The sequence below is a fragment of the Paraburkholderia sp. BR10882 genome (genome assembly GCF_040948855.1).
Lineage (GTDB): Bacteria > Pseudomonadota > Gammaproteobacteria > Burkholderiales > Burkholderiaceae > Paraburkholderia > Paraburkholderia nodosa_A.
Genome location: NZ_JBFPKP010000009.1, coordinates 1 through 57,671 on the forward strand (window position 1 = coordinate 1; position 57,671 = coordinate 57,671).

Here is a 57,671-nt window from a genome sequence, read left to right on the forward strand (position 1 = left end):
TCAGCACCTGACCCATGATCACGTCGCTCACCTGCTCGGGCTTCACACCCGCGCGCTCGAGCGCGGCCTTGATGACGATCGCGCCCAGGTCGGGCGCCGCCACCTTCGCGAGCGAACCGCCGAATTTGCCTACTGCCGTACGTGCGGCCGAAACGATCACAATGTCAGTCATGTTGAGCTCCTGCTCTGCAAATGCGCTGAAAAATCGATGTCTGGAAAGCTGAGCCGGCAAACGCCGCGCCTTCGTCGTTCATTCACGACGAAGACGCGTGTTCGACGCGCAGTGGCGTATTGCCGGCGGGCAGGAACGCGAATCAGGCCTTGGCCGGGCTGGCCTTGGCGGCAACCGGCTGGACCGCGACCGGCGCGACTTCCTGGGCGGAAGCCACGACGTTCTGGAAACCGCTCTGGGCCGTTTCGATGGCCTGGCGGGTCACGCCGCGCAGCGTTTCGGCGGCGTTGTTGACGGCGGCGAAGGTCGAGTTCATGGCCGCGACGAACGGCTCCACGCCCACGGGCGCGTTTTGCGTCAGGCCTTCGGAGAAGTCCTTGAAACGCTGCTCGTTTTCGCCCGATTGCGCCTGGGCGGCTTGAATCAACTCGTTTTGGGTCGTCGTCGCGATGTCGACGAGATGGCGGCCGTACGACAGGGCCTTGGCGGCGGCTTGCTGCGACGCACCAATTTGCTGCGTCAGGAACTCGGCGGGATTGCCGCTTTCGAGGGCGCCCTTGAGCGTCGCTTCGCTTTCTGCAATGGCAGCCTTGCTGGCCTGGACGTTGAGGTCGATCACGGCCTGCATGCCCTCGACAACGGGCTTCGTGAGCGCAAAGAACGCTGCGACGCCAGCCTGGTAGTTCGCGCGGAATTGTTCGGGTGCGGAAACGGACATCAGCTCATACTCCTTAGTTAGTCTTACTAATTAAAGCGCCAACCCCCGATGGCCTGACTTGCGGCTGTATTCCTATGGTTTGAAAACTAATGTTGCATCGCCGCAGTCGATCTCGAGTGTCCATTCTAAGACAGAAATTTAACAATTTTGTGGCGATTCATATTAAGTAGAAACCCTTAATGTAAGTCTTTCGGGTTCGGAAATTGCAGTTGTCAAGCAACCCCTCTCGAGACCGGTAAATTCGCCGCTGAGCGCGGAAATTGCATGGTGAATAAATGGTCCGCGACGGATTTTCCCCGCGGCGCCGTTTAAGTCCTTATAGGGGCTGTTGACCCCTCTGCATCAAGGGAGAGAAATCATGACCCGCAAACCACTGCGTTCGTCACTTGCCGCCGCTCTGCTCGCCTCCACCGCAACGGCCGCGCTCGCACAGCCCGTGGTCGTCGAGCCGAATGAGGCGCCACGGCAGCCCATGGTCGTCGAGCCCAATGAGCCGCCGCAGCAGCCCGTGATGGTCGCGCCGACGTCGCCGCCGCCTCCGCCGCGGGAAGAAGCGGCTCCCCCGCCGCGCCAGGGTTACGTGTGGCAGTCCGGCCACTGGCGCTGGGACCGGGGCGTGTACGTCTGGGAACCGGGCCACTGGGAAGAAGCCCGCTCGGGGTACAACTGGGTGCCGGGGCACTGGGTCGAGGACGGCCCGAACTGGCGATGGATTCCGGGCCACTGGGCATAATGCCGCTCGAGCGGCATCAGGCCTGAGTGCCCGACTTCAAACTGGGAAACGACTATGACGGCGCGGCAGCGGGTTCGCCTGCGGTTCCATCGTTGCAGACCGACAAGGCCGGGAAGGCCTTGAACGAACGCGATCCGGACGCGGAACTCGTCGCGCGTGTCGGCGCGCGTGATCCGCTTGCCGTGCGTGCGCTCGTCGCGAGCAAGCTGCCGCGCCTCATCGCACTCGCCACACGCATGCTCGGCGACCACAGCGAAGCCGAAGACGTCGCTCAGGAAGCGTTCGTGCGGATCTGGAAACAGGCGCCCACCTGGCGCACGGGCGAAGCGAAATTCGATACATGGCTGCATCGCGTGGCGCTCAACCTCTGCTACGACCGCTTGCGCGGACGGCGCGAAGAGACCGTGGAAGACGTGCACGCCGTGAGCGAGCCGGCATCCGATCCCGCGGGCTCGCCCGACCAGCAGATCGAAGCGCGCACGCGCGACGAGCGCGTGCGCACCGCACTCGCGGCGTTGCCCGTGCGCCAGCGCGAAGCGCTCGTACTCACTTACTATCAGGAGCTTTCGAACCTCGAAGCAGCCAGCCTGATGGAGATTTCGGTGGACGCGCTCGAAAGCCTGCTGGCGCGCGCCCGGCGCACCCTGCGCGCACAACTGGCCGGCGAAGCCGCCGGTAAGGACTCCGTATGACACCCGAACGATTCCACATGCTCGTCGCGGCTTATGGCGCCGACCCGCAACGCTGGCCGCAGCACGAGCGAGAAGACGCGCTCGAATGGGCCCGCGCGCATCGCACCGAAGCCAACGCGGCGCTCGACGAAGCCATGGCGCTCGACACCTGGCTCTCCCGCGACATGGTGGCGCCGCCGGGGCGCGCGCTCTTCGAGCAGATCGTTGCGGGCGCACCGATGAAGCCCGTTGCCGCCGCGAAGCGCCGCAGCTTCTGGTGGTCCGGCGCGGCGTTCGCGGGCGTGGGCCTCGCGGGCGCGCTTGCAGGCGCGCTGACGATATCGTTCGTCGTGCTCGGCGGCACGGCGCCCGCCGCCCCCCACGAGACGTATCTCAGCACGAGCTTCGGGGGGACCAGTTCGGACTGGAGCGAATCGAACCTCAACCCTGGCGCCGAAGGGAGTGACGAATGAACGGCTGCTCATGGAAAACGCTGCTCGTCGGCTCGGTCGTCCTGAACGTTTTTCTGCTCGGCGCAATTGCGGGCGGTGCGTGGCGCTGGTTCGCCGTACGCAGTGAGCCGCAGGCGCAGGCGACGCAGCGCGTGGCGTTGCGCTTCGCCGCCGAAGCGCTTTCGCCGGAACGCCAGCAGCAGTTCGCCCAGGCGCTCAAGTCCTCGCGCCGCGAAGGCAGCCAGTACGCGCGCGACGGACGCGACGGTCGGCGCGAGGTGCTCGACCTGCTCGCCGCGCCGCAACTCGACCGCAACGCCATCGACGCCGCGCTCACGCGCACGCGCACCGCCGACAGCGCGTTGCGCGCGCAAATCGAACGCGGCGTGGTCGATTTCGCGGCGACGCTCACGCCCGAAGAACGCGTGAAGTTCGTCGAAGGGCTCGAAAAGCGCGGCCAGTGGCGGCTACCGGCGCAGCAGCAAAAGCAGCCGCAGAAGGCGGTAAGCGAGGCGAGCGGCGCCCAGTAAAGTATTTGGCGGACCAGCGACGGATACCGCGTGCGATGAGCGTTTAACGGGAATACGCAACGCTCCATCGAGCACAAGGACCGCGCATGGAAAGCCTTTCGAATGCCCGCGCCGGCGCGATCGCCATGAACCGCTTCGGCCTCGGCGCGCGCGCCGACGAGACGCCGCCCGCCAACCCTCGAGGCTGGCTGCTCGGCCAGTTCCAGGCATACGAACCGCTGCCCGCGGCATGGCGCAACGAGCCCGGCGCGCTGGCGCTCGCTGCGCGCTTCGGGGAAGAACGCCAGCAAGGTATGGCGGGCAATGCCGCAGCAAGCGCGGCTTCGGAGACGAACGCACAAGGGAACGCGCAACAAGCCGCACGCCGCGCAGTCAATCAGGCGATCCGCCGCGAGAGCGTGGGCATCTACCGCAGCGCGGTCAACGCGCGCCTCACGAGCGCCTTGCAGAGCGACACGCCGTTCGTCGAACGGCTCGTGCACTTCTGGTCGAACCACTTCGCCGTATCGGTGGACAAGGCATTGATTGCAGGCATTGCGGGCGCATTCGAAATGGAAGCGATCCGGCCGCACGTGCTCGGCAATTTCGCGGACATGCTGGTCGCCGTCGAGCAGCACCCTGCCATGCAGCTCTTTCTCGATCAGACGCGCTCCGTTGGGCCCGACAGCCGCGCCGCGCTGCGCGCCGATCAACGCGACCCCGCGCACAAGCGCGGCCTCAACGAGAACCTCGCACGCGAGATCATGGAGCTGCACACGCTCGGCGTGCGCACCGGCTACACGCAGGACGACGTGACCGAATTCGCACGTGCGCTGACGGGCTGGAGCGTGGCGGGTTTACGCGGGCCGCAGCCCGGCAATGCCGCGCCCGGCAGCTTCGTATTTCGCCCCGCGCTGCACGAGCCGGGCACGCGCACCGTGATGGGCAAGCGCTACGATCAACCGGGCGAGCAGCAGGCGCTTGCCATCCTCAACGACCTCGCGCACGCGAGCGCCACGAGCCGCCATATTGCGTTCCAGCTCGCCCGCCACTTCGTCGCCGACAATCCGCCGCCCGCACTCACCGAGCGTCTCGCACTCGCCTTCGAGCAAAGCGGCGGCGATCTGCCCACCGTGTATCGCGCGCTCGTTGAAGCGCCGCAGGCGTGGGCACCCGTCGACGCGAAGTTCAAGACACCGTGGGAGTGGACCGTTTCGTCGATGCGCGGTCTCGGCTGGCGCGAACCCGGCGACGCCGGCGAGATCAACGCCGCGCCGCTGCTCACGCAACTCGGCCAGCCGGTGTGGCGGCCAGGCTCGCCCGCCGGCTACGACGACATCGCGGCAAGCTGGGCCGCGCCCGATGCGCTCGTGCGCCGCGTGGAAGTCGCGCAGCGCTTCTCGGCGCGCGTGGGCGACCGGCTCGACCCGCGCACGCTCGGCAACACGCTCATGGGCGCCACGCTCAGCGCGCCCACCGCCACCGCGGTCGCGCATGCCGAAAGCGCGTCGACTGCGATCGCCTTGCTGCTCGTCTCGCCCGATTTCCTGAGGAGATAACCGCCATGGTTTCCCGCCGCCATTTCCTGCGCGTCGCCGCCGCCGGCGCGGGCGCGATGCTCGTCGCGCCGCAGATCGTGTTCGCCAGCGTCGAAACCGAGCGCCGCTTCGTGTTCGTGATCCAGCGCGGCGCGGCCGATGGGCTGAACATTGTCGTGCCCTACGCGGAGCCGGCCTACGCCACGCTGCGCGGCCCGCTCGCCATCGACATCGACAAGGCCGCGAAACTCGACGGCACGTTCGCGCTGCATCCGTCGCTCGTGCAGATGGCGCAGATGTATGGCGAGAAGCAGGCGCTCTTCGTGCATGCGATCGCTTCGCCGTATCGCGACCGCTCCCACTTCGACGGACAGAACGTGCTGGAAACCGGCGGCCGCGCGCCCTACCAGGTCAAGGACGGCTGGCTCAACCGGCTCGCCGCCATGCTGCCTTCCTCGCGCGAAAATGCGATTGCGTTCGCGCCTACCGTGCCGCTCGCGCTGCGCGGCACGGTGCAGGTGAGTTCGTACGCGCCCTCGGCGCTGCCCAGCGCATCCGACGATCTGCTCACGCGCGTTTCCGCGCTTTACGACGGCGATCCGCAGTTGCGCGCGCTCTGGACTTCGGCGATGAACGCACGCGGACTCGCGGGCGACGTAAGCGCCCGCCAGGACCCCGCGAGCGTCGGCAAGCTTGCGGCGAGCTTCCTCGCGCGCCCCGATGGCCCGCGCATCGCCATGATTGAAACCGGCGGATGGGACACGCACAGCGCGCAGAACGCGCGGCTCGCGAATCAGCTAAAAGCGCTCGACACGATGCTCGCCTCGCTGCGCGACGGACTCGGCCCCGCGTGGGACAAGACCACGGTGCTCGTCGCGACCGAGTTCGGCCGCACGGCCGCGGCGAACGGCACGGGCGGCACCGACCACGGTCAGGCTTCGGTGGCGATGCTGGTGGGCGGCGCCGTGGCGGGCGGACGCGTACAGGCCGACTGGCCGGGGCTGCGCAGCGCGGAGCTCTACGAGTCGCGCGACCTCAAGCCCACCGCCTCACTCGATGCATTGATCGCGGGCGCGGCCGCGGAGAGCCTCGGGCTCGATCCACAGCGCACGGCGTCGACGTTATTCGGAGATTCGGGCACAAAAAATGCGGCTACGGGTTTGATAAGGGCATGAACGGTTGGAACAGGCAAACACGACGGCGCACCGCTTTACGTGGACCCGGATGCCCCCACGCGGCGAGCCGGGCCAGCCGTTCGGATAACCAACCAATTTCAGTCAGTGGAGGACACCCGCCATGAAGATAAGACTACTGCACCCCGTGACCCTGGTCGCCTGCGCCGCCCTGCTTTGCGCATGTATCGTGGAGCCGGCCCACCCACCGGAGCCGTCGCCGCGCGTCGAGACGCCGCCGCCCGCACCCGCCGAGGGCTATGCCTGGTCCAAGGGACACTACCGCTGGGAAGGCAACCAGTGGGTGTGGATTCCGGGGCATTGGGTGCAGGGCTACTAACAAGGAGATTTAACAGGGACTACTGAGTATTCGTATTGCGGCGGTCAAATTGCATCCAACGGATAAATCGGCCGCCGCAGCTCGTTGAATTCGAGCTTGCCGCAAGCAGGATCTGTCAACGACGCGCCCGCATTCGATCACTTCGCGCGCGCTGATCGCAGCGGACGCCAGGGAGGAGGGAGCCATCGGGCAGATCAAGCAGGCGATCCTGCAGCCCGACGCCGACTACTACATTTGCCGCCCCATTCCCTTCATGCGGATGCAGCACGATGCGCTCAAGAATCTCGGCGTTCACGAAGCCCGGATTCACTACGAAGATTCGCCGATGAAATGGCCAACGCTTCGCCATCCTTATCGTATAGAGCCCGCGCGCCCTCACCTGCGCAGCGCCTCGCCGGAACATTCGATCATCCCGCGAATCAAGCGGCTGCGTGCGGGAGCGCGCGACCACAGAATGCCGAAGCGTCGCGGCTCGGTTGCCTCGGCCAACGGCAGACGCGCGAGCCGCAAGCCCTTCGTAAGCGGCGTGCCGATATCGGGCACAAGCGAGACGCCAAGACCGCGATCCACCATCAGCGCTATCGCCATCAGCGAGTTCAGTTCGAACAGTTCACGCGGCGCGATCTTCGCACGGCGCAAATACTGGTCGGCCTGCTTGCCGCCGCCCAGCGCGCGATCGTAGCGAATGAACGGCTCGCGGCGCAGCAGGTCGTGCGGATCGGCGCGCGCGAACTTCGCCGGCGCGAGCACGACGATGGGCTCCTCGCGCAGCAGATGCCAGTCGTACGTCTTCGGCAGCGCGAAGGCGGGATGCAGGCAAATCGCCACGTCCACCTCGCCGCGCTGCAAGGCTTCGAAGAGTTCCATCGAGGTGCCCGCGCGTATCAGCAGCTTGACCTGCGGGAAAGCCGCGGCGAAGCGCGCCAGCACGTCGGGCAGCACGCTCAGCAGCGCCGACGTGATGGTCCCCACGCGCAGCTCGCCGCCCATTTCCTGCTCCTGCGCCAGCGCTTTCAACTCGTCGAAACCCCGCACGAGCGAGCGGGCGCGCTCCACCACGCGCTGGCCCGCCTCCGTGGGAATGACCGTGCGGCCCGCGCGCATGACGAGCGCCACGCCCAGTTCGCGCTCCAGCGCCTGGATTTGCTGCGCGATCGCGGCGGGCGTCACGCCCACGCGCCGCGCGGCCTCCGCCATCGACCCGCTCTCCACTACCAGCAGCAGGTTACTCAGGAAACCGGTGTCCATAAACGTAGCTTCTCTATGGTTTAAAGATAGATTCGCATAGTTTATCTAAATCGTTGCCGATCGTAGACTGCCCTTCAGTGGTGATCTATACGGAACGCATGGAGATGAGAAGCAAGTTGTTCGTGCCGGCATCGCGCCCGGAACTGTTCGAAAAGGCGCTCGGCAGCGCCGCGGACGCGTTGTCGTTCGACCTGGAAGACTCGGTTGCCCCTGCGCGTAAACCCGAAGCGCGTGAGGCGCTGCGCACGCTACTCGTGTCGCCCGCCGTACGCGAGCGCGGCAAGGTGCTGATCGTGCGCGTGAACGCGCTCGACACGCCGTGGTTCGCCGACGATATCGTCGCCGTGGTTCAACCGGGCCTCGATTACGTGAATCTGCCGAAACCCGAATCCGCCGACGACGTGCGCGCCGCCGCTGCCGCGATCGAGCGCGCGGAGCGCGCCAATGGCGTGAGCCGCCCCGTGAAGCTGTTGCTCAACGTCGAATCGCCGCGCGCGCTGCGTGAAGCGGCGACGCTCGCCTCCGCGCATGCACGCGTGGCGGGCCTTCAACTGGGTCTTGGCGACCTGTTCGAGCCGCTCGGCATCGCGCGGCGCGACCCGGCGGCCATTCAGCAAGCCATGTTCAGTCTGCGGCTAGCCGCGGGCGAAGCAGGCGTATTCGCCTACGACTCGGCTTTCGCGAATATCAAGGATGCCGAAGGGTTTCGCGCCGAAGCCGAACTGGCCCGCTCGCTAGGCTTTCTCGGCAAGAGCTGCATCCACCCGAGCCAGATCGCGCTCGCCAACGACGTGTTCCGCCCTTCCGAAGAGGAAATCGCCCACGCGCTGCGCGTGGTGGAAGCGGCGCGCAACGCCGAACGCGACGGCGTGGGCGCTTATGTCGTGGACGGCAAGATGATCGACGCGCCTTTCGTCGAGCGCGCCCGTGCCCTCGTGCAGAGCGCCGAACGGCTTGGACTCATTGCATCCGCAACGTCGAGCGGGGTGCGCCAATGAGCCAGCCTGCCGCATCGAATGCAGCGCCGCGCGGCCCGCTCGCGGGCGTGCGCGTGCTCGACCTGAGCGCCTATATCGCGGGCCCGTATGGCTGCACCCTGCTCGCCGACCAGGGCGCGGACGTCATCAAGATCGAGCCGCCCACGGGCGACAATCTGCGCAAGTATCCGTCCACGCTCCAGGCCGAGAGCCGCGCCTTTCTCGGCGTCAATCGCGGCAAACGCGGGCTCGTGCTCGACCTGAAACAATCCCGCGCGCAGGAGGTGCTGTTACGCCTCGTCGAACAGGCCGACGTGCTCGTGCACAACTTTCGCCCCGGCGTGCCGGCACGGCTCGGCATTGCCTGGGAACAACTGCGCGAAGTGAACCCGCGGCTCATCTACTGCGCAGTCACCGGCTACGGCGACCAGGGCCCGAACAAGGACAAGGCCGGCTACGACCAGGTGCTGCAAACCATGACGGGCATGTGCGCGCTGCAGGGCAAGAGCGATGGCCCGCCCGAGATTCTTTACGGCTCGGTGGTCGACTACTACGCCGCCGCGCTCGTCGCAGCGGGCGTATCCTCCGCGCTGTTCGAGCGCGAGCGCAGCGGCGCGGGCCAGTACGTGGGCGTTTCGCTGCTGCGCAGCGCGCTCACCATGCAGTCCGCGCGCATGATCTGGGCCGACGACGAGCCGAAGGACGTTGGCCGCGACATGCGTTCGGGCGGCATCACCGGTATTCATCCCACGCGCGAAGGCTGGCTCTACATCTCCGCGAACACGCCGCATTTCTGGCAGGCGCTCTGCGAAAAAACCGGGCTCGCTGCACTCGCGCAGAACGAGCGTTACGATTCGGTGCGCAAACGTGCCGAGCATCGCGACGAGATCGTGCCGCAACTGCACGCCGCGTTGCAGGCGCGCAGCGCGCTCGAATGGGAAGCGCATTTTGGCGAGGCGGTGCCCTGCGCGGCGGCGCGCACCGTCGAAGACATGTTCGACGATCCCCAGGTGCTCGCAGAGGAGATGGTCACGCGCTACGACTATCCCGGCGTGGGCGCGTATCGCGGCTTTCGCGAGCCGATTCGCTTCGGCGCGACGCCTGCGCCGGACCCGATCGCCGCGCCCGCCTTCGGCGAGCACTCCGATGTGGTGCTGCGCGAGGCCGGCTGGAGCGATGCCGATATCGAACGATTGAGAAACGAGCACGCCGTGCTCTGAATACACAAAGCCGCATCCGCGCGCATCCATGCCTTTGGGTGCGCGCGGCAAACAAGGAGACAACGCGATGGAGCGTGAGCAGCATGTCCATACCATCGACGCCCCCAGGGCGCGCATAGCGGCGCCCGCCTTCGCGTGCGATTCGCACATCCACATCTACGATCGCCGCTTTGCGGCCTCGCCCGGCAACGGCGCGCATATCGTCGATCGCGCGACGGTCGAGGACTATCGACGCGTACAGGAACGCACCGGCACGCAACGTACCGTAATCGTCACGCCGCGGCCCTACGGCACCGATAACTGCGTGACGCTCGACGCGATCCGCCAGTTGGGCATCGACAATGCCCGCGGCGTAGCCGTCCTGCGCCCCGAAGTGAGCGACGCCGAACTCGACATGCTCGACCGCGGCGGCATACGCGGCATCCGCTTCACGTTGTACACGCCGCATCAGGCGGTCGTGACCTTCGACATGGTCGAGCCGCTTGCGCAGCGCATTGCCGAACTCGGCTGGCATGTGCAGTTGCACTGGACCGCCGACCAGATTGTCGAGCACGAAGCCTTGCTCACTCGCCTGCCCTGCAAGATGGTGTTCGACCACCTCGCGCGCCTGCCCCTGCCCGCGGGCACCGCGCACCGCGCGTATGGTGTGGTGCGCCGTCTGGCCGCTTCGGGGCGCGTATGGGTCAAGCTCTCGGGCGCCTACCTCGATTCGCAAGTGGGCCTCGCAGGCGGCTACGCCGACCTCGCCGACACAGCACGCGCATGGTCCGCGCTGCTGCCGGAGCGCACCGTGTGGGGCAGCGACTGGCCGCACGTGACGGAGGCGCACAAGCCCGACACCGCCGCGATCTTCGATCTGCTCGGCGCGTGGGTCGACGACGAAGCGGCGCGCAAGCGGATTCTCGTCGACAACCCCGCCGAACTCTACGGCTTCGCCCGATGAACTAGCGCCACTGCGCCCCCGATACAAACAGCCGCGCGCCAGGTACGTGCGGCCACTTTCAGCACCAGGAGACGAAACGTGAAGTCCACCGCTACCGCCGCACCCGTACGCAAGACACGCTTTACCGACGCGACGATCAGCCTGTTCGAGCGCACCATTCCCGACCCGTTCGTGCTCGCGATTCTCATCACCGCGGTCGTGGCCGCGCTCTCGGCGATGTTCGCCCCGCATGCGACGCTCAACACGCTCGTGGTCGGGTGGTACAAGGGCTTCTTCAATATCCTCACGTTCGCCTTCCAGATCACGCTCGTCCTCGTCACCGGCCACGCCTTCGCTCACGCCGCGCCCGTGCAGCGCGTGTTCAAGGCGCTCGTGGGCATCGCCCGCACGCCGGTGCAGGCAGCGGCGCTCACCTTCCTGCTAGTAGCCGTGGCCTCGTTCTTCAACTGGGGCCTCGGTCTCGTGGTGAGCGCGCTGCTCGCGCGCGAAGTGGCCAAGCGTATGCACGTGGACTTCGCGTGGATCGTCGCCGCGGGCTTTTCGGGCTGGGTGGTGTGGGCGAGCGGCATTTCCAGCTCCATCGCACTCGCGCAGTCCACGCCGGGCAGCGCGATGAACGTCGTGCAAAAGCTCACGGGCGAAGTGCTGCCGTTCAACGACACCGTGTTCACGGCGTTCAACCTCGTACCCGTGGTCGTGATGCTGGTCGCCACGCCCATCGTGCTCGCACTGCTCAAGCCGCGCGATGAAGACGCCGTCGTGCTCGACATCGAGAAGAACCCCGACCCGGAACCGCGCAAGCGTCCCGAAGGCAAGCTGAGCTTCGCGAAGTGGCTCGAATACTCGTGGATCGGCAGCGCATTCATCGGCCTCGTGGGCGTGACGTTCCTCGTGCTCGCGCACATCGAGCACATCGAAGCGTTCTCCGGCGTGAACGCCGTGATCTTCGTGATGTTCATCGCGGGCGTGATCCTGCATGGCTATCCACTCGCTTACGCGGATGCGGTCAAGAACGCCGCCAAACAAACCGGCTCGATGATGCTGCAATACCCGCTCTACGGCGGCGTGATGGGCATGATGGACGCCACGGGCCTGCCCAACGTAATCTCGCACTTCTTCATCGCGATCTCGAACACGCACACGCTGCCGTTCTGGAGCTATGTGTGCTCGCTCATCGTCACGTTCTTCATTCCGAGCGGCGGCGGCCACTGGGCCGTGCAGGGCCCGTTCGTCGTGCCCGCGGCGATCGCGCTGCATGCTTCGATGCCCGCAACCACCATGGCCGTCGCCATGGGCGAGCAGGTCTCGAACATGATGCAGCCCTTCTGGGCCGCGCCCGTGGTCGCGATGGCGGGCATCGGCGTGCAGCGCGTGCTGGGCTTCACGGTCATGACGTTCCCGCTCGGCACCGTGGTGTTCGGCGCGGCGCTGCTGCTGCTCGTTTGATGCGCATTCTTCCCTGAAACGAATAAAGAACAAGGAGACACCGCATGCAACGGCGGGCATTCATGGCGTCGCTCACGGCGCTCGCCGCGGGCGCGGGCACATTCGGCGGCATCGGCGCGGCGCGCGCTCAGAAGGTCGCTTCCGCATCGGCTTCGGCCACGATCGCGCAGCGGCTTGCGGCTTACGCCGCCGCGCTTGACTACGACGATCTCGATGCCGGTACGATCGAGGCGGTCAAGACCCACTCCGCCGACGCGCTGGGCTGCGGCATCGCCGCGCTCGGCGAGAAACCCGTGGGCATCGCGCGCCAGGTTGCGCTCAACTACGCGAGCGGCGACGGCCGGGGCGCAACCGTGCTCGGCACGCAGCGGCGCACGTCGCCCGACCTCGCGACCTTCGCGAACGGTGCGGCCATCCGCTATTACGACCTCAACGACGTCTATGCGGGCAAGGAAATCGGCCACCCGAGCGACAACATCGCCGCATGTCTCGCCCAGGCCGAGGCCGAAGGTGCGAATGGCCGCGATCTGATCGTCGCCATCGCCCTCGCCTACGAGATCGATTGCCGCCTCATGGACGCCGCTTCGATCAGTTCGCGCGGCTGGGATCACCCCATCTTCAGCCTGCCCGCGGCCGCGCTCGCGGCGGGCAAGCTCATGAAGCTCGACGAGCGGCAACTGGCCGAAGCGGTCAACCTCGCGCTCAACGGCCACCTCGCGCTGAACCAGACGCGTGTGCAGACCATGTCGAACTGGAAGGGTCTCGCCGATGCCGACGCCGCACGCAACGCGGTGTTCTCGGCCGCCCTCGCGCGCGACGGACTCACGGGCCCCGCGCCGATCTTCGAGGGCAACGCAGGGCTGTTCAAGCAGGTATCCGGCCCATTCAGCATCGACACGGCGAGCTTCGGCGGCAAAGGCCGGCCGTTTCGCATCAACGACTGTGCCGTGAAGTTCTACCCTGCGCAGGCGCTCACGCAAACGGCGATTGCTGGCGGCATCGACGTGGCGAAACAGGTGGGCGACCTCGATCGTATCGTCAGCATGGAGATTCGCACCTCGCACGAAGGCTACTTCTCGGCAGGAATGGACCCGCAGAAATGGGCCCCCGAAACGAGCGAGACTGCCGATCACAGCCTGCCCTACGTGACCGCGCGCGCCATGTTCGACGGCGATATCAGCCTGGCGAGCTATCGCACCGAAGCGCTCCATGACCCGAAGATCCGCACCTTCATGCAGAAGATCAAGGTTGTAGAGGATCCCGAACTGACCCGGCTCTATCCGAAATATTACGCGACCATCGTAAGCGCCACGCTTACGGACGGACAAACCGTGTCGAAGCGCGTGGACGACATTCCAGGCTTCGCCACGCGGCCGATGCAGCGCGGCGACTTCGAAGCGAAGTTCCGCAAGAACGCGGTGCCAGTGATCGGCAAGGCGCGCGCCGACGATGCGCTTGGTTTTTTCTGGAGTCTCGACGAGCAGCGCGACCTCTCGAACCTGTTTGCGCCACTCGTCGTGCACGCCTGAAGAACGCGAGGGGAAGCATCACCCCCTCCCGTGTCGCGCCGAAAGCTCCTCCAGATCGAGATCGCGTTCGAGCACGCGCAGTAGTTCGTCGTGGATCAGGCCGGCACGGTGCAGCTTCAACAGCTCCGCGCGTCCAGCCTCCACGGCGGCCAGCACGACATCGTAGTGCGAGGTGCGCATTTCCTGCGGATAGCTCTCGGCGTTTGCAAAATTGCGCGTGAGGTTCGCACGATACGTGTACTGCTCCAGCAGCCGCGGGTGGATCACGCTGCCGTCCGGACCATGGACGAGCGGCGTGATTGCCGCTAGCTGGGCGGCTTCGAGGCGCGCCCACGCCTGCGGCTCGTTGAGGTAGGGTTCCTCCCCTTCCATATCGTTCGCAGGCCTGATCAGCTTGATGAGCGGTCCGATGGTCGTGCCTTGCAGCAGCACCGTGAACAGAATGACGGCAAATGCGGCGAAGAGAATGAGATCGCGGCCCGGCATCGCTTCCGGCAGCGCAAGCGCAATGGCCAGCGTGACCACGCCGCGCATGCCGGCCCAGCTCACCACCGTTGCGCCACGAAAGTCCGCCGCTTTCACGCGGGTCGGTAACATCCGGTGCAGCGCGGTCCTGACGATCTCGATGCCATACGTCCACACGCAGCGCGAGACGACAACGGCGAGCACAACGGCCATTGCAGCGGGACCGAGCAGCGCGACAGCATTGCCCGTCCCGCCGAGGCGCAGCATGACCCCACGCAGCGAGAGGCCGATCAGCACGAAAACCAGCGCCTCGAGCACGAAGACCATGACCTGCCAGAACGCCGTGCCGCGGCTGCGCACCGTGGCCGAAAAGATTTCGTGCTGATGCCAGCCTAGCTGCATGCCGCACGTGACCGTGGCGATCACACTCGAAACGCCCAGCATGTCCCCCGCGATATAGGCGATCCAGCCTGCCAGCACGGAGGCGGTGATGATCAGATACTCGTCCTGGAGCTGACGCAGCAGGCACACGACGACATAGCCCACGACAGCGCCGACCACAATGCCGCCCAGCGCGAGCCCGACGAAACTGAGCGCCGCATTCGGCTCGCTGAATACGCCCGTCAATGCCGCCGCGACGGCGAAGCGAAACAGCACGAGACCGGCGGCGTCGTTGAGCAGGCTCTCGCCTTCGAGCAGCACCATCAGCCGGCGCGGCAGCGCGAGCCGCTCGAGCACCGCTTTCGCGGCGACCGCATCGGGCGGCGAGACCACCGCGCCCAGTGCGAAACATGCGGCCCAAGGCAGTGACGGAACGGCCCAATGCGCGACCACGCCAACGGCCCACGTCGTGAATGCCACCGCGCCGATGGCGAAGAGCAGGATGGGCGCGAGGTGACGCTTGAAGTCGGACCAGACGAAGAAGTAGGCGCCGTCCATCAGCAAGGGCGGCAGAAACACGATGAGGACGAGGTCCGGGTCGATCACCACGGGCGGCAGGCCGGGCGCGAAGGCCATGGCGGCGCCGCCGACCAGCAGCGCGGCAGCGGGCGGCAGGCGCAGGCGCTTGGCGAGCAACTCGAGCGCGATGATGGCGATGAGCGAAAGGAGCACGAGCTTGAACGCCGACACAGCCGACATGACGCTTCCTTGTTTTTACCCAGGTACGGTGAGTGGAGGAGCGCGGCCGCCCCCTTCAATTCCCGCAAGCATGAATCAAAAACTGCTGCATCGCTCGCGCCGGATCGCTGAGCACGGCCCCAGGATGCCACAACATGCCCGCTTCCATCTGCGGAATGGCATCCTCGATGGCGCAAGCGTCGATGCGCTTGCCCTCCAGCGACCACGGCCTGAACACCATGTCCGAGAGTATCGTCACGCCGAAGCCATGCGCCACGAGCCCGCGCAGCGCCTCCATCGAACTCGTGCGAAACGCGATATTCGGCGCGACGCGCCTCTTTTTCCAGTAGCGCAGCGTCGAGGCCTCGCCCTCGTCCACCGTGAGCTGGATATAGGGGTAACGCGCGATGTCGCGCAGCGTGACGGTGCCCATCTGCGCGAGCGGATGAGTCGGCGCGGCCCACAACTGGCGGCGCGAACGCATCAGCAAGTGGTGACCGAAGCGCGCGCGCCGCTCCACATTGGAAAGCAACGCCACGCCAAGGTCGACTTTGCCCGCGAGCACCGCCTCCTCGATGGCCGGCCGGTCCAGATCGTGCAGATCGATCTCGATCTCGGGATAGGTCGCCCGAAACCGCGCGAGCAGTTCTGGCAGGAAGTAGCCGAGCAGCGTATAGGAGGCGGCCATGCGCACCGTGCCGCGCAAGCTGTGCGCGCGAAACGGCGCCTTGTGCAGTGCGTCGCGCACCGACTCCAGCACGTGGCGCGCGTGATTGAGGAAGTCCTGCCCGTCTGGCGTCAGTTCCACGCCCTGGGGCAAGCGCACGAAGAGCCGCGTGCCGAGCGCCTCCTCGAGCGCGAGCACCGCATTGGTGATCGCCGACTGCGAGACATGCTCGGACGTCGCCGCCATCGAAAACTGCCCGTTCTGCGCCGCCGCCACAAAGTAGCGGAACTGCCGCAAGGTCACGTCCTTGGCCATGTGCTTTTCGAATATCGTGAGTCGATGGTTCCGATTCTACGATACGTGGTCTTAAACGTGCCCGCAGCGGCCGGCCCCACACAAACCGGGTATCAGCGCGGCGCCATCCGCAACGCGCCATCGAGCCGGATCACCTCGCCGTTCAGATAGCGGTTGCCGACGATATGCTCGACGAGCGCCGCGAACTCCGCGGGCTGGCCAAGACGCTGCGGAAACGGCACGCCCGCGCCCAGCGCCTGCTGCACTTCGGCGGGCATGGCGAGCAGCATCGGCGTTTCGAAGATGCCGGGGGCGACGGTCACCACGCGAATACCGTTGCGCGCCAGTTCGCGCGCCGCCGGCAACGTGAGTGAAACGACACCACCCTTCGAAGCCGCATAGGCCGACTGCCCGATCTGGCCATCGTACGCGGCTACCGAAGCCGTATTGACGATCACGCCGCGCTCGCCGCCGGCATCCGGCGTATTGTTCGCCATCGCCACGGCGGCGAGGCGCATCACGTTGAAGGTGCCGATGAGGTTGACGCTCACGACCTTCGCGAACAGATCGAGCGAATGCGCGCCTTCTTTTCCGACGATGCGCTGCGCCGGCGCGATTCCCGCGCAGTTGACCACGCCATGCAGCGCACCGAAGCGCTGGGTGGCAAGCGCGATCGCCGCCTCGACGCTTGCCGCCAGCGTCACATCCACCTCGACGGCCAGTGCATGCTCGCCGCCGAGCGCCGCCGCGTCACGCGCACGGGCTACGTCGATATCGCCGAACACCACATTCGCGCCGCGTTCGAGCAGGTGTCGGCCCACCGCCGCGCCGAGTCCGGAACCGCCGCCCGTGATGAAAAACGTCTTGTCCTGCACAACCATTTGAGTCTTCTCCGTTGGTTATCGATTCGTTATCCGATCTTTCAAACCGTCTCGCCAGCCAGTTTCGCGCGATACTTTTCGCGCACGCCGCGCGAACGCTCGTAATTGCGCTCCTTGACGATACCGAAGCCTCGCACCGCACCCGGCACGCCAAGCAGGCCGACGGCTGCCGCCAGCGTCTGCTGCGTCAGTTTGCCGAGCACGAGGCGCACGTCTTCCTCGAATTCACCGATCATCGCGCGCTCGATCACGCGGTCGCGCTGCCGTGCAAACGGATCGAGCGCCGTGCCGCGCAGCGCCTTGCCGTGCTTGAGTACGCGCAGCAGCGGCTCGGCCCACACGCCGCGCAGCGCGATCTTGTTGCGGCGCCCGGTTTGCGCATCGCGGCGCGTGAGGAGCGGCGGCGCCATGTGGAACGTCTTCCTGACCGCCGTGCCATCGAACAACGCGGACAGGTACGCGCCGAAGCCGCCATCGGTGTGCAGGCGCGCAACCTCGTACTCGTCCTTGTAGGCGAGCACCTTGAAGTATTGGCGTGCCGCCGCTTGCGCAAGCGCGCCGCTCGCCCCTCCGATCGCGCGCTCTGCCTGCGCGACGGCATCGACCAGCGCGCGATAGCGCTTCGCATAGGCGGCGTTCTGGTACAGCGTGAGATCGTGCTCGCGCTCGGCCACGAAGCGAGCGAGATCGAACGGCGTGTCAGCGACCGCTATGTCCGCTCCCGTCACGCGTTCGAGCGCGCGAGCGTCCTGTGCGATCAAACGACCCCAAAGGAACGCGCGTTCATTCATCTTCACGGCCGCGCCATTGAGCCCGATTGCCTGCAGGATCGATGCTTCGCTAAGCGGCACGAGCCCCGACTGGTACGCGTAGCCCACCATCATCATGTTCGAAGCGATGGCGTCGCCGAAAATCGCTTCTGCCGCCGCCGTGCAGTCCCAGAACACCGTGCCGTCCGCGCCCATCGCGCTCTCGATCGCCGCCTGATGCACGGCTTTGCTCACGGGCAGATCGCCGTCGCGCACGAAGTCGGCGGTCGCGTTGATGCGCTCGTTCACGATCGCGCGCGCGCCGCTGCCCGGCAGGCGCGAGAGCGCGCCCGACGATGCCGCCACCACGGCGTCGCAGCCCAGCAGCACGTTGGCCGCATGAGCGCCGATACGCGCGGTGGTGATGAGCCCGCGGCTCTGCGCGATCTGCACGTGGCTCAACACCGCGCCGTTCTTTTGCGCGAGGCCCGTGAAGTCGAGCGTCGAGGCGCCGCGCCCTTCGAGGTGCGCGGCCATGGCGAGGATCGCGCCGATCGTCACGACGCCCGTGCCGCCCACACCCGTCACAACCATGCGCAGGTGTTGCTCCAGCGCCTGCGGCACGCGCGCGGGCGGTGCGAGCGTGGCGCGCAGTTCCGCTTCGATGCGCTGAATGCGCGCGGCGTCCGGGCGCTTCGGCTCCATGCCCTGCACCGTCACGAAGCTCGGGCAAAAGCCCTTCACGCACGAGGTGTCCTTGTTGCAGCTCGATTGATTGATGGCCCGCTTGCGGCCCAGCTCCGTTTCGAGCGGCTCGATCGCGATGCAGTTCGACTGCACGGAACAGTCGCCGCAGCCTTCGCAAACGGCCGGATTGATCACCACACGCGTGGGCGGATCGATCAGCTTGCCGCGCTTGCGGCGGCGGCGCTTTTCGGCGGCGCAGGTCTGGTCGTAGACGATCACCGAAACGCCCTTCTGCTCGCGCAGGCGGCGTTGCAGCGCATCGAGCGCGTCGCGGTGCAAGAGCGTCACGCCCGCAGGCAACGCCTGCGAGCCCGCGTACTGCTCGGGCCGGTCGGTCACCACGACGACTTCGTTCACGCCTTCGGCCCGGACCTGCGCCACCACGCGATGCACGGTGAGGCCGCCCTCGGCGGGCTGGCCGCCGGTCATCGCCACCGCATCGTTGAAGAGGATCTTGTAAGTGACGTTCGCGCGCGCCGCCACGGCCTGGCGGATCGCCAGGCTGCCCGAGTGCTGATAGGTGCCGTCGCCGAGATTCACGAACAGATGCGGCATGTCCGTGAAGGTCGACATCCCGACCCACTGCACGCCTTCGCCGCCCATCTGGCAAAACGTCGCCGTGTTGCCCGCCTCGCCGAGCGCCATGATGTGGCAGCCGATACCGGCCGCGGCATGCGAGCCGTCGGGCAGACGCGTCGACGTATTGTGCGGGCAGCCCGCGCAGAAGAACGGCTTGCGGGTGAGCGGTTCGCCTTGCGGCGCTTGCGCGAGCGCGATCACGCGCTGCGCGCCCGAACGCGCATGGGTTGCGCCGGTAGCGACGAACGGCACATCGACTTCGACGTGCCGGAAAAACCGCTGCAGTGCGTGCGCGAGCTGCTCGGGTGCGAACTCCATCGCGGCGGGCAGCAGCGGCTCGCGCTCGCCGAGCGTCTTGCCGTGCACGGACGGCCGCTCGTCGGCCCGCACGTTGAAGAGTGCTTCCTTGATCTGCCGCTCCACGAACGAGCGCTTTTCCTCTACGACGAAAAGCGCCTGCATGCCGCGCGCAAATGCCTTGAGCCCTTCCGTTTCGAGCGGCCAGATCATGCCGACCTTATAAAGCCCGATACCGAGTTGTTCGAGGCGCTCGGCCGTCAGCCCCAGCGCCTCGAACGCGGCCAGCACGTCCGCATGCGCCTTGCCCACCGTCACGATGCCCACGCGCGCCTGCGCGGGGCGCAGCAACGCGCGGTCGAGCGGATTCGCCCGCATGAAGGCGAGCGCGGCGGGCAGGCGCTCTTCGAGCACGCGGCGCTCCAGTTCGGCGCGCTCCGCCGGCCAGCGCAATTGCGGGTCGTAGTTGAAGCCGCGCTGCGGCGGCACGGCGATGTCCGCGGGCAAACGCAACGGCACGCCGCGGCCCACGCGCATCGAGCGGCCGCTTTCCACCGTCTCCGTAATCGCCTTGAAACCGACCCACAGTCCGCTGAAACGCGACAGCGCATAGCCGGTGAGCCCGTACTCGATGTATTCCTCTACCGACGCCGGAAAGAGAATCGGCATCATCGCGCCTTCGAAGACGTGGTCCGTCTGGTGCGGAAACATCGACGACTGCGCCGCGTGGTCGTCGCCGGCCACCGCCAGCACGCCGCCGTGCCGCGCGGTGCCGAGCATGTTGGCATTGCGGAACACGTCGCCGGTGCGGTCCACGCCCGGCCCCTTGCCGTACCACATCGAGTACACGCCTTCCACACGTTTGCCGGGAAACGCGTCGAGTTGCTGCGCGCCCCACAGCATGGTCGCGCCGAGGTCTTCGTTCAGGCCCGGCTCGAAGCGCACGTCGAAGTCCGCGAGCAGTGCCTTCTGGCGCCACAGTTCCTGATCGAATCCGCCGAGTGGCGAGCCACGATAGCCGGAGACGAGACCCGCGGTTTTCAGCCCGGCAAGGCGGTCCGCGCGCGCCTGTTCGATCAGGATGCGCACGAGCGCCTGGGTGCCGGTGAGAAAGACCGCGCCGTCCTCGCGCAGGTAGCGGTCTTCGAGTCGATAGTCCGTATCGATCTGGCGATCGGTCTCGACGGCTCGCATGTTCATGGTGTCTCCGCTGTTCGACTTGTGGGTATTAGCGGATTCTAGGTAGCCAATAGCGGCGATTCGTGCCAAACTGAGCCACATTTTGTTCATCAATTAGCAACACTCGCCCCAAATTCAATTTTTTCAGGGAAAGCTGGCCAATGAAATTCGACCGCGTGGATGTGGCCATCCTGCACGCCCTGCAGCGCGACGCGCACGTGAAGTCGGCCGACCTCGCCGAATCGCTCGGGCTTTCGCTTTCACCGTTCTACCGGCGCATCCGTATGCTCGAAGAGCGCGGCGTCATCACGCAGTACGTCACGCTGCTCGATCAGGAGAAAGCGGGCTTTCCCGTCAACGCCTATGTGTCGGTGGCAATCGAGAAGAAGAACGAGACACGGCTAGCCGCGTTCGAGCGCGCGATCTCGAACTACGACGAGGTGATGGAGTGTTATTTGATGACGGGCGCGTTCGACTACATGCTGCGCGTGGTGGCGAGCGATATTGCGGGCATCGAGCGTTTCGTCATGACGCGCCTCACCAAGATCGAGGGCGTGCGTGACATTCACACTTCCGTGGCGCTGCGCCGCGTGGAGTACAAAACCGAGCTGCCGGTGCGCGTGCGCGACGAGTGACGCGCGGTGCAATGCTGCGGTTCAGGATGTCGAAGGAATCACTGCGTAGCGAGGGCGTTCACGCCTTTTGCCCCGTCTTGCGGCACGCGCCTGCGCCGTGAGCAGCGCGGCGGTGCGCTGTTCGAGCGCCACGTTGCGGCGCTGCGTTTTCTCGTGCGCCTCGGGGGGCAGGCGCACCGGCCGGCACATTGCATGCCGGGCCGGTTTCTCGTCATGAACGTGGCGATATTTCGGGCGGCGAGCCCTCATGAAAGAGCTGGCTGAGTTGCGCGCGCAGTTCGGGCGAATCGGCGTGACGATGCACGCTCACCGCGTGTTGCACGGCAGCTTCCAGAAGCTCCGAATCCGAATCCGCCGAGATAGCAACCGTGCAGTTCATCTCACTGGGAAACTCCCTGCAGTCAATGTACTTTCGCGTCATGGTGGAACCTCTCGCTGGGCGGGTAAAAAACAGGCACGCATGCAGGCCGCGCGCGTGAAAATTATAGAATCCATGCATTGTGCTTGCTAAACTATTAAAGCGAATCCAGACGCGACAATAATCTGAATTAATTGCACGTTTTTTATCAAGCTGCATAATTTAGGTTATCTAATGAATCGACGAGGCTCGGTGGCTGCCTGGGTGCAATCCAGATTGTCACAAAGCGCTCGCCGCCTGGCCCCTCGCGGTCCGGCCAGAGGCGGCCCCCGCCGCCCTTTGCGAAAGCCCTTCCTTCCCGCTTTCCCGACCGGACGCACGCCGCGTCACGCGCGTGCGTCAGCCGCATTGATTCGACAATTGAAGCGGTCGCCTGCAGTTCCGTTCAGTCCATGAAAACGCACGTCCGGCTATTGGCGCGCGTTTGTCCGATCCGTTGAATTGAGAGGTGTGCCATGTCGAGCCTGTCGAGCGAAACCATCGCCACATTGAAAAGCGCGCTGCGCGGCGAAGCCCTGCAACCCGGCGACGCGGCCTACGAAGAAGCCCGGCAAATCTGGAACGCGATGATCGAGCGCCGCCCCGCGCTCATCGTGCGCTGCCGGGGTTGCGCCGACGTGCGCCAGACCGTGGCGCTCGCGCGTGAAAGCGGCCTACCGCTCGCCGTGCGCGGCGGCGGCCACAATATCGCAGGCAGTGCGCTATGCGACGGCGGCATCGTGATCGATCTCTCGCCGATGAAGTCGGTCAGAGTCGAGCCCGCCACACGCCGCGCGTATGTGGAGCCCGGCGCCACGCTGCACGATTTCGACCACGAAGCGCAGGCATTCGGCCTCGCTACGCCGCTCGGCATCAATTCGACGACGGGCGTCGCGGGTCTCACGCTGGGCGGCGGCTTCGGCTGGCTAAGCCGGCGCTTCGGCATGTCGGTCGACAACCTCGTCGCCGCCGACGTCGTGACCGCCGACGGCAACCTGCTGCGCGCGAGCGCCGAAGAAAACGCCGACCTCTTCTGGGCGCTGCGCGGCGGCGGCGGCAACTTCGGCGTGGTGACGATGTTCGAGTTCGCGCTACACCCCGTCGGTCCCGAGATCTACGGCGGACTGGTCGTGCTGCCGTTCGACGCCGCGAAAGAAGCGCTGACACACTACCGCGAAGCGGCCGAAGCGATGCCCGAAGACCTGACCGTGTGGAGCGTGTCGCGTCTCGCGCCGCCGCTGCCGTTCCTGCCGCCCGAGGTGCACGGCAAGCCCGTCATCGTCTTCGCGATCTGCTATTCGGGGCCGCCGGAAAACGGGCCGAACGCGGTGGAGGCCGTGCGGCGCTTCGGACCGCCGTGTGGCGAACATCTCGGGCCGATGCCCTATGCCGCGTGGCAGCAGGCGTTCGATCCGCTGCTCACGCCGGGCGCCCGCAACTACTGGAAATCGCACAATCTCGACGCGCTGCCCGACGGCCTCATCGACACGCTGATCGACGCCATCGCCGCGCTGCCCTCGCCGGAGTGCGAAATATTCTTCGGGCAAATTGGCGGCGCGACCTTGCGCGTCGCGCCCGATGCGATGGCCTACCCGAATCGCGACGCGCTCTACGTCATGAACGTGCACGGCCGCTGGAGCGATCCCGCCGACGACGCCCGCTGCGTCGCCTGGGCGCGCGGCTTCTTCGAAGCTTCCGCGCCTTATGCGCTCGGTAGCGTCTACGTGAACTTCCTCACCGACGACGAACGCTCGCGCGTCGAGGCCGCCTATGGTCCGAACATGAGCCGTCTCGTCGCCGTCAAGACGAAATACGACCCGCACAATCTTTTCCGCCATAACCAGAACATCCGGCCCGAAGGGTCGGCCGAGGGAAGCCAGTAATCCGCGTTTCGATGTCATCGTAAGGGGAATCGTCATGTCGACTTATGTGGTGCTTGCGCAGTTCACCGACCAGGGTATCCGCGCCGTCAAGAACAGCGCGCAACGGGCCGGTCAGGCAGCGGAACTCGCCAAAACTTTTGGCTGTGAAATGAAGCAGATCTACTGGACGCTCGGGAAGTACGACATCGTCACGGTCATCGAAGCGCCCGACGAGGAAAGCTTCATGGCGTTCGGCCTCGCACTCGGGTCGCTCGGCAATATCCGCACGCAAACGCTGCGCGCCTTGAGCAAGGATGAGTTCACGGCGGTTCTCGGCAAGCTCAATTAATGAGCGCCGGCGCGCGGCACCCGGGCCGGTGCCGCGCCGCCATTCATCATTCTTCATACCTATTCGCCGCACGCGCGGCGCATTCCTCCCGCCAGATGGGGAGGCAGTTCCCTGCCCGAACACACCATGGCGCGCGAGCAACCTTCCGGGAAGCCGCATTGCGCGAGCGAAGTCTTTCTTTTTGGCAAACGTTTGCCGCTCGGGTATCAAGTCCGCGCGCGCGAGGCCGACAACGCGTACATCGCCACGAATTTTTGGAGACCCGGACGTGACGCGCGTTTTGCTTTTACTTACCGTAATGGTTATGACAGGCTGCGCGCAACTGCAGCCGCCCACTACGGCGCAAACCGGGAAACCCGCCGAGTCGAACGTCATCATGAAGTTCGACATTCCCGCCGATGCACTCGGCGCGCACGACCCGCAACTGAGCGCCGTGCTCGCCAAGGCCGGCGCGCTCGCCGCCGCGCAAAAGCAGCCCACCGTGATCCGCGTGACGGCGCTGGGCGAGGACTTCAAGTACATCAATCAGGCCATCTGGCGGGGCGTGCCCGCGCGAGGGCCCAAGCCCACGCTCGAAAACCTGACGGCTGGCGCGAACCAGACGTACAGCGTCTCGATCGAACCGATGCATGCTGGGAGCTGACACGATGCGTCCGATCGTTCTCGCCGCTGCACTCGGCCTTGGTAGCGCGGCCTGGGCGGGCCAACCCGCCGCCAGCGCGCCCGCCGCCACCGTCGTTGCCGCTGCCGCCATGCCTGCCGCCGACAAGGTCTATCCGCCGCTGCCCTCGCTCGCCATGCTGCCGCCCGCAACCGGCGACGACGACGAGGCTCCCGCGCCGCATTCGTCGTCGCACAACAAGAAGAAGACGCGTCAGCGCGATTGCCACTGCGCCATGCCCACGCCGCGTCTCGTTGTCTCCGACACCTCGCGCGCCTATCTCAAGGACATCGAGCAGAAACTCGATTCCGCTCTCGCGCAGTGACGTCGCGCATTGACGCCCAACCCGGAGCTTCGACCCATGCAGCAGAAGACCAACGCCCTGCGCCAGCTACGATCGCGAGTCATGCGCGCGTGGGTCGCGATCATGAGCCTCGCGGCGCTCGGCGCGACGCTCGCGCATGCCGCGCCGCCTGCCGACGAATGCTTCGAAAAGGCCGGCGCCTACCAGGGCGTGAATCCGCTCGTGCTGCGCGCCGTAGCGTGGCGTGAATCGAAAGGCGACGCGGCGGCCATCAATCACAATGCGAACGGCTCGATCGACGTCGGCCAAGCGCAGATCAACTCGATCCACTTTTCGGAGCTTTCGCGCGAGGGCATTCCGCACGGCGCCCTCACGGACCCGTGCGTGAATATTTTCGTGGCCGCCTGGCTGCTCAAGCAAAAGATGGTGCGATACGGCAACACATGGCGCGCGATTGGCGCATACCACTCGGAGTCGCCGCACGAGCGCGATGCCTACGCGCGCAGCATTCAGGCCATTCTCGTGAGCTGGGGCCACCTGCAGCCGGGGCGATGAACGAAGCGCCCGGCGTCGCTTCCTATTCGTTGCAGGCGCAACGATCGCTTAGCCGCGCAGCTTGTTCAACAGCTTGAGCCCGCGGCGCGCCATGGCCGAATAAAGCTCGGCGCCCTTGAGCGCAGGGTCGACATGGCGCTCGTAAGGCTGCAGCGTGATCGGGAAATACGGCGCAAGCTTCTCCACCACGCGCTGTGGCGAGATGTGCGTGTTGCTCTGGACCACGGCGAACATGCCGTCGCTTTCCGGCGCAAGGTGGCGGGCCTCGCTCCAGCCTTCCATCTTGTCGGCAAACCAGACGCTTTCGTCGGCGTGCAGCGCGCGCTGGCCCGGTTTCGGGCCCGTGTGGTACTGCTCCAGCAGCCCTTCGTGTTCCGCGTTGAGCCAGTAAAGCGTGTATTCGGTCCAGTCGAGCGCGTAATTGGCGAGCAGCACGCGCCGCCAGTCGGTGCCGTGCAAAGCCGCCAGGCGCTGTTGCAGGCTCAGACACAACGTGCGCGACAGGATGGCCGGCGTCCACCAGATGCCGTCGCGCGCGAGTTGCGGATCGAGATTCAACAGCTTCGCCGAAGCCTCCCAGTAATACGGCTCGACCGTGCGCGGCTGAACATGCGTGAGGGCCCGACCGTCGAGAATCAGCGTATCCGCGCTGAAGCGATGGGTGGCGAAGCAGTCGGGGTCGAGCACGAGGAAATACTCGGTCTCGATCCATTCGGGTGCATTCAGCTTGATGATCTGCTGCCGGTGCCAGTTGCGGATCTGATGACGCTGCGAGAACTCCGCAAAAATGCCCATGTACAGCGATTCGTCGACCACTTCGATGGGGAAATCGGACCACGCTTTCGCGTAGCCCTTGACCTCTTCGAGTTCGTCGTGCGGCACGACGATGACGAAACGGTGAAACGTCCTGGGCGTCGTGAAGTGACGCAGCGACGAGAAGAGGATGTCGCAACGGCCGATATTGTCGGCATAATGCCGTCCCCGCGTCTTCACCGGCAGGATCGCGCTGATCTGGTGCATGGCAGTCAGGTCCCGAATGTTAGAAGAATCGGTAAATGAAGTTCGGGATATAGCCGCGCCGATGCGTCAGCGCGATGCCGATCAGCCTGCCGCCCGCGTCGAGCAGCTGCGTTTTCAGGCCGAGGACCACGGGCTTGCGCGACACCTCTGCGCGCACCGCCATGACCGTGGCGTCCGCCAGCGCCGCGTTTTCGATGCCGGCGAACGACTGGCTCGCGGGCGGCGCATGCACGACGATGTAGTCGTGCGCCTCGCGCAGCGTATTGAACAGGGTCGTGGTCTGCTGCCACGAAGTCGGGAACGTGCCGCTCTCCGGCCGCGCGACGACGATGTTGTGCCGCTCGACGCTTTCGAACAGGAGGCCGCTCGAAGCCGCGATCTCCGTGGGCGCCGCGCTCGCCGCACGGCTTTGCCCGCCGTGTCCCGACCACGTCAGCAGGCCCTGCGCGTTCGGCGGGCCATAGAGCGGCGAGTCGGCGCCGGAAGCCATGTCGAGAATGAGGACCGGCTTGGTCGTGCGATGCTCGAGTTCGACGGCGAGGCCGCGAATCACCGAAAGCAGCCCATCGTTCTTGCCGAACGAGAGCGCCATGACCACCTTGGCGGGCGAGTCCGTGCTCGCGTTGATGGCCGCGATCATGCGGCCATACGCCATGTGCGCGGGCCGGCTGGCCGCTTTGGCCGCGTCGGCCGAGGCCCCCGCGGCGCCGGGCCGGCGTGCGCCGCCGCCGAGCATCACCGGCGCGTTCAGCACCGGCAGCAGCAGAGAACGCTCGGCCTGCTCCGGACTCAGGAAGGTCTCGCGCAGGCTCGCCATGACGAGCACGACGAGCGCCGAAATCAGCAGACCCGCCGCCACGCTCGCCGCAATGATGAGGCTGGCCGACACGCTGCGCTGCGAAGGCGGGAACGGCGCCTGGATCACGCGCACGTTCGTGCTGTTCACCTGGCTCACCTGTCCCTGCTGGATCTTCGCCAGCTCGACCTGGCGCGAACGGTCCTTGAAGCTGTCGGCCAGAATGTCGCGCGTTGCCTGCAGCTGGCGCATCTGGCTGGAGATGTCGCTCAGGCTGCGCAGCTTCGCGCGCGTGTCCTTGATCTGCTCTTCGAGCGCCTGCTGGCGCGCGGTTTCGCCCGCGATGCTCGCATTCAGTGCGGCCAGCCGCCCTTGCACCACGTCGTAGTAATCGTTGTGGCCGTAGCGCGTGGCCGTGGCCATTTGCGCCTTGCGTCGCGCGATGCTCGCGTGCATGTCGGCGATCTGCTGATCGAGCTGCTGCACGAACGGCGAGCTGTCCATGTAGCGCGAGGCGAAATCGGCGCGGCGCGCTTCGAGCTGCATCAGCGAAAGCTGCATCGTGTCGAGCGCATGGGCGGCCTCGGAGTCGTCGGTGAAGATCGGGATCGTGGCCTTGACCCCCTTCGAGGACGCCTGCTCCGACTTCAGTTCGCCGCGATGCTGCGCGAGCGACGTGTCGTTCTCGAGCTTTTGCTGAACCAGTTGGCTTTCGAGCAGCACGGCGCGCGAGGTCTGGTCGTCGATATTGACGATGCCGTGCGTTTTCTGGAACGCGAGCAGGTCGGCATCGGCTTTTTTCAATTGCCTTGCGACTTCGTCGCGCTGACCAGTGAGGAAATCGACGCGGCCGGACGTGAAAATCGTCGCGCGCCGGCGGAAGTACGTGTCGAGCAGACGCGAAAGCGCATCGGCTGCTTCCTTGGGATCGGCGTCGTAATACGTGAGGTTGATGGTGCTCGCGAGATCGTTTTGCTCGATATGCAGCCGATGCTCGAATTCCTGCAAATGGCTGTCGATTTCTTGTTCGCTTGCGTTCGGCCCCAGTTTCGCGATCACCACGTCGCGATGCAGTTCCGGGCTGCTGAGGATCTGCGCTTCGACGCCGTCGAGCTGGCCAATGGCGGGCTGCACCGCGGCGCCGCCATTCGGGTTGTTCGACTGGTCGTAATATCCTGCAAGGAGTACGAGCAAAGTCGACTGCGCCCGGTAAGGCATGGGCACCAGAAGCGCAACCGCCACGCCGATCGCCACAACGGAAAGAAATACCGCTGTTGCAACCTTGCGATAATAAAAAAAGGTGTTGAGATAGTCCCGGACCGTCAGTTCGACAACAGCCGCCTTCCTTTCAGGCCTTGTTCTAGTAGTAATAACCATACAGGTGCGGTTCCAGGCCAACAGTGAAGATTCGACGGCGCATATAATACGTAAGAAAACATCCAGGATGTCGCGTTAAACTGACATCCGCGAAAAAATCGTGCGAGTTCCACCCTTCATTAACGGCAATTCCTGCCGTTACTTGACAAGAGATCAGGAACCGCAAGCCACCGCTTCACCCACGCGCCCGATGAACATACTCCGACCAGCCTGCGTCCTCGGGCTGATAACGCTTACCGCCTGCACCCAGACCTGGGTGGAGCCGCAATTCCAGCAGCGGGCGCAATTCGCCGCGTGGTCGCAAGCCTCGCCGGGCGTCTATCGCATCGAACCCGGCGACGACCTCTCGGTCGTCATGCCTTTCAATGCCGAGCTGAACTTCCGCGGTTCGGTCGCGCCGGACGGCGGCCTGACCATGCCGTTCGCGGGCACGATCCCGGCGGCAGGGCTCACGGTCGCCCAGCTCGGCGACGCCATCGACAAGGCGCTCGCTGCCAACGGCATGGCGAAGAACGCTCACGCTTCGGTTGCCATCGTGCAGTCGGCCGCTAAAATCTATGTGGCCGGCCAGGTCGCGCGCCCCGGCGAAATCGCGCTGCACACGGGCATGAGCGTGCTGCAGGCCATCGCCGCCGCGCAGGGCTTGCTCGACACGGCGCGCACCAACGAAGTCGTGCTGATTCGCCGCAGCCCCGATGGCCGCCCGATGCTGCGCACGATCGACCTCGACGCGCTCACGCATCGCGGCGACCCGGCGCAGGACGTCATCCTGCAGGCCACCGATACGATCTTCGTGCCGAAGTCCTCGATCGCCGAAGTCGACCAGTGGGTCGATCAGTACATCGACAAGGTCATTCCGTTCCAGCGGGGCTTCGACTACACGATCTCGAACAATCCCACGACGTACTAAGCCTGCTCTGCGAGCCTCGACCGCCCGACGGCTCTCCACGGCCGCGCAAACGAATCACACGCGATGGAAACCGCCACCACGACCACCGGGCTTGCCCCCGTCTTTTCGAGCGAGCCCGCCAGGTGGCGGGTCACGTGGTGGCTGCTCGCGCTCCTGCCGCTCTTTGGCCAGACCTTCCATTACCTGAGCACGCTCGTGCCGCTCTGGGCGCTCTCGAAAGCGCTGCCGGTCATTTCGCTGCCCGCCGTGCTGCGTCTGGGCGGCGAACCGCGTTTTCCCATGACGCGGCAAATCCTCATCAGCTTCGCGTGGCTCTTGCTGGTGCCGAGCTTTGCGGCCGTGTTCTACTTCCACGAGGGCTTTTTCACGAGCATCACGGCACAGGTGAAACTGCTGCCCGTGCTGTACTTCTTCTCGTTTCTCGCGCTGCTCCTCACGCTCAAGCCCACGCTCGGCGAGCTGGAGCGCGGATTCGTGGTGCTGGGCGTCGTCATTCTCGCGGTGCTGATTGTGCTCTGGGCCGTGGTGCCCTCGGACTGGTACCAGGAGTCGTACGTGATCGGCCAGTCGCCCTTTTTCAGCAGCGACAACCGCGGCCATCGCATCCGCATGTCGATGTATTTCCCGCTCATCCTGCTGTTCTTCTGCTACCGGCGCGCCTTCTTCGAAAAGCATGCGGGCTATCTGCTGGGCGTGGTCGTCGCGTTCGCGGTCACGCTGCTGATCGTCAAGACGCGCGCCATGGTCATCGGCATCATGGGCGTGGTCGTCATCAACACCTTCGCCTGGTCGCGCATGCGCACGCGCGTTCTGCTGCTGCTCGCCGCGCCCGTCGCGCTCGTCACCCTGTTCTCGGCGGGCTACCTCGCCACGACCTTCAGCACCGACGCGAGCACGGGCTTCGACACGCGCCGCATCACCATCATGCTCGCCACGAAGTTCCTCGGCAGCGAGCCGATGCGCTGGCTCTTCGGGGTGGGCACGATCAGTTCGACCAGCAAGGACAACCTGATCGACTACTTTCACCACTTCTTCTTCCTCGCCGACATCACGTGGCTCGGCATCGTGTTCGAGTACGGCCTGATCGGCGCGCTCATCATCCTGTTCTTCCAGCTGCGCGGCATCGTGTTCTACCGGCGCTTGCGCAAGAAGGTCGACGACGATTTTCTCGGCGCGCTGTTCGACTATCTCGTCTACGTCCTGCTCATTTCATTCTTTTATCCGCCTACCCTCACTCCGGGCGAGACTGCGGTCATTCTCGCGATCTTCGCGTACGTCTGGCGCGTGGGCGAACTGGACGGCGATCACGACGACCATGCCGATCTGCAGGTTCACCATGCCACGCTTTAAGCGCAATAAGCGTATCAAGCGCCCCAACCTGCACGCGCTGGTGGTCGGCGCGCTGCTCATGTCGGGCGCGGCGGCCTGCACCGACGCGACTTCGGGCACGCCCTTGCCGGTGGCCATCTCGGTGGATGCCGCCGCCGGCCGGCACCCCATCAGCCCGCTGATTTACGGCATCAACTTCGGCACGACGGCGGTTTTGCAGGACCTGCGCGCGCCCATCAACCGCTCGGGCGGCAACAGCGCCTCGGCCTATAACTGGCGCCTCGACGCACGCAACGCGGGCAAGGACTGGTATTTCGAGAGCCTCGCCGTCAATCCCGCCGATATCAACGATCAGTTCGGCGAGCGCTTCGTCGCACTCTCCCAGGCGGCGGGCGCCACGCCCATCGTGACCATTCCGATGCTCGGCCGCGTGGCGAAACTCGGGCCCGCGCGCGAGACGCTCGCGAGCTTCTCGATCGCCAAATACGGCCCGCAGCCGAATCACGACGTGAACGGCCACGCCGACGCCGGCAACGGCGTGGCGGCCGGCGGCAAGCCGATTGCCGGCAACGACGCGAACGACGCCTCGATACCCGACGACCCGCAAAACGAACAGGCGCGCGTCGCGGATCTGGTCAAGCAATTCGGCGGCGCGAGCGGCGGCGGCGTGCGCTACTACGCGCTCGACAACGAGCCGAGCCTCTGGCAGCTCATTCACCGCGATGTGCACCCCACGGGCGCCCATGCGAGCGAAATCGCCAGCAAGGTGATCGTCTATTCGCGCGCCGTGAAGGCGGCGGACCCGCACGCGCAGATCGTCGCGCCGGAAGAATGGGGCTGGCAGGGCTATTTCTACAGCGGCTTCGACCAGCAGTACGCCGCGGACCACGGCCTCGATCACACGCCCGACCGCACAAGCGAAACCCAAGGCATGCCGTACGTGCCCTGGCTGCTCGCGCAATGGAAAGCGGCGGGCCATCCGGTCGACGTGTTCAGCCTGCACTTCTACCCGCAGGGCGGCGAATACGCCGAGACGGGCGTGACGAGCTCGCAGGCCGTCGCGCTCATGCGCAACCGCTCCACGCGCGACCTGTGGGACCCGAACTACAAGGACCCCACGTGGATCAACAGCGTCGTCGCGCTGATCCCGCTGATGCGCCATTGGGTCGATACGTACTACTACCCGGGCACGCCCATCGGCATTACGGAATACAACTGGGGCGGCGACACGCTGATGAACGGCGCGACAGCCCAGGCCGACGTGCTCGGCATTTTCGGCCGCGAGGGGCTGGATATGGCAACGCGCTGGGGCACGCTCGATCCTTCGATGCCGGTGTACAAGGCATTCAAGCTCTACCGCAACTACGACGGCAACGGCGCGGCATTCGGCACAACCAGCATTGCCGCGAACGCGCCCGATCCGGACGCCGTTTCCGCGTTTGCCGCCTTGCGCGAGCGCGACCACGCGTTGACGCTCGTGGTCATCAACAAGCAACTGGACCGCCCCGTCGATGCCGCCGTCACGCTCGATCATTTTGCGGCGAGCGGCGTGGCCGAAACCTGGCGGCTCGCAAACAACCAGCTGTTCCGCATGCCCGACGCGCACTACCAGGACAGCACGCTGCGCGCGAGCCTGCCCGCGCAGAGCGTGACGCTGTTCATACTGCGCGGCGCACAGGCGCAGCATGAGTGAAGCCGGCGAAGCGCAGATGCCCGCGAGCCAAACCGGCGGCTCGATGATCCGGGGCTCGCTCGTGAGCCTCGGCGTGCGTCTGCTCGACCTGCCGAGCCGCTACGGTTTCCATCTGCTGATCGCCGCCATGCTGGGCGTGGTGCAGACAGGCGACTTCTATATCGTGTTCAGCACGATGGTGGCGCTCGCGGGGTTCGGGCGCCTCGGCATCGATCAGGCGCTCACGCGGCAGATCGCGATGGACCTCGCGGCGGGCGAGGCGCGCGCCGTGCGGCCGGCCATCCGTCGCGCGCTGTGGCTGGTGCTGCTCGCCTCCACGGCCATGTCGATCGCGCTTGGCGCGGGCGCATTCGCCTTCGCGTACGACGTGCTGAAGAAGCCCGAGCTTGCCTGGCCGCTCGCGCTCGGCGCGCTCTCCTTCATCCCGCAAAATCTCGGCGCGGCCATGGCGGGGGCGCTGGCGGGACTCCAACGCGTGGGCTGCAGCCAGATGATCTATTCCTGGCTCTGGCCGGCGATCTTCTGCGCCGTCGCCATCCCGCTTGGACTGACGCACGGCATGAGCGTCGCGAGCACGCTCATGCTGATCGCCGCCAGCTTCACGCTCACCGCGCTGACCGGCGCGTTTCTGCTCAGGCGTTTTCTTGCCGGCGTGCCCGCCGGCGCGCAAGCGCCAGCCGAACCGCCGCGCTTGCTCAAGGCGGGTTTGCCGCTTTTCACGCTGGAATTCACGAAGCTCCTGATCACCTCGGCGCCTGCCATCGTGCTCGGCATCGTCGCCTCGTCGCGCGAGACCGGGCTCTTCGCGCTGGCGTGGCGTCTCGCGCTCGTCATCAACCTGCTGATCAGCGGCGTGACCGGCATGGCCGCGCCGAAGTTCGCGAGCCTTTTCGCGCGCAACGACCGGCATGGGCTCGACAAAAGCGCGGCCCAGGCGGCCGGCCTCGTGCTGTGCCTCGCGTTGCCTGCCGCGCTGTGCATGCTGCTCTTTCCCGAACACCTGCTGCGCCTGTTCGGGCCTGGCTTCGGCGGCGGCGCGGCGGCGCTGCGCGTGCTCGCGCTCGGCCAGATCGCCGCGGCCTGCTTTACCGCCATGCCCGAACTGCTGGGCATGACCGCCCACACTTCCGTCCTGTACCGAATCAACCTCTACTCGGTCGCCGTGCTGCTCGTGGGCCTCGCCGCATTCGCGCCGCTCGGCGGCAGCGTGGGGGCCGCGGCGGCGGCATCGCTGGCCATCGCCGTGAACGGCGCGCTCGCAGCGTGGGCGGCGCACCGGCTGCTGGGCGTGTTGCCACTTGCGTTGCTCGGGCAATGGGTGCTCGGGCGCGTGCCGGGACGCAGCGCGGCGCAAGACCCAAACCAGGACGCCTAGATCGTGGGGCAGTGCCGGCCTCAACTGCTTGCGCTTTCAACGACACGTCGTTCCGGCGCGAATAAGCATCGGCCCGCGCAGGGGGCACGGCGATTGCGGAATTCATGGTCAAGCAGGCAACAATCGTCTGCATCGATACCCAGTCTCAAGGAGGTACGGATCATGAACAAGGCAACCAGCACCCTTATCGCAGCCGCCGCCGCGCTCGCCCTGTCCGGCGGTGCGTATGCACAAACGGCGCCGGCGGGCGCAGGCATGAGCGGCAACGGTTCGTCGAACCCTGGCACCGCGCCCGGTGCGACGACGAACCAGATGAACGACACATCGAGCGGGTATGGCATGCCTGGCGCGACGAACTCCGATAGCGGCATGGGCATGGCTCCGCCGAACTCGCCCCAGCAGCAGGGCATGAACCCTGACGTGGCGCCTCACACCAGCGGGCCGAAGAGCAACAATTCGCTCGCGACCCCGAGTGTGATTTCCCCGACCGACCAGCAGTAACGGCACAACAGCCGGTCGCAAAAAAGCGCCGCGGCCCGCGATATGCTGCGCGCCCATGAGGCGCGCAGCTTTGCTGATATCATGAATAAATTCGCACCCCGGTGCGAACTAAACCGCTTTACGCCGATGGCGGGACGGCGCGCACCGTGCGCCACGTTGCTCGGCAATACCGTAAACTACACCCATCCTGACCGTGCGATCCGCGAGTGCGCTTGCTCTCGACGGGATTGACGAGGCGATCGTCGAAGCCGGCCGCTCGCTTCAGCGGGTTGTGGCAGCCCTGCGTCATAATTTGGAAAACTAAGCGTTTCACCCGTCGCGAGGAGAAGAAACGTCATGAAACGACGCTGCCTGCTAAAGGGGGTTGTCGCTTTGCCGTGCCTTAGCGCTACCTCGGGTTTCGCCGGCGTGCAGCCCGCTGCGGCCCGTGCGGGCCGCATCCGGCCCAGCGACCCCGCGTGGCCGAAAGCGCCGGAATGGGAGGCGTTGAGCCGGGCAGTCGGCGGAAATTTGCTGCAACCCACCACGATCTGGCAGACCTGCGCGCAAGCGCCCCACGCACCAGCATGTCTGGCAAGAATCGAGGAAGCGCGCAATCCGTTCGCGCTCGGCGACGATCCCGGCGCCACCCAGGTCTCCGGCTGGCTCGATGCATGGACGGCGCACGCAAGCGCCTACGCGGTGGCAGCCCGCTCGACCGCGGACGTCGTCGCGGGCGTCGATTTCGCGCGCCGACACAACTTGCGCCTGGTGGTGAAAGGCGGCGGTCACAGCTACCTTGGCGGCTCGAACGCGCCCGATTCCCTGTTGGTCTGGACGCGCGGGATGAACCGCATCGCACTCCATGACGCGTTCGTGCCGGCCGGCTGCCAGTCACCGCCACAGCAGGCCGTGACGGTAGAGGCTGGCTGCATGTGGATCGACGTCTACACCGCCGTCACGACGCAGGCGGGACGCTACGTTCAGGGCGGCGGATGTACGACCGTGGGCGTTGCCGGCCTCGTTCTCGGCGGCGGTTTCGGGTCCCACTCGAAGCGCTACGGACTCGCGGCCGCGAGTCTGCTCCAGGCGGAGATCGTCACCGCCGACGGCGCTGTCCGCACGGTCAACGCATGCCAGCAGCCCGATCTTTTCTGGGCACTCAAAGGGGGCGGCGGCGGCAGTTTCGGTGTGGTGACGAAGCTCACGCTGCAGACCCATGAGTTGCCCGAGAACTTCGGCTGGGCCAGGTTCAAGGTCAAGACTTCATCGCCTGAGGCTTACCGGCGGCTCGCTGCGCGACTGGTCGATCACTATGCGGAGCATCTGTTCAACCCTGCATGGGGCGAGCGCTTCGTCTTTCACAGCGACGAGATCGAAGTGGCGATGGTGTGCCAGGGTCTCGACGACCATCAGGTCAAGTCAGCCTGGGCGCCTGTCATCGATTGGGTGCGCGCCTCACCGGCAGATTTCACCTTCAACCAGGGACCTCGCGTCGGCGCCGGTCCATCGCGCCGCTGGTGGGACGTCGAAGCCAACCCGGGACTCGTGCCCGACCCACGCGCGGGCGCTGCGCACAACCATGGCTGGTGGCAAGGCGATGGCGAGCAGGCTTCCGCCTTCCTGCACGGCTACGAGTCGCAATGGCTGCCCGCGGCCCTTCTCGAACCGGCGCAACGCGGCCGGCTGGTCGACGCCTTCGTGGCGGCGGCCCAGTTTCAGGCCGTCGAGTTGCATTTCAACAAGGGACTCGCGGGCGCGCCGCCGGAGGTGAACGAGCAGGCGCGCCAGTGTGCGACCAACCCAAAAGTCGCCGACGCCTTCGGCCTGATGATCGTCGCCACAGGCGGCCCGCCACCCTTTCCGGCCCTGCCCATCCCCGCGCCTGACATGGCGCAGGCACATCGCAACGCCGCGAACATAGCCAAGGCCGCGGCCATTCTCAAGGCGCTATCGCCAGAAAGCGGCTCCTATATTTCGGAGACCGATTTTTTTCGCAGCGATTGGCGTGAAGCGTTTTGGGGCGTCAACTACGCGCGGCTGAAAGCGATCAAGGATCGCTACGATCCGGAAGGCTTCTTCTACGTCCATCACGGCGTGGGCAGCGAGGACTGGAGTCCCGACGGCTTTACGCCCGTGCAGTCGTGAACGTTTCGGTGATGGGCGCGCATTTCTTGCCTGGCTTGACTCACTAAGAACTCGCATTCTTGCGACTCATCGTGCAGATGGGGAGGGTCCCTTATTTCTCCGCATCTCCCACATCAGCACCCACCTCATCAGGACTCCTGTCATCTTGCGCAGCCCGAGTCCTGCTGCATCAATCGAAAGATCCGCGAAGGTAAATCGTAGGCACGGTCACGTGACCTGCACAGAACCGACTTACTGCCGCCCTCGGAACGTCATGTGGAAGGTCTAGCTTTCCAGCCTGTAACACGCCGTAATGATTTGAAGTGACGCAATCGCCGCCCCACCGTCATGCAAAGAAGTGCAACGCTTCAATGGAGAGACACATGCGCCAGACATCGAGATCCAGACACCAACGGCCTGCCGTTCCTGCCTTGCTTGCGGCAGTTTCGCTAGCGGCGACGGCACTCTATTGTTCTGCTGCCGATAGCCAGTCCACCGCGAATACATCTTCGATCACGGCAACGCCGATCAAGCATGTCATCATCATCGTGGGCGAAAACCGAACGTTCGATCACGTGTTTGGCGCTTATCAGCCGCGCTCGGGCCAGACCATATGGAATCTTCTGTCGAGAGGCATCATCCGGGCTGACGGGGGACCCGGACCCAACTACAAGGTCGCCGAGCAATACATGGCCAAGGCCACGAATCCCTCGCAGTTCGACGCCAGCCCGACGTCGAAACAGCCTTACCCGACGCTGCCGGCGCCGAATACCGGCTCGGCGCCGACCGCCGCGAGCGACGCAAGTCCGCCGCCGTTTGCCACACTTGCGGCTGCGCAGGCAGCCGAAGGCTATGCCCTTGAGTCGAACGATGTCGTTCAGTTGACGACGGGCGCAACGGGCCTCCCCAACGACGTGCCTGACGCGCGCTTTGGGTCGAACCTGTACAACCTGCAGAGTGGCCCCTATCAGATCTCGCGTGTGGGTCCGAACTACGACCAGTACATGAACAGTCCGGTGCATCGGTTCTACCAGAACTGGCAGCAGTCGGATTGCAATATCGCGAACGCGACCCTCGATAATCCGAGCGGCTGCAAGATGGATCTGTTTGCGTGGGTCGAAGTGTCGGTCGGCGCCGGATCGAATGGCAATGCGCAAGCGGCCCACTTCACCGATCAGTCGACCCACGAAGGCGCGACCGCGCTCGGGTTCTATAACGTGAATACCGGCGATATGCCCTATTTCACGGACCTCGCGCGTCATTACACGATCAGCGACAACTATCACCAGCCGGTGATGGGCGGCACGGGCGCGAACAGCATCATGATCGGAACGGCCGACGCGCTCTATTACACGGACGGCAAAGGCAATCCTGCGACGCCGCCCCAGAACGAGATCGAAAACCCGCGGCCGCAGCCTGGCACCAACAACTGGTACGCGCAGGACGGCTACTCTGGCGGGACCTATAGCAATTGCTCGGATCCGAAGCAGCCTGGCGTCGGCGCGATACGAAAATATCTCGACAGCTTGCCGTATCACCCCAATGCCAACTGCGCGCCCAGCACGTACTATCTGCTGAACAACTACAACCCTGGCTACAACGGTGACGGCACCGTCAACACGAGTACGTTCACCATTCCACCTTCGCCGGTGCGCACGATCGCCGATACACTCCTCGAGAACAATATTTCGTGGAAATACTACGGCGAAGGCTGGAAGACGTTCATCACCCGTCCGTCAACGAGTGTCTACTGCAATATCTGCAATCCGTTTCTCTATGAAACGGCGATCATGACCAATCCGTCGCTGGTGGCCGCGCATCTTCAGGACACGCCGAACCTGTATGCCGACATCGCAAACGGCACGCTACCCGCGGTGTCGTTCGTGAAACCCGGCGGACTGCTCGATGGGCATCCGTCCTCTTCGAAGTTCGGTCTTTACGAAGGGTTCGTGCACAAGATCATCGATTCCGTTCAGGCGAACCCCGCGCTGTGGGCCTCCACTGCGATCTTCATCACGACGGACGAAGGTGGCGGCTATTACGACTCAGGGTACATTCAACCCGTGGACTTCTTCGGGGACGGCCCGCGCATTCCTCTCATCGTCGTTTCACCGTACTCGCGCGGCGGCCGTGTCGTTCACGACTATTCGGATCACGTGTCGCTCGTGAAATTCATCGAACGCAACTGGTCGCTGGGACCGATCACGGCGCGCAGTCGCGACAATCTCCCCAACCCGGTCCAGCTGCCCGCGAGCCCGTACGTGCCGACGAACGCGCCGGCGATCGGCGACCTGTTCGGTGCCTTCCAGTTCCAGCCCGCCAGGCAGGCGGCAGCGGGCAATGGCAACGAGGGCGCGGCTGGCATGTTCCCGTTCTGACCGCAGTCCAGCAGCGCACTGAAGACGCCGAAGGTCCCAACCCAAAAGGGACCGTCGGCGCGCTTGCTCCTACTGCTCCGATTGATCGCCCGAGTCGTCGTCTCCCGTGGTCTGGAGGCCCGGAAGGACATGGGTGCCTTCACGCTGAACGGCTACGAGCTTGTGCGGGTCGAGACCGAGCGCCTTCAGGATGGTCGGCGCCACCTGCATGTTGGTCACCGGCGAATCGACGACGTTCTTCTGCAACTTCGGATTGGAAACCACCAGCAGTGTGTTCGTATCGTCCGTATACATTCCGCCGTGCTCTGCCAGCTTCGCCGCACTCTTGCTGTAGATCGTCCCAGGTATCGGCTGAATGATGAGGTCAGGCACACGGCCCTGGGCAGGGTCGCCCCAGATCGCCTTCAGCGCTGTGTCGTGGTAGAGCGTCTGGATGCGAGTGGAATTGCCGCTCGCCTCGTCAGCGTCGAGGAGTGATACCGCCTTTGCGGTATCGCCGTGGTTCTTGAGCCAGATGAGCGACACGTCGTCGGCCGTCTCCTGGGCGACCGGCACGCCGCCATTGCCGAGCACGGTGGCGACATCGCTCACGTCGGCGGTGGCATAGGCGTTCTTCGAACCGCTCAGCATGTGAAGCTTCTTGAGGTCGATCGGCGACTGGCCGTGTTTGCCGCCGACGATGAACAGCGTCGAATGCAGAAGATGGCCCGCTTTGAGCGCATCGTACATCTGGCCCAGCGAGGCATCGACGAAGTCGAGCGACTGTTCGAGCGGCACGGTCGGCGTGCCGGCTGCGTCGAGATAGCCGCCACGCGTCGTGGTCGTGCCTTCCATCGCGGACGTGACCTTCTGCCCGACGCTCACCGCCTGAAAGTTCATGCCGAAGATCGCGGGTACGCCCACCTGCTTCGTCCCGGTCTGATCGAGCCCATGAATCCAGTTCAAGACGACCTTGACCTTGAAGCCGTCATAAGCCCGGGTATATATCGGGTCGGCGGTCCAGTCGACGGTCGCGGGCGCGCTCGGGAAGCCATTGGCTTGCAGCGAGGTCGAGTTGATCTCGGGCGCGTAGAGTTCGTCGAGTCCCAGCCCCGAAGGCCCATTCACGATCTCGTAGGCCGGGTGCTTGTCCGACCACGCGGTGCGCATGCCGGCCTGATGAATGACCTCGAAGATCGTGTTCGTCCCGTTCTTCATGTACAGATGCGGCCAGACCTGCACGCAGGTGCCGCCGGCCGTCTTGCGCAGTGGAAGTTTTGCGGGATTGATGTGCGGATTGCGCTTGTCGTACGTGGCCCCCGCAGGCGGCGAACCGCCGTCGAGCTGGGTGAGATCCCAGTCGAGCGCTTCGAAATTGGTGACCTCCGTGCCAGGCGTGCCCGTGCAATTGCTGCCCGGCGGATACAGCGTCGCATCGTAGGTGTCGTCATAGAAGACACCATGGCTCAGCGGGCTGCCGCCGGTTGCGAATGCGAGGAGGCCGGGATACGAGTCGGAAGGCCGGGATGTCGAAGCGTGGGTGTACTCGACACCGTGTTTGACGAGCTTCGCGAAGGTGGATTGCGGGTGCGTCTTGATGTAGTTTTCCAGGTCGGCCTCGTGCATCCCGTCCACACTGATCAGCAAAACGTGCGTGTATTGCTGGTTGTGATCGCCATCCTGATCCTGCGCTGCCGCGGCCATGCTCGCAAATGCCAGCACGCTCGCAGTGAAGATTGCCCTGACTCCGAACCGCTTTCCGATCTCGTTCATTCTTCACCTCTTGATATGAATTATGAATTGGGCGCGAATGCGCCCTAGAGGAGATAAGTCGCGAAATGAGTAAATGCCGTGAAAGATTACTTTCGGATGTCTTCCACTGGAGCGCGGGAGGCTTGATGGGCGTGCGTTTGATTCAATGTAACAGGTTGTATCAGGACGGTGCGGCGATTCCACGACGTTGTGAATGCACCGATCCTGCCGGTCGATTCCTCTATTTCCGGTGTAAATCTGGAATCCTGATGATAACGTTTATCATTTGATACGGCTAATTGTCTAACCAGTCGAATTCGCTCCGTTCACATCGCTGTCATTGTTCTTTTCATGTTCGAGCATATCGAGCGCAAGCACACGTCCGACATCACGCACGAACGCTTCCATGACCGCGAAAGATTCCGGGCTGCCCGGCACACAGTCTTCAGGATTGCGCTTTCCCTGTGCCCGTCTGATCGCGCGGATGCTGCCTTCCAGCGCCCGTGCTTCTGCCCGGATCGGATCCTCTTGAGGTGGTTTGGGTTGTTCGTGCGCCATGCTGGGATTTTCGGCGGCCGGCACACAAACTTTAGCGTCTGGGCGTGACTGCCCTCCTTCCGACCCAAAATCCGCCCCAAATCGGCCCTGGCGAAATAGCGATTGGCCGCCCTCAAGTTGCCCGGATCTTTGTCGATATGTCAATTGCAGAGATTGTGGGCGCAGGGTGACGAGCATGCAGCGTGAGGACAGCAAGATGGGAGATAGCGCAGGAAATCCGGCCGCAAAGCCGGCGCTCATCGGCCTATGGCGTGTGTTGCACGTATGGAGCGCACAAAAAACCCGGCTGGTCGCGCCGCTGGCCCTCATTGCGATCCTGTCGGCCATCGCGCTCAATACCGCCATTGCCCTGCGGCAGTCTCATGAGCAGCGCTATGCGCTTTCGCAGCAGCGTGCGGTCGAATCGGCCAAGCGGGATCTCGACGAACTGCAGAATGCACTTCTCGACGAGCATGAGCAGCTCTACACGGTAATCGGCACGCGGCCGTTCTATCGGCGCGCCGCCTACATCTATCCGCTTCCGGCACTGATCGACAACGCCAACGCGGCGCAGCGGACCTGCGAAGGCCGCGAGCGCTGCATCGCCCTGCTCGACGAGTTGAAGGACATGATTCGCCATCTGGGCGCCCTGAGCAACCGGCTCGCGATGCTTTCCATGCTCAAGCCGGGCAGCGTGACGATGGATACGCCGTCGCTGGGCGAACTCGACGCGCGCTTTTTCCAGACGATGCAAAAGATCGGCGAGATCCGCATGGACGAAGACGCGCATCTCGACCAGTCGGTCACGAGGGCGTCGCGAGATTCGCAAATGGCTTCGGCGCTCCTGCTCGGGTCGGGACTGGCCGCGGCGTGCCTGCTGCTGGCATTCCTTCGCCGCAACGCGCGCATCACGAAATCGTTGCGCAAGGCGCTCCAGGCGGCGGACGTCAACCGCAAGAAGTACAAGCGCCTCTTTCGGCTCAATCCGCTGCCGATCTGGATCGTCGACGACGCGTCCATGCGGCTCGTCGCCGTCAACGACATGGCGGCGAAAGCCCTGGGCTACCGCGCGAGCGAGATGCTCGAGCTGAGGCTTGGCGATCTGCGCATGAACAAGACCGCGCTGCATGGGGCCCCGTTCGCGCACGCGCGCGGGCACGACGACGGCACAGCCATCTGGGAACACCGAACGAAGAGCGGCGAGTTGCGCTCGATGAACGTATTCCAGCTGCAAACGGATTTCGACGGCCGAAGCGCGACCCTTTGCGTGATGGAAGACGTCACGACGCAGCTCGCAGCACAGGCTGAACTGAGACATCGGGCCGAATACGACGCGCTCACCGGCCTCACGAACCGCAAGTATTTCGACGAGCGCGTGAACCGGGAACTGCAGCAGGCTAGCCGTGCGGGCAAGACGCTCGCGATGATCTTCCTCGATCTGGACAATTTCAAGGAGGTCAACGACTCGCTCGGCCACCGCATCGGCGACGCGCTGCTCGCCCAGATCGCGCGGCGCATCGAGCGCGTCGTCGGCGAGCGTGGCACGGTGGCGCGCTATGGCGGCGACGAATTCATGGTCATCGCCGACGGCGCCGCTCCGTTGCTCGAACCGCTGCTCGACTCACTGCTCGCCGCGATGACGGAACCGATACAGGTAGCGGGCCACGAACTCTTCATCGAGGCCAGCATCGGCATCAGCCTCTACCCCGCCGACGGCGACGATGCCGACGCGCTGGTGCGCAATGCCGACGCCGCGATGTATCTGGCCAAGCAGAACGGCCGCAATCAGTACCAGTTCTATCGCCCGGAATTGAGCGAAGCCGCGACCTCGCGCTTGCGCGTTTCCACGCGCCTGCGCCAGGCGTTCCGCAACGGCGCATTGACCGTGCTGTATCAGCCGCAATTCGATATGGCAACGGGCACGATGATCGGCGCCGAGGCGCTGCTGCGATGGACCGACGCGGAGCTCGGCAGCGTGTCGCCGGCCGTATTCATCCCGGTCGCCGAGGAAACCGGCCTGATTCGCGGCATAGGCGAATGGGTGCTGCGCGAGGCATGCCGGGAAGCAGCGCGCTGGAATCGGGACCCGGCGCGGCCGATACGCGTCTCCGTCAACGTCTCGCCCTTGCAGTTCGAGCATGGCGACCTGATGGGCCAGGTGCGGGAGGCACTGCGCGATTCAGGTCTGCCGCCGGCGCTGCTGGAACTCGAGGTGACCGAGGGCGCGCTCATGCGCACGCCCGATCTCGCCGCGCGCACGCTGGCCGGTCTGCGGGAGATGGGCGTGCGCGTCGCCATCGACGATTTCGGCACGGGTTATTCGAGCCTCGGGTATCTCAAGCGCTTTCGCGTCGATCGCCTCAAGATCGACCGCGAATTCGTGCGCGAGATTGGCCAGGACACGGAAACGGAAGCGATCACGCTCGCCGTCATCGCCGTGGCGAAGGCGCTCAATTTCGAACTGATCGCGGAGGGCGTCGAAACCAGCGGTCACCGCGATTTCCTGCTGCAAAACGGCTGCACGCATGCCCAGGGTTTCCTGTACAGCCACGCCGTGAGCGCCGGCGCGATCGCCGACATCGCGGCGAATGCGGCGGCACGTCCGGCGCCGCTGCCCGTGTGAACCGTGCTACGGCGCGCTCGGGCGGCGCGACGAAAGCCGCGTCACAAAAAATTCACTCAACGCGGCATGAAATGTCCATTGCCGCTGCAAAACCCGGATGTTGAACGCTCTGGCTCATCCGTCTTCTCCCTCGCAACCGGGCAGTGTCACGCAACGCCCGTTACTTCACGCGTGTGACGCGCAATCATGAGTTCTTCGTTGGTCGGTATCACCCAGACCGAGACCTTGCTCGACGCCGTGCTGATACAGGGGCCGCCCGCTTCGTTCGCCCTGCTGTCGATTTCCACTCCGCACCAGCGAGCCTGTTCGCAGGCCCGCCGCCGGATCTCCGGCGAGTGCTCGCCGATGCCCGCGGTGAAGACCAGCGCGTCGAGCCCCTGCAGCGCGGCGGCGAGCGATCCCAGTTCGCGTCCGATGCGATACGCGTACAACTCGACGGCGAAGGCGGCGCGCGCGTCGTGGCTCGCCAGCAGCGTACGCATGTCGCCCGAAATACCCGATACCCCAAGCAGACCCGAACGGCGGTACAGCAGGTCCTCGACGCCGCGCGTATCCATTTTCAGTTCGTCTAGCAGGTAAAGAATCGCGCCGGGATCGAGATTGCCGCTGCGCGTGCCCATGGGCAGCCCATCGAGCGCGGTGAAGCCCATCGTGCTCGCCACACTCCTGCCCGCGTCCATCGCACACATGCTCGCGCCATTGCCGAGATGCGCGACGACGGTACGGCCTGTCGCTGCGTCAGGAGCGACATGGGGCAGCGTGCTGGCGATGTACTCATAGGACAGCCCGTGGAAGCCGTAGCGCCGCACGCCTTGCTCCGTCAACGCTGCCGGCAGCGCAAACGTCGAGGCAAGCGCAGGCTGTGTCGCATGAAACGCCGTGTCGAAACAGGCGACTTGCGGCAGCTCCGGATTGCGTCCGGCGATGACACGAATCGGCTTCAGGTTATGTGGCTGATGGAGCGGCGCGAGGGGCGCGAGCTTGTCGAGTGCGTCCAGCACAGCGGGTGTGACGGCCACGGGCTTCGAGAACTCGCGGCCGCCATGCACCACGCGATGCCCGACGGCGACCACGCGGTTGCCGTCGCGATGGCTGCGCAGGAACTGGGCGATGTGAGCAACGGCCTCATCATGCCCGAGGGGTTGATTGCCCCAATCGTGACTCCCGGTCAGCACGCTTTTCCCATCGAACGCGACGAAACGCGGCGCCGACAGCAGGCCTTCGATCTGGCCGTGCATGACAAGCGGCAGATCGTCCGGCCGCGCATTGAACGCGCTGAACTTGATGCTCGACGAACCGGCATTGAGAACGAGGATGACGTCGCCCATCGTTCTACCCTATCGCCCGCGCGCCGGCGAGCAACGACGGACCGCGGACAAGCCGCTCATACTCTTCGTATTCGCGATTCACGACGCCTCCTTGAGATCGGGCGCCACGCGAGTGGGCGGCGCCTCGGGAACCTCATGCATGGCTCCGACTGTGCTTACCGCCGGTGTGCGTTCCAGCGGCAGCGACGAACGGATCTTGTCGAGCATGCTGAGCTGGGCAGCGGTCGGCCCGGCTTCCTGCACGCGCTTGTCGTCCAGCAGCTTCTCGGCCAGTTCAAGCAGCTTCTCCCGGTCTTGCGGGTCGGCCAGCAGATGCGGCAGCGTGGCGAGCGCCTGTTCCGGCTCGTAACGCACGATGATTTCCTGCTCGCCGCGCACGCGCCGCCACTGGTCGCCCGGCAGCTGAGGCAAATAAGCGGCGTAGTCCTTCGCGAGTTCGTGGCGCAGGGCAAGCCGCGCGAGCGGGAGCGGCTCGCCCCGGCGCGCGAGCAGGCAGGCGGCGCGAGCCAGCGCCTCCGTGTAGCCGCCTTCGGCCATCGACGCCAACGCGTCCCTCACGTAGGGCAGATCGCGGGGGTCTCCGGCCGCCACGGCGGGTCTGGCTTGCGCCTCTTCACCGTGTTCGACGGTGTACAGGTTCCCGTAGAAGGAAAAGAACGCGCTCTCCGTCATGGCGTCGCGCATCGCGCGATAGAAGTCGAGCGATGCACTGAACATCTCCGAACCGTAGTGCTCGAACTCCCTCAACGGCGTCTCTTCGTGGACTTCGGCATGCCGCTTTGCCCTGACTGCCTCGGCAGCAGGCCCAAGCCACGCGAGCCACGGATTCAGATCCGAAAGCGCCCAGCGCTGCGCGCGAAGCGGATGAAACTGCCGCTGCAGATTCGCTGTCGTTTCGTTCGACCACATCCGTACCCACGGTTGCAGGAACAGCTCGTACGCACGCTGGTTCAACTCCGATACGCGCTTGACGGCCTCGAACGGCTGTTCGTCGCTACGCTCGAAGCGGTTCAGGCGCGCGGCAATCTCTTCGAGCCGATACTCGCGGAATGACACGTCGTATGCCGGTTCTCCGTCTTCGCCCCGACGCTCGGCAATCTCCATGCCGTAAAGACCAGGCGGGAACGCTTCGATCGCTTCGAGCACGGAGGCAATCTGCTGATGCTCCTTCTTCGCGACCTTGCCCGAAACGAAAATGCCGAGGTGGCCGATGCTCTGGTGCACGAGTCCTACGATCACCTGACCGCGCGCCTTGATTTCTTCCGTGCTGCCGTAAATGTCGGCGACCCAGTTGAATGCCTGTTGAGGCGGCGTGATGTTGTCGCCCAGCGAAGCGAACAGAATGATCGGCGACTTGATTTCCCGCAGATCGAATGCCGTCCCGTTGAGACCTCGAACTTCGCCCGACCAGAGCGTGTTACCGACGAACAGGTTGCGCGTGATCCACTCGATCTCCTCGCGGTTCATCAGGTAATAGCCGCCCCACCAGCGCTCGAAGTCGAGGAAGCGCGGCGGCTCGGTATCGGCGTTGTCGAACAGGTGGTAGTACTTGTCCCATAGGCTGTTGGCGGGATTGAGATTCTCGAAGTTCTGCACGAGATGGGCGCCGTCGAACTTGCCGTTGCCGAGATCGGCCGTCAGCGACGCGAGCCAGGTACCGCCCAGCATGCCGCCGGAATAGCGCATGGGGTTGTCGCCCTCGCCTTCGCTCCACGCGCCGCTCCAGTAGGACATCGGCGCGCCGTTGATGACGAGCGGCCCCGTATGGTCCGGGTCGGAACTCGCGAGCATCATGGCGGCCCAGCCGCCCTGGCAGTTGCCGACGATCGCCGGCTTCGGGCTGTCCGGGTGCAGTTCGCACACCTTCTTGACGAATTGCGCTTCCGCCGCACAGACATCGAGCAGGGTCTGGCCAGGCTCCGGATCGCGAAAGAAGATGACGAAATACACGGAGTGGCCCGCCTTGAGCGCAACACCGGCCTGTGAATCGTCCTTGAAGCCGCCGATGCCCGGACCGTGGCCCGCACGCGGGTCGATGATCACATAAGGACGCTTGCTAACGTCGATGACCACACCGTCGGGCGGCAGCAGGCGCACCAGCGCGTAGTTGACCGGCCGCGCCAGCTTCCGGCCGTCGATCACGAGTTCGTGGCCGAAATGGAGGACCGGCCGAAGACCGTTGCGGGCCTGCTCGACGAAGCCATTGCCGCGCTGGCGCAAGGTGTCCCAGAAGAGCACGGACCGCTCGGCGACATCCACCGCGTAGCGGTAGCCGGCCCAGGGGTCCAGCGCGGTTGGCCATGCTGGGCTCGCCGAAGCGGGTTTGTCGCTTTCGGCCAGCCGCCCAGTCGCATCCGCTAAACGCTGACTGAATCGGGTTTGCGCTAGTTCCGATCGCCTGGCGAGGAGCCGGGCAACTTTGCCGCCGATCTCCTGGCAACGCGCATATTGATTGGCTAGGTCGGTCATGGCATCACCTTCTGGTCCGCGAAGGGGTGGCAAAAGCCACCTCCGCCGCCTCGATTGAATGAAAGGAATGCTTACGAATATGCTGGGCAGTCGCGTGCGTAGCCGCAAAGGCCGGCATGGCTGCTATCTCTCCAGACACTGGCAGACGCACGTGACAGGTTCGTTACGGCGCCGCGCCGGGCCGGCCACGATTCCGTCTGCACGAACTGAATCGTGCAGCCGCTCGCGTGCTTTCTCTATAGGACCATCGGCCCATACCCCGCCGAAACGATTGCCCTTGCAGCAGTAGGACCAAAGTCCGATTGACGCTTGATCAACAACATGGGATTCGTCAAATTTCCGCTTCAGCATGTTGAATGCAGTAGCCCACGGGGAAGTAACGGTGAGACATTCGACGTAGATGTGCGTCGGTCGTGTTTCTGCCCCTGGAGGCCACAGCATCATGCGCGATCAGCCCGCGTCGCACCGCAAATCCGGCTTTCGTCTTCCCGTTCTCGAATGGGTACGCGACTACCGGACATCGTGGATCAAACCCGACATCGTTGCGGGCGTCACGGCGGCGGCTGTCGTGTTGCCGAAAGCGATGGCTTACGCGAGCGTTGCCGGACTGCCCGTCGAAACCGGGCTCTACACGGCGTTCGTGCCGATGGTGATCTACGCGCTCTTCGGTACGTCAAGGCCACTGAGCGTCAGCACCAGCGCGACGCTGGCCATTCTGAGCGCGGCCGCGCTCGGTCAGGTTGCGCCCGATGCCAACACCGCCCAACTGGTCATCGCGACCGCCACACTCACGCTGCTCGTCGGCCTCTTCCTCGTTCTCGCGGCCTTGCTCAGGCTGGGGTTTGTCGCGAACTTCATTTCCGAGCCCGTGTTGACGGGCTTCAAGGCCGGCATCGCCATCGTCATCGTGCTCGATCAACTGCCGAAACTGATTGGCATTCACGTCGTGAAAGGATCGTTCTTTCATAACGTATATGCGCTCGCTGCCGGGCTTCCCCATGCGTCGATGTCGACGGTTGCCATGGGCGCACTGACGATCGCCGTGCTGGTCGCGCTCGAACACTGGTATCCGAAGTCCCCCGCCCCGCTCATTGCCGTGGCGCTCGGCATAGCGTGTGTCGCTTTCGCCGGCGTGCAGCGGTACGGCGTGGAGATCGTCGGCGAGATCCCGACCGGATTGCCTTCGTTCGTGATGCCGGATCTTTCCCTGATCGACGCGCTCTGGCCGGCGGCGGTGGGCATTGCCCTGATGAGTTTTACCGAAACGATTGCTTCAGGGCGCGCATTCGCGCTCAGCGGGGAACCCGTTCCGCTGCCGAACCGCGAACTGCTGGCGACGGGCCTGGGCAATGCGTTGGGCGCGCTGTTCGGCTCGATGCCCGCGGGCGGCGGGACGACCCAGACGGCCGTCAACCGGCTGGCCGGTGCGCACTCGCAACTGGCCGAACTCGCCACCGCGGCCGTGACGCTCGGCACCATGGTGCTGCTCGCGCCCGTCATCGGACTCATGCCGCATGCCACGCTCGCTGCCGTGGTGATCGTCTATTCGATCGGCCTGCTCAATCCGGAGGACTTCCGCGCGATCCTCGCCATCCGGCGCACCGAGTTTGTCTGGGCGGTCGTGGCGCTGGTGGGCGTCGTGCTGCTCGGCACGCTGCAAGGCATCCTGATCGCCATCGTCGTATCGCTGGTGGCACTCGCCCATCAGGTGTCCGATCCCCCTGTGTACGTACTGCGGCGCAAACGCGGCACGAACGTATTCCGTCCGGTATCGGACGAGCATCCGGACGACGAGGATTTTCCCGGACTGCTGCTCCTGCGGCCCGAGGGACGAATTTTCTTTCTCAACGCCTCCAACATCGTGCACAAGATCATGCCGCTCCTCGCCCAGACGCGCCCCAGGGTCATGGCGCTCGATATGCGGGCCGTATTCGATGTGGAGTACACAGCATTGAAGATGCTGACCGAGGCCGAGAAGAAGTGTCGCGAGAGCGGAATCGAAGTCTGGGTCGTGGGCCTCAATCCCGATGTCTTTGCCGTGCTCGAGAAGGCGCCGCTCGGCAGCGTGCTTGGACACGAGCGCATGTTTCTCAATCTCGAACAGGCGCTAGCCGCATGGCGGGAGGCGCAGCATGCCATTGTGCGCGATGGCGTATCGTCTGCCAGTAGACACCCTGGACAGAGAACGCCTTGAGCGCTTATCTACTTTTTGCAAGAGGCCATATGAATACCACTACCCCGACACAGCAAACCGCGGCCGAAAAGCGCGAGCCCGTACTCAACACCGTCGAGCGCGTGACCGAACTGTGCTTTGGCCTGTTCATGGCGTTGACTTTCGTCGGCGCCGTCAAGGCGGTCACAGCGGGCGAGGACGCCGGCCGCAAACTGTTCCTGGCCGCCCTCGGATGCAATCTCGCCTGGGGCCTCGCAGACGCCGTGATGTATCTCGTCCGCACGCTCGCGGATCGCGGACAGCGCCTGACACTCGCCCTGACCGTGAAACGCGAACCAGACCGCGCCGCGGCCGTGCGGGCGTTGCGCGACGCATTGCCGACGGCGCTGGAACCGCTCGTCGATGACGAAGAACTCGAGCTGATTCGCGCGCGCCTCGCCGCGGCGCCTACGCTGCCACCTCGCGCGCATTTCAAGCGCGATGACTTTCTTGGGGCAGTGAGCGTTTTTCTGCTCGTGGTCGTATCGACGTTCCCGGTTGCCCTGCCCTTTATCCTCGTGAGGGATCACATAGCGGCGCTCGTCATCTCACGCATACTCACGCTCGCGATGCTCTTCGCCGCCGGTTTCGCGCTCGGACGCTACACCGGCGCGGGCGCGATGAAAGCGGGCTTCGCGATGATGCTGCTTGGGATCGTGCTGACGATGGCGATCATTGCGCTCGGCGGCTAGCCGTCAGGCGACACGGCTTCGTTATCCGCGGTCATCGGCAGCCCGCACTGCGGCTGGCGATGACCGTCACCCCTGCCTGGAAGTGGATTTCGGCCACGAACATCGGCACGGATGTCTGCGTCGTGCCCGGTTGTTCGGAAGCCGGCGTGCCATACATGTTGTGCCAGTATTCGTAGCCAGGACCCAGGTACGCCGTGCGCGGATGGCCGGCGAACGATCCCCGTCCGGATGGATCTCGTAGACGATCGACCCATCAGGACGAACGACCACCCCCGCTGTGCGGCTAGCCCACCGCCCCTCGTCATGCGTGGGCGCTGGCCGTGCGAACCTTGCTCGGCCGGTCGCGCAGCAGCAATGGCATCAACCGCCGGTTGGCTGTCTGCGCCGCCCATTCGCAATAGGCGGCGCTGCCGAGCACCCAGCCCTCGAGCGTCGCCCGCATCAGGTTATTGACCTCGGCTTCGTCGAGAGGCTGTGCGCCCAGGTCGCGGTAAGACTCGTGCCGTTCGAACGGCGTATCGCCGAGCGCGCGATAGAGCGGATGATCCTTGACGAACCTGTCGACACGCAGCCCGACGTGGTGCGTGTAGCTCGACCACGGATAGTTGCCCGGCTCGGCCACGAGGCGGTTGCGCACCGGCGCATGATCGATGACCTGGCTCGCGAGCAGGAAATAGCGGTCGGGTTCGATCACGGTTGCCCGGTACTCGCCACGCCACATCGCACCGCGGCGTCCATGGCGGCGGTTGAATGTCTCGACATAGCGGCGGCAAACCGCCTGCATCGCCATGGCTACGCTCGACTCGTATGAAGGCGTGACGAGGAACTGCACCGCGTCGGGCATCAGCACCCACGCGTGGACTGCCAGATCGGCGACGCGCGCGGCGTCCGCGAGGCAGGCGAGGAAGTAAAGGTAGTCTCCTTCGTCGAGGAATGCGGGCCCTTTGAGCCCCTGCAAGATAACGTGCTGCGGTTGTTCTGGGACGTAGTGCCGTGCAAGCCGTGTCATGCTGAATTAACCGGAAATCCGATGTGGGGGAGCGATCCGACAGGTATCGATCGCCTGACGCTGCGTGAGTGGATCTACGATCAAATTCTATGGGCCGTGCGCGCACGTCTGCGTCGCGAACAGGCCTTTTTTATGGCCTCAATTCGCTGATTTGACGAGCGCAACGCGCGCATTTTTACGCCGCCGCTGAATAGCCGTCGAAGCGCGATCCGGCACCACTAAAGCGTAGCGATGAGGGTACGATGGTCGAAGCGACTGAAGTCCCAAAATTTATCCGCAGGACTCCGAATTATAGTGATGGGTCGAAGCCGAAGCCTTCGACGCGCCGAAACCGCGCCTAACCCGACCGGTTCAGTCGGCGCGCGACAACGCCGCCATGAACGCTTCGGCCTGCAGCGCGACGCGCCACGGCGTCCACGTCATCCCGAATGCCTGTTCCGCGCGGCGCGCGTCGAGCCGGATGTCCTGTTGCCACAGCCGCGCGAGCGAAGGCGGCAGCGGCGGAGGCACCTTCACGCCACCCAGTTTGCGCCCCGCGATCCCGGCAATCTTCAGCGCAGGCGCCCACAGCTTCGTTTCGAGTGCAAGACGCCGCGCACCGATCCGCTCCACGGGCGTCGCCCCCAAAATTCGCGCGTAGGCGACGAAGTATTCATTCCAGCGCGGCGCCTCGGCCATCGCCAGGTTGTAGGCCTGAGCGCCCGAAGCCGGCGTGCGCAGCGCAGCCAGCGCCGCCTGCACGACGTCGTCGATGTGGACGAGATTACTGCAACCGTCGCCGGCGGCGCCGAGGTCACCCAGGCGCCGCGCGCACAGCAGCTGCGCAATGCGCGCCGACCACTGCGGACTGCCGCCTCCGTAGATGCAACCCGGGCGCAGTATCGTGAGCGCGGGCAGCGCAGCGAGCAGTCGTTCCGACTCGACCTTCGCATGGCCATAGGGGCTCACGGCGTCGAGCGCCGCCGCTTCGTCGATACGGCCTTCGGCGGCGCCGTACACCGCCATCGAACTGAAGTGGACCACGGGCAGCGGCGCACCGCGTGCCGCCAGCGCGGCCGCCAGCGCGCGCGCATTCGCGACGATCGTCGCCGGCGCACCCGCCACGCAGTTGACCACGCCGTGCACGTCGGCCAGCGCGGCGGCGAGCGACGCGGGGTCCGCGGCATCGACACGGCGCAAGCCGCTTCCTTCCCTGCGCGAGGCGGCCACCGGCTCGGCCCATTCGGTACGGCTCAACGCTTTCACCAGATGGCGGCCGACGAAGCCGGTCGCGCCAAGAACGAGAATACGGGCTTTCATTACGCGGGTTCGGAAGGGTTTGCGATTGGAACGGGCAGCGCGCCGAGATCGGCGGCGCCCTTGAGGTGTTCGGCGAGCCGCAGTGCGAGCGCGACGATGGTCAAGGTCGGATTCGCCTGGCCCGAAGTCGGGAACACCGCGGCGCCCGTCACATAGACGTTGTCCGCTTCGTGCAGCCGGCAGTCGGCATCGACCACGCTCGTGCGCGCATCGCGCCCCATGCGCGCCGTGCCGATGTGATGGCCGCCATAGGCTCCGTAGCGCGTCATTTCGGCCTCGACCTGCGCGGGGTCGTAGGTGAAACGGCCCACGCCTGCGCGCTCGACCTCGTGCGCGAGCGCGGCGAGCGCGCGGCTCACGGTCGCGACGTCCTGCTGCGTGTAGCGCCAGTCCACATGGATGCGGCGCAGGCCGAGTGCATCGGTTTCATCGCCGAGCGTGACGCGGCTCGCCGGATTGGGCTCCTGCTCCGCATGGAAGTCGAGCGAGAAACGCAGATTCGCAGGCCGCACGATCACCGAGGGGAACTTGCGCGCGGCCAGCGTGCGCCGCCGCAGCCAGTGCCACAGGAAACGCGCCGTGTTCGGCGCGTCCGCAACGACGTTTTTCGCGTGCGCGAGCGTGGAGCCCGCATAGCCTTCGGGTGTGCCGTCGTAGAGGCGCTTCGCGTATTCGTAGGGCACGATGCCGCGCGCGAGATACAGCGCGGAGAGGATGCCGTTGCCGTGCCCGGCGTCCGGAATGCGCGGATGATGCAGGCGCGCAATGAAGTTGCCCGCGCGCAACGCGTCTTGCTGTTCCGGGCGCAGCGCGAGGCGGCGGCGGCAATAGATGCCCTCTTCCGTCACCTCGTAGCCGTGCCACACGGACTGCGCCGCCGCGAGATCGAGCGTGCCGATCGTGCCCGCGAGATGGCTCATGTAATAGCGGCCCACCGCGTCGTGGGCGTTGCCGAGCCCCCCGCCGCTCGGCCCGGGGCTGTTGAGCAACAGGCGCGGCACTTCGAGACCGCCGGCCGCGAGCACGTAGGCGCGTGCGGCCACCGCGAACGTCGCGCCGCCCGTCGCGTCTTTCGTATTGAGCACGCGCACCTGGGCCGCGCCGACATGCCGCGTCGAACCCGCCAGCATCGGCAGGCGGCACAGGTTCGCATGCTGGAGCACACGCACGCCGCCTTTCGCCAGGCGCGCCCGGTAACGCTGACCGAAATCGGTCGGGCAGCTGAAGCGCTCGAGCGTGTGCGTCGAAAACACGTCGCTGGCAAAGCCGCCGATCATCGGGCGCGGGGGCGCCGCGAACGCGCCTTCGGCCGTATAGGCGAATTCGCCCGCTTCGCACAGTGCGTTGGCTTGCGGGTAGTGGCGCAGCACATCGGCGAACGCGATCGGCCAGCCGCTGTGCGCGACGTAATCGCGCGCCTCGAAGTCGTGCGCGTCGAGGGGCATGCAGCGGCCGCCCCACAGCGTGGTCGAGCCGCCGAAGCGCCGCACGCGGTAGTTGTCCGGCGGCGGATGAAGCGCCGCATTCGCCACCGTGCCCGCGTACAGCTGCTGGGTGGCGGGCTCGGGCGCGTCGCCGCCGCTTTCCAGCACGATTACGTCGAGCCCGCTCTTCTCCAGCGCGAGCGCGAGCGCAATGCCGGCGGCGCCGGCGCCCACGATGCACAGGTCCGCGTGCAGCGTCGTGCCGGCGGGAATCTCACGGGCGTCGGTGATCATCGTCTGTTACGTATGTGAAAGGGAAGACGGGCCGCGGCGATCGTAGCCGATCGCTCGCGTGCAACCAACGGCGCCACAGAGAAATTTCAGACGCATCCCGATTTTTGTCTCTAAAAAAACACTGTTGTATTACCCGCAGCACCGACACAGCAGTAAGATTCCGTCTGAAGTCCAAAACGCCTTGGCAAAAGCCAGGAGACCAGAAAAAAACATAACGTACGTCGCATGACGGGGTGGCACGACGCCGGTTCAACGGGCGCCGTGCGTGGCTCTCGTCGTGTGCGCACGTCGGGGTCACAAAAACAACATGAGTACGCCTTACATAACAGCGGCGCCGCAGGCGACCGCACGGGGTGTCTTCAAGCCGAGCATTCCCTTGTTCGGCCTCAACATCGCCGCCGTGTCGTTCGACACCGCGCTCGACGTGCTTTGCACCGCCGCCTTGCAGCGCGACGGCCGGGCGCGTGTCGCGGTCACGCCAAACGTCGATCACGTGGTGCGTCTCGACACGCAGCCCGATCTTCATCGTCTCTACCGCACCGCCGACTTCCTGTTTGCGGACGGCATGCCCGTGGTCTGGGCGAGCCGCCTGTTCGGCGCGCCGCTGCCGGAACGCGTGACCGGCGCGGACCTGTTGCCCGCCCTGTGCGAGCGCGCCCACGCAGCCGGCTGGAAAGTGGTGGTAGTCGGCGGCCGCCCGGGTCACGAAGCCACGCTCCTGAATGGCTTCGCGCAGCGCTATCCGGGCCTCGACGTCGAGGTGATCGCACCTTCCATGACGTTCGATCCGACCGGCCCCGAGGGTGATGCGGTGGCCGGGCGCGTGCGCGCGGCCGCGCCCGATATCGTGTTCGTGTGCCTCGGCATGCCCAAGCAGGAACGCTGGGCCCTGCATCACGCGAGCAAGCTGCCGGGCGGCCTCATGCTGTGCGCCGGGGCGGCCGTCGAGTTTGCCGTCGGCCTGCAGCAACGCGCCCCCGTGTGGATGCAGCGCTGCGGTCTCGAATGGTGCTGGCGCATCAAACAGGACCCCGCGCGCCTGTGGCGCCGGTACCTCGTGGACGACCGCCGCTTCTTCGCCATCCTGTGGCGTCACTGGCGCATGGCGCGCACGCAGCAGCGCGCGGCGTAAGGCCGCCGATGCGGACGCGGCCGGCTCATGTTCGGCCACGTCTCGCGCGGCGCAGGCTTCAAACCGCATTGCGGCCCGAGACGATCGACGGGATCGTCTTCAGCAGGATCTGCAGGTCGAGCCACAGCGACCAGTGCGTGATGTAGTAACGGTCGTACTCCACGCGGCGCTGCATCTTGTCGGGCGTATCGGTCAAGCCGCGCAACCCGTTGATCTGCGCCCAGCCGGTAATGCCCGGCTTCACGCTATGGCGCAGCATGTAGCCGGGAATCAGCTGCCGGTACTCTTCGTTGTGCTCGGCCGCGTGCGGACGCGGACCCACGAGACTCATCGAACCGCCCAGCACGTTGAAGAGCTGCGGCAACTCGTCGAGCGAAGTCCGGCGCAGATAGCGCCCCACGGCCGTGATCCGGTCGTCGCCGCTGCGGGCCTGGCGCACGCCCTGCTCTTGTGCATCGCCCTCGTTCTCCGCCGCGACGCGCATCGAGCGGAATTTGTGCACGACGATCGCCCGGCCGTGCTCGCCGTTGCGGCGCTGCCTGAACATCACCGGGCCCGGCGAATCGAGCCGGATCACCAGCGCGATCGCGAGCATGACGGGCCACAGCAGCGCGAGCAGCAACGCCGCACCGGCAATGTCGACCGCGCGCTTGAGCATGCGCGAGAGCCCCAGAATCGGCACGTCGTGCAGTGCCAGCAGCGGCACGCCGGCCAGGTCCGCTCCGGTCGTCGCGACGTCCTCCAGGTAATGCAGCTCGGGCACGAGATAGATCGCAGCCGTCGAATCGTAGAGGCGCGTCACGATGTCGGCCGTGATGTCCTTCACTTGCGTTGCGTCGGCTCGCGCCATCGCGGCCTGCCCCATCGCGAGGAACACGATCTCATAGTCGTTCGCGAGGATGCGCGTGGCGGCGTCTTCATAGCGGCCGAGATACGGCGGCAGCGTTTCCCCGTCACGCGGCGTGGCAGGCGCATCGTTGTAATAGCCCATCACGTGAATACCGAGAATCGGCGAACGCTGCAGGCGCAGGTTCAGCTTGCGCGCCTCGCGGCCCATCCCGAAGAACACCGCGCGGCGCAGGTTGCCGGGCGCGTTGTTGACGCTGTGGGCCACGCCGCGCAATACAGCCAGGCCGACGAGTTGCAGCGGCAGCGCAATGGCGGCCCACTGGACGACCAGCGTACGCAGGGCCGTCGTGCCGCTATCGCCATGCGTCGCGAACAGCAGCACCATGAGCGCGACCGGCAGCCGGCACCAGCGCCATGCGCCGCGGCCCAGCATCCACCAGAGATGACGCGCGCTGGCAACCAGGTGAAAGCGCGCAAACACGACGAACGCGGCCACGGCGAACGCCCCGGTCAACGCCCGTGTGTACGGCGTATCGCCGGTCTGTCCGCGCAGCAACAACAGCGCCACGAGCGCGCCCGTATTGAGCGCCGCGCTGATGACACCGACCAGCGCCATAAAGAGGCGGTGATGGTGGGTCGACTGGGTGGACATGACGGGTTCGGCCAGTATGTGCGACTGTTTTATACGCCTGATTGGCATGACGGCGGGATTAGACCGCGAGGGGAATGACCGTCTGCGCAAGGCGCAACAGCAGCAAGCGGCGGACGACGATTCGCTAGAAAGGCGAAACGCGAGTCTCAAACGCTTGCGATTAAACACACGAACCGAACGTACGCGCTTTTTTAAACATGGAGCGCTATTCGTAGTGCAAGACGGCCGCTCCCCGTCGGCCTGACGGCGCAGACTCCTGTTCCGGCAGCGCGAGTGGTCTAGATTCGCGCCAATAGCCCGGAATGGAGAACGGCCATCCCAATTCGCGCGTATCTTACCAGCGCATTATGAATTTGCGTGATCCGGAAAGATAGCGCCGTGAAAACGCGCGGTATCGTGGGGAATTTGCCGATGCGGCTGATTTAACGCCGCCGTAATTAGTAGGGTAGGTTCGGGGCTTCAATAAAAATGAATAGCGATTTCTTGCGCGCGAATGGGGCGAATTATGTTCGCGCAAACGTTTGTTC

General features: G+C 65.2%; 46 protein-coding genes and 2 pseudogenes. 30 read left to right on the plus strand and 18 right to left on the minus strand.

The window, feature by feature from the left end; translation table 11 throughout:
* A pseudogene (locus AB3X99_RS22535) lies at positions 1 to 172 on the minus strand (acetyl-CoA C-acetyltransferase); the annotation flags it as partial.
* 142 nt (positions 173 to 314) lie between these two features.
* On the minus strand, positions 315 to 890 hold the full coding sequence (phaP, locus tag AB3X99_RS22540) for a TIGR01841 family phasin (RefSeq protein ID WP_368618189.1): 576 nt from the start codon (positions 888 to 890) through the stop codon (positions 315 to 317).
* Positions 891 to 1,362: 472 nt separating this feature from the next.
* Between phaP and AB3X99_RS22545 the strand changes: the two genes are divergently transcribed.
* The 8 genes and pseudogenes from AB3X99_RS22545 to AB3X99_RS22580 all read left to right on the plus strand — a co-directional run.
* Positions 1,363 to 1,623, plus strand: a complete 261-nt coding sequence (locus tag AB3X99_RS22545) for a YXWGXW repeat-containing protein (RefSeq protein WP_176732864.1) — start codon at positions 1,363 to 1,365, stop codon at positions 1,621 to 1,623.
* A gap of 92 nt (positions 1,624 to 1,715) precedes the next feature.
* Positions 1,716 to 2,315 (plus strand): RNA polymerase sigma factor, encoded by a 600-nt coding sequence (locus tag AB3X99_RS22550; protein WP_256094615.1) that lies wholly within the window; start codon positions 1,716 to 1,718, stop codon positions 2,313 to 2,315.
* On the plus strand, positions 2,312 to 2,767 hold the full coding sequence (locus AB3X99_RS22555; protein ID WP_368618190.1) for a hypothetical protein: 456 nt from the start codon (positions 2,312 to 2,314) through the stop codon (positions 2,765 to 2,767). Before AB3X99_RS22550 ends, AB3X99_RS22555 begins: the two co-directional genes overlap by 4 nt.
* Entirely contained in the window at positions 2,764 to 3,276 is a 513-nt protein-coding gene (locus AB3X99_RS22560; RefSeq protein ID WP_069263466.1) for a periplasmic heavy metal sensor, read from the plus strand. The genes AB3X99_RS22555 and AB3X99_RS22560 overlap by 4 nt, the downstream gene beginning before the upstream one ends.
* An 86-nt stretch (positions 3,277 to 3,362) precedes the next feature.
* Positions 3,363 to 4,814 (plus strand): DUF1800 family protein, encoded by a 1,452-nt coding sequence (locus AB3X99_RS22565; RefSeq protein ID WP_368618191.1) that lies wholly within the window; start codon positions 3,363 to 3,365, stop codon positions 4,812 to 4,814.
* Positions 4,811 to 5,968, plus strand: coding sequence for a DUF1501 domain-containing protein (locus AB3X99_RS22570; protein ID WP_368618357.1), 1,158 nt, complete (start codon positions 4,811 to 4,813; stop codon positions 5,966 to 5,968). The genes AB3X99_RS22565 and AB3X99_RS22570 overlap by 4 nt, the downstream gene beginning before the upstream one ends.
* Positions 5,969 to 6,089: 121 nt before the next feature.
* Complete coding sequence (locus AB3X99_RS22575; protein ID WP_368618192.1) at positions 6,090 to 6,305, plus strand: YXWGXW repeat-containing protein; 216 nt, start codon at positions 6,090 to 6,092, stop codon at positions 6,303 to 6,305.
* Between the two features lie 193 nt (positions 6,306 to 6,498).
* Positions 6,499 to 6,621: pseudogene (locus AB3X99_RS22580) on the plus strand (nitric oxide dioxygenase); the annotation flags it as partial.
* A gap of 59 nt (positions 6,622 to 6,680) precedes the next feature.
* Here the strand turns inward: AB3X99_RS22580 and AB3X99_RS22585 are convergent.
* Complete coding sequence (locus AB3X99_RS22585; protein ID WP_368618193.1) at positions 6,681 to 7,553, minus strand: LysR family transcriptional regulator; 873 nt, start codon at positions 7,551 to 7,553, stop codon at positions 6,681 to 6,683.
* 104 nt (positions 7,554 to 7,657) lie between these two features.
* Here AB3X99_RS22585 and AB3X99_RS22590 point away from each other — a divergent pair, with 104 nt between their 5' ends.
* The 5 genes from AB3X99_RS22590 (at position 7,658) to AB3X99_RS22610 (ending at position 13,668) form a co-directional block, all read left to right on the plus strand.
* Positions 7,658 to 8,551, plus strand: a complete 894-nt coding sequence (locus AB3X99_RS22590) for a CoA ester lyase (RefSeq protein ID WP_368618194.1) — start codon at positions 7,658 to 7,660, stop codon at positions 8,549 to 8,551.
* Positions 8,548 to 9,750 (plus strand): CaiB/BaiF CoA transferase family protein, encoded by a 1,203-nt coding sequence (locus AB3X99_RS22595; RefSeq protein ID WP_368602607.1) that lies wholly within the window; start codon positions 8,548 to 8,550, stop codon positions 9,748 to 9,750. Before AB3X99_RS22590 ends, AB3X99_RS22595 begins: the two co-directional genes overlap by 4 nt.
* A gap of 67 nt (positions 9,751 to 9,817) precedes the next feature.
* On the plus strand, positions 9,818 to 10,693 hold the full coding sequence (locus AB3X99_RS22600) for an amidohydrolase (protein WP_368602608.1): 876 nt from the start codon (positions 9,818 to 9,820) through the stop codon (positions 10,691 to 10,693).
* A gap of 78 nt (positions 10,694 to 10,771) precedes the next feature.
* On the plus strand, positions 10,772 to 12,139 hold the full coding sequence (locus AB3X99_RS22605; protein WP_368618195.1) for a short-chain fatty acid transporter: 1,368 nt from the start codon (positions 10,772 to 10,774) through the stop codon (positions 12,137 to 12,139).
* Positions 12,140 to 12,183: 44 nt separating this feature from the next.
* A complete protein-coding gene (locus AB3X99_RS22610) occupies positions 12,184 to 13,668 on the plus strand; it encodes an MmgE/PrpD family protein (protein WP_368618196.1) in 1,485 nt (494 codons plus the stop codon).
* Positions 13,669 to 13,686: 18 nt separating this feature from the next.
* Here the strand turns inward: AB3X99_RS22610 and AB3X99_RS22615 are convergent, their stop codons facing one another.
* The 4 genes from AB3X99_RS22615 to AB3X99_RS22630 form a co-directional block, all read right to left on the minus strand.
* On the minus strand, positions 13,687 to 15,273 hold the full coding sequence (locus tag AB3X99_RS22615; protein WP_069263442.1) for a Na+/H+ antiporter: 1,587 nt from the start codon (positions 15,271 to 15,273) through the stop codon (positions 13,687 to 13,689).
* A gap of 55 nt (positions 15,274 to 15,328) precedes the next feature.
* Positions 15,329 to 16,234 carry a LysR family transcriptional regulator gene (locus AB3X99_RS22620; protein ID WP_342948725.1) on the minus strand — a complete coding sequence of 302 codons (906 nt, stop codon included), beginning with the start codon at positions 16,232 to 16,234 and terminating at the stop codon, positions 15,329 to 15,331.
* Positions 16,235 to 16,326: 92 nt separating this feature from the next.
* A complete protein-coding gene (locus AB3X99_RS22625) occupies positions 16,327 to 17,094 on the minus strand; it encodes an SDR family NAD(P)-dependent oxidoreductase (RefSeq protein WP_368618197.1) in 768 nt (255 codons plus the stop codon).
* A 41-nt stretch (positions 17,095 to 17,135) separates the two neighbouring features.
* A complete protein-coding gene (locus AB3X99_RS22630) occupies positions 17,136 to 20,666 on the minus strand; it encodes an indolepyruvate ferredoxin oxidoreductase family protein (protein WP_368618198.1) in 3,531 nt (1,176 codons plus the stop codon).
* A 140-nt stretch (positions 20,667 to 20,806) separates the two neighbouring features.
* Between AB3X99_RS22630 and AB3X99_RS22635 the strand changes: the two genes are divergently transcribed.
* On the plus strand, positions 20,807 to 21,280 hold the full coding sequence (locus AB3X99_RS22635) for an Lrp/AsnC family transcriptional regulator (RefSeq protein WP_069263434.1): 474 nt from the start codon (positions 20,807 to 20,809) through the stop codon (positions 21,278 to 21,280).
* A 211-nt stretch (positions 21,281 to 21,491) separates the two neighbouring features.
* Here AB3X99_RS22635 and AB3X99_RS22640 read toward each other — a convergent pair whose 3' ends face one another.
* Positions 21,492 to 21,701, minus strand: coding sequence for a DUF1059 domain-containing protein (locus tag AB3X99_RS22640; RefSeq protein ID WP_069263432.1), 210 nt, complete (start codon positions 21,699 to 21,701; stop codon positions 21,492 to 21,494).
* 452 nt (positions 21,702 to 22,153) lie between these two features.
* Between AB3X99_RS22640 and AB3X99_RS22645 the strand changes: the two genes are divergently transcribed.
* From AB3X99_RS22645 to AB3X99_RS22665, 5 genes are all read left to right on the plus strand, one after another.
* On the plus strand, positions 22,154 to 23,560 hold the full coding sequence (locus AB3X99_RS22645) for an FAD-binding oxidoreductase (RefSeq protein ID WP_368618199.1): 1,407 nt from the start codon (positions 22,154 to 22,156) through the stop codon (positions 23,558 to 23,560).
* A gap of 34 nt (positions 23,561 to 23,594) precedes the next feature.
* Positions 23,595 to 23,888: a GYD domain-containing protein gene (locus tag AB3X99_RS22650; protein WP_069263426.1), complete on the plus strand. Its 294-nt coding sequence runs from the start codon at positions 23,595 to 23,597 to the stop codon at positions 23,886 to 23,888.
* Between the two features lie 298 nt (positions 23,889 to 24,186).
* On the plus strand, positions 24,187 to 24,531 hold the full coding sequence (locus tag AB3X99_RS22655; RefSeq protein ID WP_256094614.1) for a hypothetical protein: 345 nt from the start codon (positions 24,187 to 24,189) through the stop codon (positions 24,529 to 24,531).
* 4 nt (positions 24,532 to 24,535) lie between these two features.
* On the plus strand, positions 24,536 to 24,874 hold the full coding sequence (locus tag AB3X99_RS22660; RefSeq protein WP_069263581.1) for a hypothetical protein: 339 nt from the start codon (positions 24,536 to 24,538) through the stop codon (positions 24,872 to 24,874).
* Between the two features lie 81 nt (positions 24,875 to 24,955).
* The gene (locus AB3X99_RS22665) at positions 24,956 to 25,408 is read left to right on the plus strand and encodes a lytic transglycosylase domain-containing protein (protein WP_069263579.1); all 453 of its coding nucleotides are present in this window, start codon (positions 24,956 to 24,958) and stop codon (positions 25,406 to 25,408) included.
* Between the two features lie 48 nt (positions 25,409 to 25,456).
* Here AB3X99_RS22665 and AB3X99_RS22670 read toward each other — a convergent pair whose 3' ends face one another.
* Positions 25,457 to 26,428, minus strand: a complete 972-nt coding sequence (locus tag AB3X99_RS22670) for a DUF6492 family protein (protein ID WP_069263421.1) — start codon at positions 26,426 to 26,428, stop codon at positions 25,457 to 25,459.
* Between the two features lie 19 nt (positions 26,429 to 26,447).
* Positions 26,448 to 28,466, minus strand: coding sequence for a GumC family protein (locus AB3X99_RS22675; RefSeq protein ID WP_368618200.1), 2,019 nt, complete (start codon positions 28,464 to 28,466; stop codon positions 26,448 to 26,450).
* A gap of 325 nt (positions 28,467 to 28,791) precedes the next feature.
* On the opposite strand from AB3X99_RS22675, the gene AB3X99_RS22680 reads away from it, so the two are divergent.
* The 7 genes from AB3X99_RS22680 (at position 28,792) to AB3X99_RS22710 (ending at position 38,893) form a co-directional block, all read left to right on the plus strand.
* Positions 28,792 to 29,511: a polysaccharide biosynthesis/export family protein gene (locus AB3X99_RS22680; protein ID WP_069263417.1), complete on the plus strand. Its 720-nt coding sequence runs from the start codon at positions 28,792 to 28,794 to the stop codon at positions 29,509 to 29,511.
* A gap of 63 nt (positions 29,512 to 29,574) precedes the next feature.
* A complete protein-coding gene (locus AB3X99_RS22685; protein WP_368618201.1) occupies positions 29,575 to 30,861 on the plus strand; it encodes a hypothetical protein in 1,287 nt (428 codons plus the stop codon).
* Positions 30,848 to 32,533 carry a glycoside hydrolase family 44 protein gene (locus AB3X99_RS22690; RefSeq protein WP_368618202.1) on the plus strand — a complete coding sequence of 562 codons (1,686 nt, stop codon included), beginning with the start codon at positions 30,848 to 30,850 and terminating at the stop codon, positions 32,531 to 32,533. The genes AB3X99_RS22685 and AB3X99_RS22690 overlap by 14 nt, the downstream gene beginning before the upstream one ends.
* Entirely contained in the window at positions 32,526 to 33,908 is a 1,383-nt protein-coding gene (locus AB3X99_RS22695; protein WP_368618203.1) for a lipopolysaccharide biosynthesis protein, read from the plus strand. Before AB3X99_RS22690 ends, AB3X99_RS22695 begins: the two co-directional genes overlap by 8 nt.
* A 162-nt stretch (positions 33,909 to 34,070) precedes the next feature.
* Positions 34,071 to 34,409, plus strand: a complete 339-nt coding sequence (locus AB3X99_RS22700; protein WP_368618204.1) for a hypothetical protein — start codon at positions 34,071 to 34,073, stop codon at positions 34,407 to 34,409.
* Between the two features lie 336 nt (positions 34,410 to 34,745).
* Entirely contained in the window at positions 34,746 to 36,536 is a 1,791-nt protein-coding gene (locus tag AB3X99_RS22705) for an FAD-dependent oxidoreductase (protein WP_368618205.1), read from the plus strand.
* A 362-nt stretch (positions 36,537 to 36,898) separates the two neighbouring features.
* Positions 36,899 to 38,893 carry an alkaline phosphatase family protein gene (locus AB3X99_RS22710; RefSeq protein WP_368618206.1) on the plus strand — a complete coding sequence of 665 codons (1,995 nt, stop codon included), beginning with the start codon at positions 36,899 to 36,901 and terminating at the stop codon, positions 38,891 to 38,893.
* 69 nt (positions 38,894 to 38,962) lie between these two features.
* Here AB3X99_RS22710 and AB3X99_RS22715 read toward each other — a convergent pair whose 3' ends face one another.
* Positions 38,963 to 40,645, minus strand: coding sequence for an alkaline phosphatase family protein (locus tag AB3X99_RS22715; RefSeq protein WP_368618207.1), 1,683 nt, complete (start codon positions 40,643 to 40,645; stop codon positions 38,963 to 38,965).
* A gap of 282 nt (positions 40,646 to 40,927) precedes the next feature.
* The gene (locus AB3X99_RS22720) at positions 40,928 to 41,182 is read right to left on the minus strand and encodes a hypothetical protein (protein WP_368618208.1); all 255 of its coding nucleotides are present in this window, start codon (positions 41,180 to 41,182) and stop codon (positions 40,928 to 40,930) included.
* Between the two features lie 175 nt (positions 41,183 to 41,357).
* Here AB3X99_RS22720 and AB3X99_RS22725 point away from each other — a divergent pair, with 175 nt between their 5' ends.
* Positions 41,358 to 43,784 (plus strand): putative bifunctional diguanylate cyclase/phosphodiesterase, encoded by a 2,427-nt coding sequence (locus AB3X99_RS22725; protein WP_368618209.1) that lies wholly within the window; start codon positions 41,358 to 41,360, stop codon positions 43,782 to 43,784.
* 146 nt (positions 43,785 to 43,930) lie between these two features.
* Here AB3X99_RS22725 and AB3X99_RS22730 read toward each other — a convergent pair whose 3' ends face one another.
* Complete coding sequence (locus tag AB3X99_RS22730) at positions 43,931 to 45,112, minus strand: acetate/propionate family kinase (protein WP_368618210.1); 1,182 nt, start codon at positions 45,110 to 45,112, stop codon at positions 43,931 to 43,933.
* Positions 45,113 to 45,190: 78 nt separating this feature from the next.
* A complete protein-coding gene (locus tag AB3X99_RS22735; protein ID WP_368618211.1) occupies positions 45,191 to 47,581 on the minus strand; it encodes a DUF3141 domain-containing protein in 2,391 nt (796 codons plus the stop codon).
* Between the two features lie 442 nt (positions 47,582 to 48,023).
* Between AB3X99_RS22735 and AB3X99_RS22740 the strand changes: the two genes are divergently transcribed.
* Positions 48,024 to 49,775: a SulP family inorganic anion transporter gene (locus AB3X99_RS22740; RefSeq protein WP_368618212.1), complete on the plus strand. Its 1,752-nt coding sequence runs from the start codon at positions 48,024 to 48,026 to the stop codon at positions 49,773 to 49,775.
* 29 nt (positions 49,776 to 49,804) lie between these two features.
* The gene (locus AB3X99_RS22745) at positions 49,805 to 50,485 is read left to right on the plus strand and encodes a VIT1/CCC1 transporter family protein (protein ID WP_368618213.1); all 681 of its coding nucleotides are present in this window, start codon (positions 49,805 to 49,807) and stop codon (positions 50,483 to 50,485) included.
* Between the two features lie 301 nt (positions 50,486 to 50,786).
* On the opposite strand, the gene AB3X99_RS22750 is transcribed toward AB3X99_RS22745, so the two are convergent.
* The 3 genes from AB3X99_RS22750 to AB3X99_RS22760 all read right to left on the minus strand — a co-directional run bounded on the left by AB3X99_RS22750 (position 50,787) and on the right by AB3X99_RS22760 (position 54,511).
* Complete coding sequence (locus AB3X99_RS22750; RefSeq protein WP_368618214.1) at positions 50,787 to 51,494, minus strand: transposase; 708 nt, start codon at positions 51,492 to 51,494, stop codon at positions 50,787 to 50,789.
* A 351-nt stretch (positions 51,495 to 51,845) separates the two neighbouring features.
* Positions 51,846 to 52,793: an NAD-dependent epimerase/dehydratase family protein gene (locus tag AB3X99_RS22755; protein ID WP_368618215.1), complete on the minus strand. Its 948-nt coding sequence runs from the start codon at positions 52,791 to 52,793 to the stop codon at positions 51,846 to 51,848.
* Entirely contained in the window at positions 52,793 to 54,511 is a 1,719-nt protein-coding gene (locus AB3X99_RS22760; RefSeq protein WP_368618216.1) for an FAD-dependent oxidoreductase, read from the minus strand. Before AB3X99_RS22760 ends, AB3X99_RS22755 begins: the two co-directional genes overlap by 1 nt.
* 307 nt (positions 54,512 to 54,818) lie before the next feature.
* On the opposite strand from AB3X99_RS22760, the gene AB3X99_RS22765 reads away from it, so the two are divergent.
* A complete protein-coding gene (locus AB3X99_RS22765) occupies positions 54,819 to 55,643 on the plus strand; it encodes a WecB/TagA/CpsF family glycosyltransferase (RefSeq protein WP_368618217.1) in 825 nt (274 codons plus the stop codon).
* Positions 55,644 to 55,701: 58 nt separating this feature from the next.
* On the opposite strand, the gene AB3X99_RS22770 is transcribed toward AB3X99_RS22765, so the two are convergent.
* Positions 55,702 to 57,144 (minus strand): undecaprenyl-phosphate glucose phosphotransferase, encoded by a 1,443-nt coding sequence (locus AB3X99_RS22770; RefSeq protein ID WP_368618218.1) that lies wholly within the window; start codon positions 57,142 to 57,144, stop codon positions 55,702 to 55,704.
* Positions 57,145 to 57,671 lie beyond the last annotated feature (527 nt).

What these genes read in the sequence shown, in the direction of transcription:
- phaP (WP_368618189.1), bottom strand. Translation starts at nt 890, where the DNA reads ATGTCCGTTTCCGCACCCGAACAATTCCGCGCGAACTACCAGGCTGGC.
- AB3X99_RS22545 (WP_176732864.1), top strand. Translation starts at nt 1,363, where the DNA reads ATGGTCGTCGAGCCCAATGAGCCGCCGCAGCAGCCCGTGATGGTCGCG.
- AB3X99_RS22555 (WP_368618190.1), top strand. Translation starts at nt 2,312, where the DNA reads ATGACACCCGAACGATTCCACATGCTCGTCGCGGCTTATGGCGCCGAC.
- AB3X99_RS22560 (WP_069263466.1), top strand. Translation starts at nt 2,764, where the DNA reads ATGAACGGCTGCTCATGGAAAACGCTGCTCGTCGGCTCGGTCGTCCTG.
- AB3X99_RS22565 (WP_368618191.1), top strand. Translation starts at nt 3,363, where the DNA reads ATGGAAAGCCTTTCGAATGCCCGCGCCGGCGCGATCGCCATGAACCGC.
- AB3X99_RS22575 (WP_368618192.1), top strand. Translation starts at nt 6,090, where the DNA reads ATGAAGATAAGACTACTGCACCCCGTGACCCTGGTCGCCTGCGCCGCC.
- AB3X99_RS22585 (WP_368618193.1), bottom strand. Translation starts at nt 7,553, where the DNA reads ATGGACACCGGTTTCCTGAGTAACCTGCTGCTGGTAGTGGAGAGCGGG.
- AB3X99_RS22590 (WP_368618194.1), top strand. Translation starts at nt 7,658, where the DNA reads ATGAGAAGCAAGTTGTTCGTGCCGGCATCGCGCCCGGAACTGTTCGAA.
- AB3X99_RS22595 (WP_368602607.1), top strand. Translation starts at nt 8,548, where the DNA reads ATGAGCCAGCCTGCCGCATCGAATGCAGCGCCGCGCGGCCCGCTCGCG.
- AB3X99_RS22600 (WP_368602608.1), top strand. Translation starts at nt 9,818, where the DNA reads ATGGAGCGTGAGCAGCATGTCCATACCATCGACGCCCCCAGGGCGCGC.
- AB3X99_RS22610 (WP_368618196.1), top strand. Translation starts at nt 12,184, where the DNA reads ATGCAACGGCGGGCATTCATGGCGTCGCTCACGGCGCTCGCCGCGGGC.
- AB3X99_RS22615 (WP_069263442.1), bottom strand. Translation starts at nt 15,273, where the DNA reads ATGTCGGCTGTGTCGGCGTTCAAGCTCGTGCTCCTTTCGCTCATCGCC.
- AB3X99_RS22620 (WP_342948725.1), bottom strand. Translation starts at nt 16,234, where the DNA reads ATGGCCAAGGACGTGACCTTGCGGCAGTTCCGCTACTTTGTGGCGGCG.
- AB3X99_RS22625 (WP_368618197.1), bottom strand. Translation starts at nt 17,094, where the DNA reads ATGGTTGTGCAGGACAAGACGTTTTTCATCACGGGCGGCGGTTCCGGA.
- AB3X99_RS22630 (WP_368618198.1), bottom strand. Translation starts at nt 20,666, where the DNA reads ATGAACATGCGAGCCGTCGAGACCGATCGCCAGATCGATACGGACTAT.
- AB3X99_RS22635 (WP_069263434.1), top strand. Translation starts at nt 20,807, where the DNA reads ATGAAATTCGACCGCGTGGATGTGGCCATCCTGCACGCCCTGCAGCGC.
- AB3X99_RS22640 (WP_069263432.1), bottom strand. Translation starts at nt 21,701, where the DNA reads ATGACGCGAAAGTACATTGACTGCAGGGAGTTTCCCAGTGAGATGAAC.
- AB3X99_RS22645 (WP_368618199.1), top strand. Translation starts at nt 22,154, where the DNA reads ATGTCGAGCCTGTCGAGCGAAACCATCGCCACATTGAAAAGCGCGCTG.
- AB3X99_RS22650 (WP_069263426.1), top strand. Translation starts at nt 23,595, where the DNA reads ATGTCGACTTATGTGGTGCTTGCGCAGTTCACCGACCAGGGTATCCGC.
- AB3X99_RS22655 (WP_256094614.1), top strand. Translation starts at nt 24,187, where the DNA reads ATGGTTATGACAGGCTGCGCGCAACTGCAGCCGCCCACTACGGCGCAA.
- AB3X99_RS22660 (WP_069263581.1), top strand. Translation starts at nt 24,536, where the DNA reads ATGCGTCCGATCGTTCTCGCCGCTGCACTCGGCCTTGGTAGCGCGGCC.
- AB3X99_RS22665 (WP_069263579.1), top strand. Translation starts at nt 24,956, where the DNA reads ATGCGCGCGTGGGTCGCGATCATGAGCCTCGCGGCGCTCGGCGCGACG.
- AB3X99_RS22670 (WP_069263421.1), bottom strand. Translation starts at nt 26,428, where the DNA reads ATGCACCAGATCAGCGCGATCCTGCCGGTGAAGACGCGGGGACGGCAT.
- AB3X99_RS22680 (WP_069263417.1), top strand. Translation starts at nt 28,792, where the DNA reads ATGAACATACTCCGACCAGCCTGCGTCCTCGGGCTGATAACGCTTACC.
- AB3X99_RS22685 (WP_368618201.1), top strand. Translation starts at nt 29,575, where the DNA reads ATGGAAACCGCCACCACGACCACCGGGCTTGCCCCCGTCTTTTCGAGC.
- AB3X99_RS22690 (WP_368618202.1), top strand. Translation starts at nt 30,848, where the DNA reads ATGCCACGCTTTAAGCGCAATAAGCGTATCAAGCGCCCCAACCTGCAC.
- AB3X99_RS22695 (WP_368618203.1), top strand. Translation starts at nt 32,526, where the DNA reads ATGAGTGAAGCCGGCGAAGCGCAGATGCCCGCGAGCCAAACCGGCGGC.
- AB3X99_RS22700 (WP_368618204.1), top strand. Translation starts at nt 34,071, where the DNA reads ATGAACAAGGCAACCAGCACCCTTATCGCAGCCGCCGCCGCGCTCGCC.
- AB3X99_RS22705 (WP_368618205.1), top strand. Translation starts at nt 34,746, where the DNA reads ATGAAACGACGCTGCCTGCTAAAGGGGGTTGTCGCTTTGCCGTGCCTT.
- AB3X99_RS22710 (WP_368618206.1), top strand. Translation starts at nt 36,899, where the DNA reads ATGCGCCAGACATCGAGATCCAGACACCAACGGCCTGCCGTTCCTGCC.
- AB3X99_RS22715 (WP_368618207.1), bottom strand. Translation starts at nt 40,645, where the DNA reads ATGAACGAGATCGGAAAGCGGTTCGGAGTCAGGGCAATCTTCACTGCG.
- AB3X99_RS22720 (WP_368618208.1), bottom strand. Translation starts at nt 41,182, where the DNA reads ATGGCGCACGAACAACCCAAACCACCTCAAGAGGATCCGATCCGGGCA.
- AB3X99_RS22725 (WP_368618209.1), top strand. Translation starts at nt 41,358, where the DNA reads ATGCAGCGTGAGGACAGCAAGATGGGAGATAGCGCAGGAAATCCGGCC.
- AB3X99_RS22730 (WP_368618210.1), bottom strand. Translation starts at nt 45,112, where the DNA reads ATGGGCGACGTCATCCTCGTTCTCAATGCCGGTTCGTCGAGCATCAAG.
- AB3X99_RS22735 (WP_368618211.1), bottom strand. Translation starts at nt 47,581, where the DNA reads ATGACCGACCTAGCCAATCAATATGCGCGTTGCCAGGAGATCGGCGGC.
- AB3X99_RS22740 (WP_368618212.1), top strand. Translation starts at nt 48,024, where the DNA reads ATGCGCGATCAGCCCGCGTCGCACCGCAAATCCGGCTTTCGTCTTCCC.
- AB3X99_RS22745 (WP_368618213.1), top strand. Translation starts at nt 49,805, where the DNA reads ATGAATACCACTACCCCGACACAGCAAACCGCGGCCGAAAAGCGCGAG.
- AB3X99_RS22750 (WP_368618214.1), bottom strand. Translation starts at nt 51,494, where the DNA reads ATGACACGGCTTGCACGGCACTACGTCCCAGAACAACCGCAGCACGTT.
- AB3X99_RS22755 (WP_368618215.1), bottom strand. Translation starts at nt 52,793, where the DNA reads ATGAAAGCCCGTATTCTCGTTCTTGGCGCGACCGGCTTCGTCGGCCGC.
- AB3X99_RS22760 (WP_368618216.1), bottom strand. Translation starts at nt 54,511, where the DNA reads ATGATCACCGACGCCCGTGAGATTCCCGCCGGCACGACGCTGCACGCG.
- AB3X99_RS22765 (WP_368618217.1), top strand. Translation starts at nt 54,819, where the DNA reads ATGAGTACGCCTTACATAACAGCGGCGCCGCAGGCGACCGCACGGGGT.
- AB3X99_RS22770 (WP_368618218.1), bottom strand. Translation starts at nt 57,144, where the DNA reads ATGTCCACCCAGTCGACCCACCATCACCGCCTCTTTATGGCGCTGGTC.